Annotated in this window: 34 protein-coding genes and 1 tRNA gene (1 of these 35 cut by a window edge); 19 read left to right on the forward strand and 16 right to left on the reverse strand. The window is 46.5% G+C overall.

All coding sequences use genetic code 11. The features are described from left to right. From QUB11_RS07695 to QUB11_RS07710, 4 genes are all read left to right on the forward strand, one after another. A protein-coding gene (locus tag QUB11_RS07695; RefSeq protein WP_333198422.1) for a Ycf66 family protein crosses the window boundary here: on the forward strand, window positions 1–535 show its 3' portion. 275 nt of this gene lie to the left of the window's left edge; the window shows 535 of its 810 coding nt (coding positions 276–810); its start codon lies beyond the left edge, outside the window; the stop codon is at window positions 533–535. Between the two features lie 575 nt (window positions 536–1,110). Further along, window positions 1,111–2,235: a redoxin domain-containing protein gene (locus QUB11_RS07700; RefSeq protein WP_333198424.1), complete on the forward strand. Its 1,125-nt coding sequence runs from the start codon at window positions 1,111–1,113 to the stop codon at window positions 2,233–2,235. Between the two features lie 110 nt (window positions 2,236–2,345). Continuing rightward, window positions 2,346–3,797: a trypsin-like peptidase domain-containing protein gene (locus QUB11_RS07705; protein WP_333198427.1), complete on the forward strand. Its 1,452-nt coding sequence runs from the start codon at window positions 2,346–2,348 to the stop codon at window positions 3,795–3,797. A 229-nt stretch (window positions 3,798–4,026) separates the two neighbouring features. Further along, window positions 4,027–4,647 carry a pre-peptidase C-terminal domain-containing protein gene (locus QUB11_RS07710; RefSeq protein WP_333198429.1) on the forward strand — a complete coding sequence of 207 codons (621 nt, stop codon included), beginning with the start codon at window positions 4,027–4,029 and terminating at the stop codon, window positions 4,645–4,647. Window positions 4,648–5,006: 359 nt separating this feature from the next. Here QUB11_RS07710 and QUB11_RS07715 read toward each other — a convergent pair whose 3' ends face one another. Together QUB11_RS07715 and QUB11_RS07720 are read right to left on the reverse strand one after the other, a co-directional pair. Next, window positions 5,007–5,195 carry a chlorophyll a/b-binding protein gene (locus tag QUB11_RS07715; RefSeq protein ID WP_333106934.1) on the reverse strand — a complete coding sequence of 63 codons (189 nt, stop codon included), beginning with the start codon at window positions 5,193–5,195 and terminating at the stop codon, window positions 5,007–5,009. 94 nt (window positions 5,196–5,289) lie between these two features. Further along, window positions 5,290–6,306 (reverse strand): succinate dehydrogenase/fumarate reductase iron-sulfur subunit, encoded by a 1,017-nt coding sequence (locus QUB11_RS07720; RefSeq protein ID WP_333198431.1) that lies wholly within the window; start codon window positions 6,304–6,306, stop codon window positions 5,290–5,292. 239 nt (window positions 6,307–6,545) lie between these two features. Between QUB11_RS07720 and QUB11_RS07725 the strand changes: the two genes are divergently transcribed. From QUB11_RS07725 to QUB11_RS07740, 4 genes are all read left to right on the forward strand, one after another. After that, complete coding sequence (locus QUB11_RS07725; protein ID WP_333198433.1) at window positions 6,546–6,788, forward strand: hypothetical protein; 243 nt, start codon at window positions 6,546–6,548, stop codon at window positions 6,786–6,788. 520 nt (window positions 6,789–7,308) lie between these two features. Further along, entirely contained in the window at window positions 7,309–7,857 is a 549-nt protein-coding gene (locus tag QUB11_RS07730) for an excalibur calcium-binding domain-containing protein (protein ID WP_333390210.1), read from the forward strand. Window positions 7,858–7,979: 122 nt separating this feature from the next. Continuing rightward, complete coding sequence (gene radC, locus QUB11_RS07735; protein ID WP_333390212.1) at window positions 7,980–8,711, forward strand: RadC family protein; 732 nt, start codon at window positions 7,980–7,982, stop codon at window positions 8,709–8,711. 317 nt (window positions 8,712–9,028) lie between these two features. Further along, window positions 9,029–9,367 carry a DUF1815 family protein gene (locus tag QUB11_RS07740; RefSeq protein ID WP_015176985.1) on the forward strand — a complete coding sequence of 113 codons (339 nt, stop codon included), beginning with the start codon at window positions 9,029–9,031 and terminating at the stop codon, window positions 9,365–9,367. 96 nt (window positions 9,368–9,463) lie between these two features. Here QUB11_RS07740 and QUB11_RS07745 read toward each other — a convergent pair whose 3' ends face one another. Continuing rightward, complete coding sequence (locus tag QUB11_RS07745; RefSeq protein WP_333390214.1) at window positions 9,464–9,697, reverse strand: hypothetical protein; 234 nt, start codon at window positions 9,695–9,697, stop codon at window positions 9,464–9,466. A gap of 373 nt (window positions 9,698–10,070) precedes the next feature. Between QUB11_RS07745 and QUB11_RS07750 the strand changes: the two genes are divergently transcribed. From QUB11_RS07750 to QUB11_RS07760, 3 genes are all read left to right on the forward strand, one after another. Then, complete coding sequence (locus tag QUB11_RS07750) at window positions 10,071–10,550, forward strand: DUF4079 domain-containing protein (RefSeq protein WP_333055125.1); 480 nt, start codon at window positions 10,071–10,073, stop codon at window positions 10,548–10,550. Between the two features lie 238 nt (window positions 10,551–10,788). Then, on the forward strand, window positions 10,789–13,398 hold the full coding sequence (locus QUB11_RS07755) for a ComEC/Rec2 family competence protein (protein ID WP_333390216.1): 2,610 nt from the start codon (window positions 10,789–10,791) through the stop codon (window positions 13,396–13,398). 60 nt (window positions 13,399–13,458) lie between these two features. Further along, window positions 13,459–13,545: transfer RNA gene (locus QUB11_RS07760), tRNA-Ser, on the forward strand. 515 nt (window positions 13,546–14,060) lie between these two features. Here the strand turns inward: QUB11_RS07760 and QUB11_RS07765 are convergent. The 8 genes from QUB11_RS07765 to pilM form a co-directional block, all read right to left on the reverse strand. Then, window positions 14,061–19,529 (reverse strand): AAA family ATPase, encoded by a 5,469-nt coding sequence (locus QUB11_RS07765; protein WP_333390218.1) that lies wholly within the window; start codon window positions 19,527–19,529, stop codon window positions 14,061–14,063. 618 nt (window positions 19,530–20,147) lie between these two features. Then, window positions 20,148–21,623: an NAD(P)/FAD-dependent oxidoreductase gene (locus tag QUB11_RS07770; protein ID WP_333198445.1), complete on the reverse strand. Its 1,476-nt coding sequence runs from the start codon at window positions 21,621–21,623 to the stop codon at window positions 20,148–20,150. A gap of 404 nt (window positions 21,624–22,027) precedes the next feature. Then, the gene (locus tag QUB11_RS07775) at window positions 22,028–23,293 is read right to left on the reverse strand and encodes a threonine-phosphate decarboxylase (RefSeq protein ID WP_333198447.1); all 1,266 of its coding nucleotides are present in this window, start codon (window positions 23,291–23,293) and stop codon (window positions 22,028–22,030) included. A gap of 15 nt (window positions 23,294–23,308) precedes the next feature. Then, window positions 23,309–23,617 (reverse strand): HU family DNA-binding protein, encoded by a 309-nt coding sequence (locus QUB11_RS07780; RefSeq protein ID WP_333198661.1) that lies wholly within the window; start codon window positions 23,615–23,617, stop codon window positions 23,309–23,311. An 883-nt stretch (window positions 23,618–24,500) separates the two neighbouring features. Further along, window positions 24,501–26,903 (reverse strand): AMIN domain-containing protein, encoded by a 2,403-nt coding sequence (locus QUB11_RS07785; protein WP_333198449.1) that lies wholly within the window; start codon window positions 26,901–26,903, stop codon window positions 24,501–24,503. Window positions 26,904–27,384: 481 nt separating this feature from the next. Continuing rightward, window positions 27,385–28,185 carry a pilus assembly protein PilO gene (locus tag QUB11_RS07790; RefSeq protein ID WP_333198451.1) on the reverse strand — a complete coding sequence of 267 codons (801 nt, stop codon included), beginning with the start codon at window positions 28,183–28,185 and terminating at the stop codon, window positions 27,385–27,387. Next, a complete protein-coding gene (locus QUB11_RS07795) occupies window positions 28,182–29,087 on the reverse strand; it encodes a PilN domain-containing protein (protein WP_333198453.1) in 906 nt (301 codons plus the stop codon). The genes QUB11_RS07790 and QUB11_RS07795 overlap by 4 nt, the downstream gene beginning before the upstream one ends. Window positions 29,088–29,486: 399 nt before the next feature. After that, entirely contained in the window at window positions 29,487–30,581 is a 1,095-nt protein-coding gene (gene pilM / locus QUB11_RS07800) for a type IV pilus assembly protein PilM (protein ID WP_333198455.1), read from the reverse strand. A 429-nt stretch (window positions 30,582–31,010) separates the two neighbouring features. Here pilM and QUB11_RS07805 point away from each other — a divergent pair, with 429 nt between their 5' ends. The 3 genes from QUB11_RS07805 (at window position 31,011) to QUB11_RS07815 (ending at window position 33,756) form a co-directional block, all read left to right on the forward strand. Continuing rightward, window positions 31,011–32,294, forward strand: coding sequence for a sugar ABC transporter substrate-binding protein (locus tag QUB11_RS07805; protein WP_333198457.1), 1,284 nt, complete (start codon window positions 31,011–31,013; stop codon window positions 32,292–32,294). Window positions 32,295–32,537: 243 nt separating this feature from the next. Then, entirely contained in the window at window positions 32,538–32,981 is a 444-nt protein-coding gene (locus QUB11_RS07810) for a retroviral-like aspartic protease family protein (protein WP_333157226.1), read from the forward strand. Between the two features lie 199 nt (window positions 32,982–33,180). Then, window positions 33,181–33,756, forward strand: a complete 576-nt coding sequence (locus QUB11_RS07815; protein ID WP_333198459.1) for a Uma2 family endonuclease — start codon at window positions 33,181–33,183, stop codon at window positions 33,754–33,756. Window positions 33,757–33,761: 5 nt separating this feature from the next. Here QUB11_RS07815 and QUB11_RS07820 read toward each other — a convergent pair whose 3' ends face one another. Further along, on the reverse strand, window positions 33,762–35,024 hold the full coding sequence (locus QUB11_RS07820) for a folylpolyglutamate synthase/dihydrofolate synthase family protein (RefSeq protein WP_333198461.1): 1,263 nt from the start codon (window positions 35,022–35,024) through the stop codon (window positions 33,762–33,764). Window positions 35,025–35,177: 153 nt separating this feature from the next. On the opposite strand from QUB11_RS07820, the gene QUB11_RS07825 reads away from it, so the two are divergent. Next, the gene (locus tag QUB11_RS07825) at window positions 35,178–36,203 is read left to right on the forward strand and encodes a DNA cytosine methyltransferase (RefSeq protein WP_333198463.1); all 1,026 of its coding nucleotides are present in this window, start codon (window positions 35,178–35,180) and stop codon (window positions 36,201–36,203) included. Here QUB11_RS07825 and QUB11_RS07830 read toward each other — a convergent pair. The 4 genes from QUB11_RS07830 to rsmI form a co-directional block, all read right to left on the reverse strand. After that, window positions 36,200–36,748: a hypothetical protein gene (locus QUB11_RS07830; protein WP_333198465.1), complete on the reverse strand. Its 549-nt coding sequence runs from the start codon at window positions 36,746–36,748 to the stop codon at window positions 36,200–36,202. The two genes, QUB11_RS07825 and QUB11_RS07830, sit on opposite strands and share 4 nt — an antisense overlap. After that, window positions 36,745–37,248, reverse strand: a complete 504-nt coding sequence (locus QUB11_RS07835) for a DUF4365 domain-containing protein (protein ID WP_333198467.1) — start codon at window positions 37,246–37,248, stop codon at window positions 36,745–36,747. Before QUB11_RS07835 ends, QUB11_RS07830 begins: the two co-directional genes overlap by 4 nt. Before the next feature lie 175 nt (window positions 37,249–37,423). After that, window positions 37,424–38,641: a glycosyltransferase gene (locus QUB11_RS07840; protein WP_333198469.1), complete on the reverse strand. Its 1,218-nt coding sequence runs from the start codon at window positions 38,639–38,641 to the stop codon at window positions 37,424–37,426. 82 nt (window positions 38,642–38,723) lie between these two features. Continuing rightward, a complete protein-coding gene (rsmI, locus tag QUB11_RS07845; RefSeq protein ID WP_333198471.1) occupies window positions 38,724–39,605 on the reverse strand; it encodes a 16S rRNA (cytidine(1402)-2'-O)-methyltransferase in 882 nt (293 codons plus the stop codon). Between the two features lie 112 nt (window positions 39,606–39,717). Here rsmI and QUB11_RS07850 point away from each other — a divergent pair, with 112 nt between their 5' ends. From QUB11_RS07850 to QUB11_RS07865, 4 genes are all read left to right on the forward strand, one after another. Next, window positions 39,718–40,578, forward strand: coding sequence for a PfkB family carbohydrate kinase (locus QUB11_RS07850; protein WP_333198473.1), 861 nt, complete (start codon window positions 39,718–39,720; stop codon window positions 40,576–40,578). Window positions 40,579–40,800: 222 nt separating this feature from the next. Next, window positions 40,801–41,928, forward strand: coding sequence for a cupin-like domain-containing protein (locus QUB11_RS07855; protein WP_333198475.1), 1,128 nt, complete (start codon window positions 40,801–40,803; stop codon window positions 41,926–41,928). Window positions 41,929–42,026: 98 nt separating this feature from the next. Continuing rightward, window positions 42,027–42,905, forward strand: a complete 879-nt coding sequence (locus QUB11_RS07860) for an inositol monophosphatase family protein (RefSeq protein WP_333198477.1) — start codon at window positions 42,027–42,029, stop codon at window positions 42,903–42,905. A gap of 401 nt (window positions 42,906–43,306) precedes the next feature. Continuing rightward, a partial coding sequence (locus QUB11_RS07865) for an FG-GAP-like repeat-containing protein (RefSeq protein ID WP_333390220.1) occupies window positions 43,307–46,812 on the forward strand: 3,506 nt, incomplete at its 3' end.

A 46,812-nucleotide genomic window follows, 5' to 3' on the forward strand; every position in this document is an offset into this window, starting at 1 on the left:
CAAAAGTCGCGCCCAATACGTAGATGAAGAGCGACCGGTCAGCAACGCCTACGGTTACGACGGCTACGATGCCGAAATGGAACAGCTAGAACCAGAGGAAGACTATCCGCCGCGTCCCCGCATCAGAGGCAGCCAAGACTACCGTTCCTCTCGGGAAGCCTACGACGACGAACCCCGCCGCCGCCCCTCGAATCGCAACGGCAGCGTTAACACCGGACGGCCCGACTCGCCCGATCGATCCTCGCGCAAACGTCCCTCTCGCCCAGAAGCCCCGCCTGCCCAAGAGTCGGACAACTGGGACGTTTCAGACAACCCCGAAGAAAGACCGACCCGCAGCCGCAGCAGTCGCCCCCCTGCTTCGGAAAACCGCAGTTCCGATACGCCGCCGAGAACCAAAAAACCCCGTCCTACGGAATCATCGAGGTCTCGCCCCAGCAACCGCGACGTGGAAGCACCGCCGTCAGATTACGTGGAGTATCGACCTGTAGAATACCCGGAAGACCAACCGGATAATTCCCCCAGTTTCGACAAATAGGCAAACACTAAGTAGATGGGTGAAACTAAACTTTTCTCGTACCCGCAGGCAAAAAAATAAGTTGCGTTTATTGATGCCCATCTACTTATTCTCAGATATTAGACTTATTGCTTAAAAAGACTGTAAATTGCGAGTGTGAAACCGCATAAAAACGCAGATATACACAAATAAAAGCTAATTTTTTTTAAAATTTATTTTGACAATCAAGCATCCAGGATACAAGCCCCCGGATTCATTCCGAAAGCAGACTCAGGACGGCTCAATAAAAAACCTGTATCCGATAAAGGAGTCCCCGAATTTATTCGTGGGGTCAATGCTTCAATTCTTTAATCTCAGGAAGGAAAATTCAATAACTTAGAATGCGTGATGGTTCTTGTGGGATGGGCGTCCCGCCCGTCCAGAAAGGGCGGGCTATAAGCCCAACCCTACTCCCCACTTTCAAGAGTGTAAATTATTTAATTCGCGATCCTAAAATCTAAAATCTAAAATCTAAAATCGATTGACATACCGAATCTGTGGAACTAATCGACAGCATAATAATCTAAAAATAAAATCCCAAATCTCAAATCAGCAAGATGCCATTACTCGAAATAGGAGATCCGGCTCCCTGGTTTTCCATTCCTTCTACAAATAACCCCTTATTTCATTTCCAGACTGTTGGCGGCCGGCGAGTCGTCCTGTTTTTCTTTGCCAGCGCAGCTTTTGAACAAATCCAAGTTATCCTCAAAAGCTTTCAAGAGCTTTCAGAAGAATTCCAAAGCTTGCAAGTACCGCAGTTCGGAGTGAGCGTTGACCCAGCAGACAAAGAACAAAACAGGCCAACCACAATTGCTCCATCATTCATCTTTTTCTGGGACTTGGATAAAAAAGTCAGCCAGCAGTACGGTGTTTTCCGAGATGTCGAAGAAAATGGAGTTGCCGGAGTTCACTATGCACCCCAAACTTTTGTACTCAACGAAAACCTTCAGGTAATTAATATTTTGCCGATGGGCGAACCGCACCAACACGCCCAGCAAGTATTAGATTTTCTCAAAACTTTGCCCCCAATTGAGGAAGCCCGAGCAGCCACTCGCCACGCTCCGGTGTTGGTAATTCCTAACGTTTTGGACAAAGCATCTTGCCGCAGTTTAATCGATATGTACAAAACTCACGGTGGCAGTCCTTCCGGCTTTATGAGGCAAATAGGCGGGAAAACAGTTGGTCTGCACGACGACACTTTCAAGAAGCGCCGAGATTTCTTTATTGAAGACCCGAAGTTACAGCAGCGATTGAGTGCGATTATTTGGCGCCGGGTGCGGCCGGAAGTAGAGAAAGCTTTTCAGTTTACAATTACCAGGTTTGAGCGGTATTTGGTGGGCTGTTACGATGCTGACAGCGGCGGTTATTTTCTGCCGCACCGCGACAACACTAGCAAAGCTACGGTGCACCGCAGGTTTGCGATGACGCTAAACTTGAATGTGGGAGAGTACACGGGGGGATTTTTACGGTTTCCCGAGTACGCGCCGCACGGTTATAAAGGGGATTGTGGCACGGCGATTATTTTTTCGTGTTCTTTGCTGCATGAAGCGACGCCGGTGATTAGCGGCCAGCGTTTTGCTTTGCTGTCTTTTTTCTACGGCAATGAGGATGCCGAGGTACGACAAGCTAATTTTAAGTATTTAGCTGCTGATTCAGATTCCCGAATTGGAGAACCGGCGTAAGGAATGTCACTACCGTGGTGCAAGTCCTAAAATAATTAGAGAAGGTAGTTAGCGGTTAGCCACAAAACCTAATTCCTAGCTACCGATCGCTAAATACTAAATCGATCCCCATGAATTTCAAACTTCTAAGTTTAGCAGTATCGGGAATTTTAACGGTTGGGGTTGCAGCCAGCGCCAGTGCGGTTGTTACCACATCCCCTGTGCGGCAATCAACAGATTTAACGGAATTTAACTCGGTGCATTCCCAGGGTGCGATCGCCCAAAATGTCGAAGAACAAACCAATATTCGAGTCTACGAAAAGGCTAGTCCGGCGGTTGTTACGGTTGATACAGATAAATCTAACGGCAGCGGCACAATTATCAGCCCCGACGGCATGGTGTTAACTAACGCCCACGTTGTTTCGGCAGGCGGTACCGTCAATATCATTTTGTCAGACGGCAGAAAACTTGTCGCCGATGTCATTGGATTCGGCGAAGAAGGTCTAGACTTAGCCGTGGTGAAGATTCGCGATCAAAACAATTTGCCCACCATTCCTTTAGCCCGTCCCGGTTCGGTGAAAGTCGGGCAACAAGCATTTGCGATCGGCAATCCCTTCGGTCAATTTCAAGGTACTTTTACAGTCGGAATCGTCAGTCGCATCGACCAGCAGCGGGGCTTAATTCAAACCGACGCCGCCATCAATCCCGGCAATTCAGGAGGCCCACTGCTCAACAGTTCAGGAGAATTAATCGGCGTCAATACTTCTATTTTTACTCGCGGCCGGGGCGGTGGCAATATCGGTATCGGTTTTGCAATTTCCGCAGACAAATTACCCGCTTTCCTGACAGCAGTGCGAGAAGGGCGGGCTCCCCGCGTGGCTCAAGCCCGATCGCCCTTTGGTGGCAACAAATCACCTCAAAAAGTTGCGTTAAACGGGCCCGCCGTCAGCGGCATCCTCACCGAGAAGTCTAGCGTTCTGCCCACCGACAACAGCTTTTTTGACCTCTACTCGTTTGAGGGAAAAGCGGGCCAGCAAATCACAATAGAAATGAAAAGTCAAGAAATTGACCCTTATTTAATTTTGCTCGGGCCCAACCAACGCGAAATCGCGCAAGACGATGACGGCGCAGGCAGGAAAGACGCCAGAATTACAGTCAGGCTGCCAGCAGACGGGACTTACACGTTAGTGGCAAATTCCTACCAAGCTAAGCAGTCAGGGGCTTATACGTTAGAACTGAAAGCGAGTGCTCCTACCGCGCCTTCTCGGGCGATTTTGCAAGAAGAAGGCGCTTTAGTCGCAGGCGGCCCAGTATTGCCGTCTGACAACAGTCTGTATCGAGAGTATACTTTTGAAGGTCGATCGGGTCAGTCTGTAGCCATTTCCCTCGAAAGTACAGATTTCGATCCCTATGTGGCTATCTTTGGCCCTAACGGCCGATTAGTGGCAGAAAATGACGATGGGAGCGATTCGACTAAAAATGCGTTTCTGACCGTTACTTTGCCCGCTACGGGTCGCTATCGCGTAATTGTCAATGCTTACGATGCTGCGGGCCGGGGTCGTTATACTCTAACAGTCCGGTGAAAATGGGGAAAAAGGTAATGGGTAATCGGGAATTGGTAATTGGTCGAATTATTCTGCTTCCTGCTTCCCTGCATCCATTAAATCTTGTACAGTGCTCGTTGCCGAACTTCCTTCTTCCATCCGTTAAATCTTGTACAGAATCGTTGCCGCACTTCCTTTGTCCCATCCGTTAAATCCGTTACAGAATCCGTTGCCGAACTTCCTTCTTCGTTGCAAATCGAGGTAATTCATGCGTCAAGTTAGATTTTGGGCGATCGCGCCAATTGCTCTGGTAGCTACTTTTTCTGGCAAGCCGACTGTCTCCCTGCCAGTTTCCAATTTAGGTGGAGTTGCTAACAGTAGTTCCACCCTCATTTCAGCAGAATTTCCTCAAAATTTAACTGATGCGAAGCCTGCTGGCAAGGCGGTTTTAGCTCAAGCAAGCCCCAACCCGTCGCCATCACCACAAAGTTCGCCAACTCAGAGCCCAAGTGTAGAACCTCGATCGAGTCCTGATGCGGGTTCATCTAAAGTCCTTTTAGAGCAAAACGGAGAACTCAGCCCTGCTAAGTCTTCTGTACTGCCCTCGGACAGCAGTTTGTACGATGAGTATACCTTTGAAGGGACTCAGGGTCAGAAAGTGGTTGTTACCGTAGAAAGTACCGAGTTTGATACTTATCTCGCTATTTTCAACTCCCAGGGCGAGCTACTTGCAGAAAATGATGATGCAACGCAGCAAAATTCCAATTCAGAGATTTCTGTTACCTTGTCTGCGAACGGTCGCTATCGCGTCATTGTCAATGCTTACGATCCGCCTCCAAAAGGTAGAGGCAAGTACAGTTTAACCGTCCGTGAAACAACTGGAAATTAGTTTGATATCATGTCCGCTCGAACGATTAAAAGGGCGGGTTTTTGAGATTGTCAATTATTGGCAGATATTTTTCGTGAACCCGCCCCTACCGTATTAGGGGTCATCGACCGAACAGAATATGAACTAAACTTCGGAGTCAGGGCACGGCAATACCGTGTCCCTATAATTCAAGGACGATCGCACTACAAGCAACTGCGATCGACTTTGGTAAATTCATATGTTTGTATGCCACTATAAATGTTATAACTTTTTACTTCTAATAATTTGATAAAGTGTATTTCCAATAACTATTAAAAATCCAATGGAAGCTGAAATATAGATAATTTTTCAGCTTCCATTTTTAATTAATTTTGATTAATTTAACGCAGACCCAGCCAGGTAAAAAAATCCTGACGGGTGAAGAATTCTAGCAGCAAAAGTCCCACGAACCCCACCATCGCAAATCGTCCGTTGATTTGTTCGGCGTAGGCATTCCAGCCAAAGGCTGGTTCTGGTTTTGGGGTATTTGGGGTTGTCGGTTTTGGAGATGGAGGAGTTTGAGCAGTCATTTAAAAGTTTTAAGTTTCGAGTTTTGAGTGATGATTTTTGGGAAGCTTTGCGATCGCACAACTTGTAATTTACCAGGAAAAGGACAGCCGATCGCTAATCTGCTGACTTTTCTAAACTTTGAACCGATTCGATCAGATTTCGCACCGTTTCGGTACCTTCTGAAGGCTCAAAAAACAGCGGGAACTTGCCGCGAGCGATCATTCTCAAACCCAACGGGCCCAGACTCAGCAAACCTTTAACGTCGCGGAAGTAGTTTCCTACTACTTCGATGCCAAATTTCCGCTCATCTATCCAGCCACCTTCTTTGACAAGATCGATTAAAACTTTGCGGTGGCGGATCGATCGACTGGCTTGGTCGTCTTTGCGATCGAGAATCTCCTGTTTAATCTTACCAATTTGATCCATCGGCGCAACTTCCATCGGACAAACCGAGTTGCAGTAATAACAGCGGGTGCATCCCCAGACGCCTGCGGTGCCTTCGTTGTATTTTTCTAGCCGATTTTCGGTTTCGCTGTCGCGGGAGTCGGCGATCGTGCGGTAAGCTTTGGCGAGGGCGTGGGGGCCGACAAATTCCGGGTTAACTTCGCGGGCGTTGCACTCAGAATAGCACGCGCCGCAGAGGATGCAGTTGCCAGTTTGGTCGAGTTTCGATCGCTCTTCTGGAGTTTGCAGAAATTCGCGTTCTGGAATTGCTCGCGAGGCGGTGCTGATATATGGTTCAACTGCTTCTAGGTTGTCCCAAAAACTGGTCATGTCAACAACCAAATCTTTAATGACCGGCATATTTCCCATTGGGGCGACGGTGATTTCTGGGATGAAATCGGTAGGCATTTCTGCTGAGCTGGAATGGGCTATTTTTTGCAGTCTTGCCAGTTCGCTGGCCACATTTTCTTTGCAAGCTAATGCCGAGCGACCGTTAATTCGCATAGAACAACTGCCACAAATTGTATTGCGGCAATTTTTGCGAAAAGCTAAAGTGCCGTCGTGTTCCCACTTGATGCTGTTGAGGCAGTCGAGGATGGTATTGCTCTCTTCCACATCTAAGGTGTAACTGTGAACCCGGGGAGCCTCGTTTTGATTTTGGCGCACTACGTTAAAGCGGACTTTCATATTTTGAGTAAGGAATTTAGTTTCTATTTTAAGCTGACTTTTCTGGCTCTCTCGAAAGCTATTATTTTTTTTAACACCTACCTAAAGTTAGAGATTTAACCAATTTTATTATTGCTTAATAAGAGGCAATAAGTCCAAAGTCATAAATTCTAAATGATAACTTTTTTAAGCGGATTTGTGAGCTATTAATTGGAGATAAAAGTAATTAATCGCTGCAATTCGCTAGGCGGAGGTGCGTGATGTCCAGCTTGTTTGTATTAACTTTCATGTTTTCCACACCGGCTTTTTGTCTGGGTCTGCTAAATCCTCAATGGGTGGGACTGGGAACTCGCAGGCGATCGGCTGCCTTGTACGGCGGCTTGATGGCAGTTTCGTTCGTTTTGCTTGGGGTTACAGCACCTAATGCGCCACAACCAGTTTCATCGGGGCTGCTGGCCTCAACTGAATGGCCAGAATTTAGGGTAAGCGCACCTTTGCGCTGAACGTAGCTGGGTATGCTTCTCACTTTTTTGGCAGCATTACAAAGAATTTTACCAGGACTTACGCCCGGTTGGGGCGAGAAACGTAGTTTTTTAAGAAAAATACTTGGTTATACTCATTTACTGCAATTAAAAACCCCGGTTTATAGGCGTCGGAGTGCGATCGCGAACTGTAGGAAAAAATCGTGGGTTTAGTAAGAAGAAATACACTCTGAAACCCGGTTGCACCAGGGTCGGGTGTCCAAGATTCGAGTTTACTTCGTAAATCCTAGGGATTTGTGAGTTTGCCAGCAGATAAATAAGGAAGTTAACTTCTCAGGAGTTAGGCACAGGGATTAAAGAAATCGGGTTGTTTAAACAGATATCCTTCGTGCTTCACCTCGTATTTGGGTAAAATAAACCCGGTTTCTGCGTCCTGGATTACTTCTATTTTTTACGGGTATAAAGTCGCGATGTTTAATTTTTTCGTCTTAAGCTTTCTCTTGTCGATACCTGCCTTATTTCTGGGTATTGTTAATCCGAAATGGGTGCACCAACCCGCAAGCGATCGGCCGCGATGTACGGCGGGTTGATGGCGGCTTCGTTTGTACTTGTTGGCGTCACCGCACCCAATCCGTCTCAGGAAGTTTCAGTGGCGCCTCCGGCCCCAACCGATCGGCTAGAATCATCTCAAACCGCTAAGCCATCACCGCTTTCGGCAGTGCCGACACCCAAGCCGGAGACTGTGAAAACGCCGACACCAACACCGAAACCTGCAATTTCTCCTGCCGCACCTGCACTTGCCAAACTAGGGCCCGATCGCAAATTGCCATCTTCAGTCAAATCTGTTGAGCGAACCGCAGAGATTGCTATTGATGCACAGCAGCCAAAGGAAGATACCAAGAAAGTTATTTATGAGTCTTCTAAGCAGAAGGTTAAAAGTGCCGATTTTCCGAGTTGCGTTAACTCGGATTGCAACTGTTCTGACTTTGCGACTCAAGCTGAAGCGCAGCGAGTGTTAGAGGCATATCCGGGCGATCCGTTTAAGCTCGATCGAGATCAAGACTCGATCGCTTGTGAAACGCTGGGTTAGATTTGATCTGCCAAAATCCTCGGTTAATAATGAAGGCTTTTTTCGGTGATTGTACGAATTGAAGAACGCAAATCGATCGGCTAAACTTGTCTAATTGTTGAGCTTGCGGTGCGGATGCAGCTATGACTTACAGCTTGAGAATTGTCGATTTGCCAACGAGTGAACGGCCACGGGAACGGCTGATGGCGGGTGGCCCGAAAAGTTTGGCGACTGCGGAATTGATTGCGATTCTCTTGGGTACTGGTCAGGGAAAAGGCAAACTTTCCGCCGTCGGGCTCGGACAGTATATTTTAAATCAGTTGAGTTTGCATTCCCGTGATCCTCTGGCTGTGCTACGCACTATTAGCGTTCAGGAGTTGACGCAGATTCACGGGATTGGCCCTGCTAAGGCGACTTCGATTTTGGCTGCTGTGGAGTTGGGGAAGCGGGTATTTCAGTCGCGGCCACCGGAAATGGCGGTGGTTGACTCTCCGCAAGCGGCGGCTGATGCCCTGAGTCAGGATTTGATGTGGCAGTCTCAGGAACGTTTTGCTGTGGTGCTGCTAGATGTGAAAAATCGGCTGCTGGGTACTCAGGTAATTACGATCGGCACAGCAACGGAAACTTTGGCTCACCCACGGGATATTTTTCGCGAGGTGATCCGCCAGGGGGCGACGCGGGCGATTATCTCGCACAATCACCCCTCCGGGATTGTGGAACCAAGCCCGGAGGATATTGCTTTAACGCGACAGTTGCTGGCGGGAGCGCAGTTTTTGTCGATTCCGCTACTGGATCACTTGATTTTGGGGAATGGCGATTTTCGGAGCTTGCGGCAGACCACGACGCTTTGGGAGGAGTATCCCCAGGGTGATTGAACTCTTCTACTTAACTAATTTCATTACTATCATTAGTTATTTGTATCTTTGGGCTCTGCGACGGCTGAATCAGCCCTGACAGCAGGCAAATTTTCCGGCTGGAGTCCCCCGCGATAGCCTGTTTTGGCTGAATGTCGCTGCTGATACTGCGTTTCGAGCACAACTCGGTTAATGTAGTATAGGTAGGCTGAAGAGGTCGCTAATCCGATTTTTTTTGAGCATACTAAACGTATACTGAACCAGCACCTAAAGACCCACTTATTAAGAAATTATTAAATGGGATGTAAAATACACGGTGTGGTGATAGGAGGAGAACTGTGTTTCTGAGACTTGCAGAACAACACCGTAAATTCGTTCAAGATTTGGTAATGAACCTCCAAGCTTTAGCGATCGTGCTAGAGCATCGGGGTTATCTGGCGTCCTGCTACACTTGCGGGGGTCAGATGAACAGTGCCTCATTTATGGTCAGTTTGACGGACAACCATCTGATTCGATTTTTAGTGTCAGATTACGGTATCACTTGGACTGAGATGCGGGACGACCGCGAACTGATGAAACTAGAAGGTGCAGAAGCGATTAATCAGTTACAAGAACTGGCAAATCTCGTAAAGTATCAAATCCAACCTTCGGAAGCTACTTTAGCGACGGCGCAGTGAGTGTAGCGATTGCACGGTTCCGAGGAAGGCGACGCAAGAAAGTCACTGCTTGTCTGCTAAAACCGAATCCCCAGCTAGTTAGTTGAGAGGGTTCATTTAGGTGCACAGCGATGGCTGCTCAACAGCCAAGGGTCCTATCAGGGTGCCTTGAGACAGTTTAGCGATCAGTCGATCGAAGTGAGCCTGGGCAGACGGCATACTTGATGCCAGAAGTCTCAAACTTGGAACCTCTAGTTTTTTTTCAGCAGTTGATTCTCCCTTGAGAACGATTAGCAAAATGTAGAAGTGTGACGGCTCGTCGGCTGCGATGTTAATTTCTCCCTTTGGCATTCACAAGTCAAGGAATTGAAATTAACTTTAAGCAGGCAGGTATAATTTAACATCCAGAGTGAGGATGAGGCTGTGAAGATTGGGCAAAAGGCAGCCCACCGGGTGTGATGTGCGGGCGAATGGCGTTTATTTTTGCTCTTAGATTTAGCCTATCAGGCTAATAATTAACTTGAAGCAGCATCACTGCTGTAAAACATCTCACAGCCGGCCCAAGCCGGCTAAGTTTTGCGTATATCTAGGCTTTTGGCCAATGTTGGGCTGTTAGGTTAAACGGCTCTTTGAAGTGCACGATCGCACTTGCTACACTAATATTTTATAATATTTTAATGATTAGTCCGAAAATATTTATCGCCAAGTTTGGAGTCAGTATCAAATGGTAAATTTAAGCGAACTACTAGAACCCATCGCCAGTCAATTTCGCAGTCTAGGAATTCCCGAACCAATTACCCATTGGGGACACCCTGTAATGATGGGGATCGTGGTAGTGGCGATGGGCAGTTTTGTCGGGTATACGGGATGGCAGGGACGTTTGGCCACCGATAAAGATGTCGCACTCAAAAGTCGCTCGGATCACCGCAAGCTTGCACCGTGGATGTTTCTGTTTCTAGCTTTGGGCTATACAGGCGGCTTGCTGTCGCTGGTGATGCAGCACCAGCCAGTCATGGAAAGTCCGCATTTTTGGACGGGTTCGGCAGTGCTGGTTTTGCTGGCTATTGGCAGCTTGATTTCGCTAACGGGTTTTGGGGGCAATAAGCTAGCACTGCGCGCGGTTCACGCTTATTTAGGCACGACGGCCCTTGCACTTATGGTGCTGCACGCGGCTTTCGGTTTAAAATTGGGGCTGTCTATTTAGAAGAAGACTTATCAGGCAGTGGTAGTATATGTAGGGTCGCAATGTGTACCCTACATACAGAGGTTATATGAAATCCTCTCTTCATCGGCATTATTCGTCTCTCTCTCTTCTCTTCCTCTGCGTTCTCTGCGTTCTCTGTGGTTAAATCATTCCGATATAACCGGAATTGATATTATGTGTTCTGGACTGAAACCAACTCTACTTTGGACAGTAAAAATTGCTAATTACTTGCTAATTAATGAATCAAGCAACGGGTGTCATTTTCTGTCTTTCCTACATTTTGGGATTGATTTCTACAGCGGTTTCTTGGGGTAGATACGCGATACTTGCTTTGGGAATAGCGGTAGCGATCGCCCTGCCGAAATTGTTGCGAAAATATACTAAAAATTCTGTCAAAGTTACTAAGAAAAGACGCAGCAGACAAAAAGAAAATGCTCTTGAAGCACCCTTAGATGCGAGGGAAGAGTTGAGTTTGTTGGAGATCCTGCCGCGAGGGAAATGGGTGTGGGCAGTTGCGGGTTTGGTGGCATTTCTAGCTAGCGTTTATTTTGCAGTTCGATCGCCCCAACCAGCAATAGATGACATCAGCAAACTGATTCCGGCGGTTGGAAACACTCAAGAAGTGGCAGTGACAGTTCGCGGTAGAGTTGTCAGTACACCTCGATTGACTCGATCGGGTCGATCGCAATTTTGGCTAGAAACAGATTTAGTTAGCGAAATCAACGGCGGCGAGGGAGGAGCAGTCGTAAACCGCCCAGTATCCGGTAAACTCTACGTTACAGTGCCGCTGTTGCAAACAACGGGTTTGTACGCCGACAATACGATCGCAGTTGTGGGTTCCTTGTACAAACCGCAGCCACCGTCGAATCCGGGGGCTTTTGATTTTCAAACATATTTAGCCAGAGAAGGAGCTTTTGTCGGACTCAAAGGCCGTCAAATTGACTGGAGGAGAGAAAAGGCGATCGCGGATGTAAATCGAGTTAACAGCCAAACGGCTGCTTTCTTGGAACCAAGCGGGATGCAGCCATCGAAAATTCAAGCGATGCGGCAGCGGATCGTGCGATCGCAACTATCGCAGTTAAATGTTCCCGAAGGGCCCTTGATCAGTGCGATCGCCCTCGGCAAACAAGCAGTAGATTTACCTTACAACATCCGTGACTCTTTTGTCCAGGCTGGATTAGCCCACGCGATCGCAGCTTCCGGCACTCAAGTTTCGATGGTTTTGGCTTTAGTTCTAGCTTTAACCAGGCGTTTTTCCAAACAATTACAATTTAGCTTTGGCGTCGGTGCTTTATTTTTGCTTGTGGGATTAACCGGCTTTGAAGCTTCAGTATGCCGCGCCGCTTTAATGGGATTTGGAACATTATTTGCTTTGGTGCTGAACCGCCAAGTTAAGCCGCTGGGATTGCTGTTAATCGCTGCTACTATTTTACTGCTGGTTAACCCTTTGTGGATTTGGGATTTAGGTTTCCAACTGAGTTTTTTGGCAACTTTGGGGTTAATCGTGACAACGCCGCCATTGATGGCAAAATTGGACTGGATGCCGCCCGCGATCGCTTCGATTGTTGTGGTTCCGATCGCCGCTTCAGTTTGGGTGCTACCGCTGCTACTTTACGTTTTTAGCGTGGTATCACCTTACAGCATTTTAGTTAATATTATTGCGGCTCCTTTGCTGTGGATTTTGAGTATTGGGGGGATGGTTAGCGCTTTAGCTGGATTGATTTTTCCGCCGGCTGGCAGTGTTTTAGCACAACTGCTGGACTATCCGGCAAAGGGGTTAATTGCGATCGCCCAATATTTCTCGCAATTACCAGGTAATTCGGTAGCTGTCGGTCAAGTATCGGTGTTTCAGCTAATCGCGCTTTACAGTTTAATTTGCTGGGTTTGGATCGGGGGAAGTTCGGCAACGAGCAAGGTACAGGAGGTAACGGATAGAAGGAGGAAGGAAGAACAAAGACGGAAGCCGGAAGCAGTCCGAGGAAAAAATCAGGAAAAGGGGAAAGGGAAGAAGGGGAAAAGTAGAGTTATTGCGCTGCCGAGTTTTTCATCTGCTTGGATTTTACCGCTGGCGCTGGTGGCGGGAATAAGTATCATAGTTTTGCCAGCTTGGCACGTTCAATCATCTTTATTTCAAGTTACTTTGCTGGCGACATCTGGCGAACCAGTGTTAGTAATTCAAGATCGGGGAAAAGTGGCGCTAATTAATAGCGGTGATGAAAATACCGTAAGGTTTACAGTGTTGCCTTTTTTGCAGAAGCAAGGAGTTAATTCTGTGAATTTTGCGATCGCCACTCACGGTCATTTAGGTTTGAGCAGTGGTTGGGGAAAATTACTAGAACGCTTGCCAATTAAAACATTTTATGATAATAATGCTCCGAAACAAATTCACCGTGGCAGCAATCAGGAATTTATAACGGCTGTGCAATCTCGCCAAGGCGTTTACTTTCCTTTAGAAACTAACAGTACAGTTGATCTGGGTTCGACGCGGTTGCAGTTGGTGAATGCGGAGATTCCGGTGGTAGAATTCCTGGTGGGAAATCGAACTTGGTTGCTCGTCGGTGAAATGACACCGGAAGCGCAAAAAAAATTGGCAGCAACGGGAACCTTGAAGCCGGCTCAAGTGCTGTGGTGGTCGGGAAAAACCTTGACTGCCGAGTTATTGGGCGCAGTTGGGCCGCAAGTGGCGATCGCATCTGCTAACGAAATCGACCCAGAAACCGCCGCCCAACTGCGCCAAAGCAAAACCCAAATATTCTGGACAGGGCGCGACGGAGCCCTCCAGTGGACTCCTGCTGGGGGATTTAAGACCACTCTGGAATCAGAAGAAAATCAAACTTCTTTTTTATAAAGATTTACAATGTGGCGCACTGTGCGGTAATATACTTTTAGCTCACATCTCAAATCAATTGGAGAGGTGGCAGAGCGGTTGAATGCGGTAGACTCGAAATCTACTTTAGGGGTAACTCTAACGTGGGTTCAAATCCCACCCTCTCCGTACATCCCTTACTACACAAGGCTTTGAGGTTATCACCTTTTTTAGCCATCTCTGCAATTTATCGGCAGTGGTATACGAAAGTGGTATACAAACCACTCTTGTATACCACTTTTTGCTTTCACTCCACCCCTTCTGTGGGCGATCGGTCAAGACAAAAGTATTTCTAAAATTGCCTCGAAATCTATTTTAAAGGCAACTCTAACGTGGGTTCAAATCCAACCCTCTCCGTACATCTCAGCGTCAAGCGCGCACCTTATTAACCTAGGGTGCGCGCACCTGATTATATTATGAAATTTAACTCCACAATCTCCGTAGCATGATAGCTGCTTTCATTTCGGTGAGGATGGGGGAATTAGTCTAGATTCTTTGTTTCCCTAGTCCATAGTCGCTAGTTCCTAGCACGAAAACCCCTAGCCTGTTGCTCGTTCCCCGTGCCCAGTTTCCTGTTTCTTCTAATAACGTAGCCTGTAATTGCGAGGCGGCGCTAATTGCGCTAAAGCCCTACTACGAAATGCTCACGCCGGAATACAAATCACAAACTCCGAACCCTGACCGAGGGAAGAATTGACTACTAATGTACCTCCATGTTTTTCCACAACAATTTGGTGGGCTATAGACAATCCTAATCCAGTTCCTTGACCCACCGACTTGGTAGTGAATAAGTGGTTAAAGATGTTTTCCTTGACTTCTGCCGACATCCCCACTCCATTATCCTTAATGCGAATCAAAACCTGATTGTTGGATTCGCTCAGAGCAGTTTGAACCGTGATTTGATTAGGTAGAGCTTTAATTTCACTAAAACTCCGCCCCTTATTGGACTCCTCCAGAGCGTCAATCGCATTAGCCAGCACATTCATAAATACCTGGTTTAACTGTCCGGGAAAGCATTTTACGAGGGGCAAGTTACCATAGTCTTTCACAACTGCAATGGCAGGGCGGAACTCGCTGGCTTTTAAACGGTGCTTGAGAATTAGCAGAGTGCTTTCGAGTCCGTCGTGAATATTGAAAGAAACTGGTCGATCGCTATCAGCCCTGGAAAACGTTCTCAAACTCGTACTGATATTGCGGATGCGATCGACTCCCTCCTTCATCGAGCCAATCAATTTGGGCAAATCTTCTCGCAAATACTCCAAGTCCATATCCTCTATTTCGGCTTCAATTTCCACTCCCGGATTGGGAAATTTTTCTTGATACAAATCAATCAAATTGAATAAATCCCCCACGTATTCTTGAGCTGGCTGTAAGTTGCCGGCGATAAAGCCTACGGGATTGTTAATTTCGTGGGCTACACCTGCGACTAAATTTCCGAGAGCAGACATTTTTTCACCCTGTACCAATTGCAACTGCATCTGTTTGAGATCGTGGAGAGACTGTTCTAGTTTTTGGGCATATTCCTGGGATTGCTGATACAGTCGGGCGTTTTGTAAGGAAATTGCTGCTTGGGAACACAGGATATTGAGGATGGCGACGCGATCGCGCGTAAACGCCCCCGTTGTGAGATTATTCTCTAGATACAGAATCCCCATTACTTTGCCTTGATGGAGAATCGGAGTGCATAATACGCTCTTGGGTTGGTGCTCAATGATGTAAGGATCGCCAGCCCAGGTGGTTTGAGTGCTGGCACGATCGAATACCAGGATTTCTTTTGTACGTTTGACGTAGTTAATGATGTTCAGAGGAATTGCTTTGCTTTCTTCAACTAGAAGTGATTGCAAGTCACAATCTTGGCGATTTGTACAGTGTACGGCAACTCTCCACTTTCCACCTTCCTCCAAAATTAATGCTCCGGTTTGTGCTCCGGCATTTTGCACTACTACTTGCATCAAAGTAGTTAACAATTGCTCTAGTTCTATTTCACTGGAAAGAGCTTGAAAAGCTTTGATCACTGTCGGCAAATCTACTAACTCCAAACTGCTGGTGCTACCGATAATTGTTCTATTCGTGTTAGATAGAGATGATTCACTGCTGGAGGTGTGAGTTGTTTCGGTCGGATTCTGGCGAGTTCGCTCCTGTTGCAGGATCACAGCAAGCAATTCGGGGTAGCGCTGTTCTAGATGGTCAATCTTTGCTTTGGCTCCCCACTTTGCGTAAGCATAGTAAGCATCAATTAAATAGGGTTTTGCCAGTTTTTGTTTGCCCCATTCTAAGTAGAATTTTGCAGCGAGTTCGTGAGCAACTGCTTCTTCGTTGATGTACTCGTTTTCTTGGGCGAGGGCAATAGCCTTGTCGTACATCTCGACCGCTTCTATTTTTTGGTTTAAAACCCGATGCTGTTCTGCCTCAACTAGATAGAATTTATGCAGATGATTCATGGGGGCATGATGCGCCCATTTCAGCATTTTTTCTTGATTAGCTTGTACTCTGTCGAGAAGTTCCTGTTGTTCGGACTCTGGAGTCTCAGAATAAACCGCCAATCTCACTAGAGAATCGTATAAATAGAAGATTGCAACACTTATCTGCCCTGAAGCGGCGCTCAAATAACTTTCTATTTGAGCCATATTTTTAAAGGCTTCCGGGTAATTATCCAACAGATAACAAAGCACAAGTTTGTGCAAGTATAAGTAATGAATGCCCAGGTAGTTATTGGTTCGCTGATATAGTTGCAGCATTGTCTCTTCGTCGTAGGCTTCTCCCTTTAAAAGGCATGGGTTTTGCGATCTTCCTATCAAGTTCAAAACGGCTTGCCAACAAATTTTTTGATAAGAAAGTGCTGTGTCCTGGTGAATTTTACTAACGGCATCTGCGTAGCTTGCTATCTCTCGTTCGAGTTGGGTTAGCTGCCTGCCAATAAAATACGAATAATAACTGTATTCATAGATAGCATAGCCAGCAAATTCTAACTCTCCAGTTTCCAGCCCACAAAAATAATCTGACAGCAAAGGTTGTAAGGTATTTCTGAGGTGTTCTTTCCAAGGTTGAATACCAGAATGCACCATTGCGGATGTCTTCGCTTGGATTTCTTTGGCATTTAATTTTGACACTAGACGTAAAGCAAGTTCACCTAATTGATAGCCCCGATCAATATCTCCCATCCCACAGAGAAGAAAACTATATATGGCAAAAGCATAGGGAGACAAAGAAGCATTGCCATATTGGACAGATAAATTGACCTGTTTGCAAACTACCAAAGGCACGAGTGGCGGCAACGCTACGTAGGCAGGAGAAAATAGGCTTGACAGAATCGTTATAGTTGCTAGTTGTTGAGGAGCTGTCATCAGAGGAAGATCGATTAAATCCTCAATTCGCTTCTCATTCAAAATTGCCGCAGTTTCGCCTAATGCCTGCCCAATATCCGACGGATTTGGCTCCGAGGGAAACTCTACCCCCAACAGTTTTAAAACTTGTAGTCCTGTATTCAGCGCTTCCTGTAACTTATTTTGCGCCATACAAGCTTGCATCTGGACTTCATATACTTTCACTTTGTCCAGTAGCATTTTGGCACAGCTTTCCACGACTGATGCCAATTCTTCCATCCGCTCAAAGTCACCGCACAGATATGCCGCTTCTGCTGCTTCGGTATACAGCGCTAATGTTAGTTCGTATTGACTATGCCAACTATTTTCTGTCAGTAATTCCTGGCCAACCTTGAAATCTTCAACCGCAGCAGCATAAGCGGTAGCAGCTTTGGCTTTCTTTCCAGCAACCAGATTCAATCGTGCTAATTGTTCCCGTTCTGCCTCCTGGGTAATTAGCTCAACTCCCACATTTAAGTGATTGACAATATCAAAAATTCTTTCTTCTCGATCGGCTTCTGGCGTATTCTTTAATAACAGTTGACCAATTTTTAAGTGAGTAGAACGCTTTTGGTCTTCAGGAATGAGGGAATAGGCTGCTTGTTGAACGCGATCGTGTAAAAAATTATATTTGGGTAATTGGTCATGGGTAATTAGTAATTGGTCAGATTTCTTTTCCTTAGCGATTACCGATGCGCTATTTCCCTCTGGTTGATAAAACTTATAAACTTCGCTAATGGGTAAAATTAGCCCGTCTTGTAGTGCTTTCCATAAAGCCGATGCGGTTTCTGTTGGCGAATTTTCATCAACAATTGCTAACGTCGCCAAATCGAACTGATTGCCAATACAAGCAGCTAACTTTAAAACTTCCTGTGTCTGGGCTGGCAACTTTCGCAACTGAAGTGCCATAAATTCTACAACATCATCTGTTAGTGCCAAGGTTCGCACTCGGGCAATATCGCACTGCCAATACCGAGATTCAAAATTAAATTCAATAAGCCCATCTTCCTGCAAAGATTTGAGGAATTGTGTGCTGAAAAATGGATTGCCTTGGGTTTTCTGATAAACGAGTTCTGTCAAAGGCTGAGCCAACGCTGTAGAACAAGCTAGAGTATCGGCAACTAAACAATTTACGTCGGCTCTATCAAGTGGTGCTAAGGTAATAGTATTCACCTTTGCTTCAGTTTTTTGAATCTCTGCTAACGTCAGCATCAATGGATGTGCTGGAAAAACTTCGTTATCCCGATAAGCTCCAATTAAAAAGAGATAGCGGTTATCAACGTCGCTCATCAGCAGTTGAATTAATTTTAACGATGCTGAGTCAGCCCATTGCAAATCGTCCAAGAAAAGCACTACAGGATGGTCTTTTGTTGTGAAGACTTGAATGAATTTTTCAAACAACAAATTGAAGCGATTTTGCCCAGCACTTCCCGAAAGTTCGGGGACTGGCGCTTGCTGTCCGATAATACGTTCTAGTTCAGGAATGACTTCAACGATTACCTGAGCATTCTCGCCCAAAGCAGCCAAAATATCCAACTTCCATTGTTCTACTTTAGCATCGGTTTCCGATAGCAGTTGTCCCATTAAACCGCGAAAAGCTTGGACAAATACTGTAAAGGGAAGGGTGCGTTGAAATTGGTCGAATTTTCCTTTAATAAAGTAGCCTCGCTGTCTCACAATTGGTTTGTGAACTTCGTTAACGACAGCGGTTTTGCCAATGCCTGAGAAACCGGCAACGAGCATCATTTCGGTGCTTCCGGCACTGACGCGCTCGAAGGCCGATAGCAGGGAGAATACTTCGCTTTCTCTACCGTACAACTTTTCTGGGATTATGAAGCGATCGCACAAATCTCGTTGTCCTAATTTAAAGGATGCAATCTCTCCCTTTTCTCTCCACTGCTGCCAACAAGTTTCTAAGTCATACTTGAGTCCGCTGGCACTCTGATAGCGCTCTTCTGCATTCTTCGCCATCAGTTTACCCACTATCTCAGACAGTACCGGAGGAACTGCTGGGTTGAGTTCATGGACGGGAATAGGTTGCTTTGCCAGGTGGCAGTGTACCAAATCCATTGGATCGTCTGTTTGGAAGGGTAACTTTCCTGTTAGTAATTCGTAGAATGTGACTCCCAGAGAGTAGAAATCTGTGCGGTAATCAATGCCTCGGTTCATTCGCCCAGTTTGTTCGGGAGATATGTAAGGTAAAGTGCCTTCGAGGACATTGGGATTTTGAATTTCTTGGGTTTCGCGCGGCAGCAGGGAAGCGATGCTCAAATCAATCAGCTTGACTTCTTTACTGGTGGGGTTAATTAGAATGTTGGCGGGCTTGAGGTCTTTATGGATGACGTGGTGGCGATGAAGGCCGTCAAGGGCGTTGGCAATTTGAATCGCCATAGGAAAAAAATCGTTAACTGGCAAGCCTTCTAGGGTTTCGTTGCTATCGGATGCTAGACTAGCAAGGTAGCTACATAAGGAAATTCCGCCAAAGTCTTCCATCACCAGAGCATAGCGGTTATGATAGCTCTCCAGGCTGTATGCCTTGACAGTGCCGGGGATATTTAAGTTTTTAGCAATTACGTATTGGTTGCGGAAGTGAACCAGTTCGTTGAAGCTGGGAAAGTCATTTCGCAGTAATTTGATCGCGACGGGTTGCTGATCACAAGAGCGAATACCCCGATAAACTAGAGTTCGATTGCCTGCGTATATTTGCTCGTTTATGTGATATCCTAGAAAAAAATTTGTGATGTTAGCCATATCTACGTATTCCTACTGCTTCTGTCAAGTCTGAAGCTTCTGAGAGTTACTATCTACTATTTTCGCTCGCTCTGCTTTAGTATTCAGTGAATTACATTTTTCTTAATATATTGGGGAGAGATAGTTATGAAAGCAAGAGTTTAAAACAATACTTGAATTGTTTATGTAAGAGCTGTTTATAGTTGAGTTAATACTAAGTAGAAGATGAAGAAGGCTAAAGCTGATTGAACGACAGCCGTTGATAGAAGAGGAATTTAAGAGGCTAATCAGGTACTTAAGAGCATTTTTAAAACCGATGCTTGAATGCGATCGCCTATAAAAACTAATCTCTAGTTTACATCATAATTTAATGTCATTAGTACAATTCGGGTGGATCGGAATTTAAAGCGGGAAGCAGAGGAAATTGAGTTGGTGTGTCAGATTAGGGATAAATTGGGATTCATGGGAGCGCCCGCCGAATTATTTCTCCAACTGCCACAACAAGCTGCCCACTCTAATAAGTGAATCAGGTATTAAATGCCAAAATTCAGGAGCAGACTATGGAACTAGCCCAAGTCAATTATATTTGGCCACTCACATACTTACAATTACCAATTACCAATTACCCCTTTGATTTTTTCACTTCCAATACCTGCGCCAGTGAAACAAATTCTCCCATAAATTGCGCGAAAAAGTATTGCGACCCAAGCGCTGCGACTCCCAAACGGCAGCAGTTTGACCGTTAATTGCCGAAAAACTCGACCAAATATAAGGAAGTTGGGCGATCGCCTCAACCTTCATCCCGTGACGCACAGCCAAAGCGATCGTGTGAATCAACTCAGCAGCTTGCGGCCCGACAATACTCGCTCCCAACATCTCCCCGTTGCGACGCCCGACAATCTTACAAAAACCAGTTGTATCCCCGGACATTTGAGCTCTTTCAACATTCTTGAAATATTCCCGACAAACAATCAGATCGTCTCCAAAACGGCGCCTTGCTTGCGCTTCAGTCAAGCCAACCCTCGCCAACTGTGGATCGGAAAAAATAGCCCAAGGAATCCCACGATAATCTATTTGAAACATTGGCAAAAACAAAGCATTTTTCACAGCAACCGCAGCTTCGTAATTAGCGATGTGAGGGAACGGATAACCCCCAGCAACATCGCCGATCGCGTAAATGCGATGATTAGTTGTTTGCAGCTTTTCATTTAAAATCACCCCCCGATCGCTGAATTTAACCTTAGCCGCTTCGAGATTTAACGATGAAAAATTGTGTCCTCTACCTGCAGCCAGAAAAATCTCCTCAGCTTCGATAGCCCTTGGCCCAGCTTGAATCCACTTTTTACCCTCAATCACCCTAGCTTGAGTCACCTCAGTAGCAGTAAGAATCCGCACTCCTTCAGCTTCCATTCCAGCTTGCACCAAACCAGCCGCCTCCCGGTCTTCTTTAGCCAAAATGTGCGAACTTTTCACCACCAAAGTGACAGCAACCCCTAGGCGAGCAAAAGTTTGAGCCACTTCGACACCGCTGGGATCGGCACCGATTACAGCCAAACTTTTAGGCAACTCTGGAAGTTTGGCTAATTCCCCGACAGTTTCCGAAGTAAAAAAGCCAGCAGACGAAAGTCCTTCAATATTGGGAATCGCCGGCAGAGTTGGACAAGCTAGCAAATAACAGAGCGATCGCAATTTCCTACCGCCGACAACAAAAGCCAAATCCGGTTTCGCCACAAACTCGCCACTGCCAAAAATAACATCGACCCCGCGAGCAGCTAAAACGCCGAGAGAATCAATTTCTGACAAATTAGAAACAACATCATCTGCCCACTTGAGAACCCCGTCAAAGCGCAATTTGAGTGGCATGGAGGAATTGGCGACTTCCCAACGCACCCCCAACTGCTGGCGGCTGATCTGCTGGGCAAAACGAGCAGCCTCCCTCAAAGTTTGGCTGTATCTCAAACCAAGGTCGATCGACTCTTTCCCTCCAGTCGGCAAATCTTGGGAATTACTTAGGGGTTCCACCAAAGCAACGCGAGCCGGGAAATTAGTTGCAGTCAAAGCAGCATAACGTCCGGCCGGAGTTCCACCAATAATCACTAAATCATAGTCAAGCATAAATAAAGAAGTCAGTAGTCAGTAGTCAGTAGTCATTAGTCAGTAGTCATTAGTCATTAGTCATTAGTCATTAGTTAGTAGTCATTAGTTAGTAGTTTAGGAGGATCTGCGCGCGGGGTCAGAAACCCGGTTTCTTCCTAGATACTTCGCTGCAAAACCCAAGATTTTTAGCCATCCTCGCATCATTTGTGAATTTCTTACTCCCTCCCCTTTATAAGGGGAGGGTTGGGGTGGGGTCAAAAGTTTACGACTCCTGCAAGGATTGCTATATCATAGAAACCGGGTTTCTTGGGGATGTCCGCTCAAACGACCAATAAAATCGGTTTGTTAACTTTTATTGGTTGTCAACTGTCAACAGTCAACTGACAACAGTCAACTGTCAACAGTCAACAGTCAAAAGTCAGCTAACGAATAACTTCGGAAAGTCCAGCAATCAACCGCAGATTGTCCGCCCTGGAGCGCACAGCCACCCGAAAAAACCGATCGCCCAACTCAGGAAAACTTAAACAATCCCGAATCAAAATCCGGTGTCGTTCCAAGAGACTTTTTTGAATCGAAGAAACCGACATGGACGACTCAACCAACAAGAAATTAGCCGCCCCGGCAATTGGCTGCAAACCCGGTAAATTAGCCAAACCCTCAAATAGCTCTCGGCGAGCAACAGGCAGCCAATCCCAGGTTTGCTGCTCAAAAACAGTATCTCGCACCACAGCAGCAGCAGCAGCAGCAGCCAAAGCATTCACAGGCCAAGGATCGCGCAGTAACTGCCAGCGGCGCAGAATATCGGGATGGGCGATCGCGCAGCCCAACCGCAGTCCCGGCAGAGAATAGAATTTAGTGAGCGATCGTAAAATCACCAAATTCGGAAACTCCTCAACAGCATCGATCAAAGTTTCCTGCTCAGAAGGGGGTAGAAAGTCCATAAAGGCCTCATCCACCACCACCATACCTAACTGCTTCACATAAGGCAAAATCGCCTCCCTAGCAAACAGCAAACCCGTAGGATTGTGCGGGTTATTCAGTAGCAAACCACGTCGAGAGGGGGCATCGAGAGCAAGAGGAACTGGGATACGAAAAGAAGGGGAGACAAGGGAACGGTTAGAAACCGACAAATCATCCGTTACTAACTCGTTTCCTGCCCCAACGTCCAACGATTTCAGATCCAACTCAGATGTGGCACCATTCTCAATTAGTTGTTTAGGAACAGGCAAGATGCCTGTTCCACAAGAAAATTCATCTCTTGTGGAATGGGCATCTTGCCCGTTCTTGACAATGGTGCAAGATTTAATATCCAAAGGGCATTTGATCACCTGCGCGCCGAAAGCCGAAAGAGCCCGCGAGTAATCGCCAAAAGCCGGAGTCACCAAATAAGTCCCCTCCAGCTTCGACAAATCCCAAGCCGCCCAAGTCAACAATTCCGCCGAACCATTCCCCGGCAAAATCCAATCCCGGTCAACATTCAAAGCCTCACCCAAAGCAGTCCTGAGTTCTCCATAATCCGGGTCTGGGTAAGCCGTCAGACTGCTCAAGTGTGATTGAATCGCAGCCAGGGCCGACTCAGGAGGACCCAAAGGACTGATACTCGCAGAAAAATCGACAATAGCAGAGGCAGGGCAGCCTGCCAGTGTGGCTGCCCAAGCTAAATTCCCACCGTGTACAGGTCTAATCAAGACTCAGTTCGCCAGCTATTCCGCGTTTTTCGGCGGTGCAACTCTGTCCTTAAACAACTTCCCTGCGGAAAATGCAGGAACTCTGGTTGCCGGGATTTCCATCTTGTCCCCAGTTTTGGGATTGCGACCCTCGCGGGCCTTGCGTTCCCGCGACTCAAACGAGCCAAAACCGACCAGCGTCACCTTGTCGCCATCGGAGACAGCTTCCATGATTGCTTCCAGGGCCGCACTCAAAACAGCATCTGCCTGTTTTTTCGTCACGCTAGCCTTTTCCGCCACTGCATCAACCAATTCACCTTTGTTCATTGCGAACTCCTTCTCGATTTGCAAAATTACGTTAAACAGAGTTAGTTCAACTATTAGCTGTGAGTTATCAACTGGATTGAGGTGTGGATTGGGAGGTTTGGGTGGTTCCCGATTGCTCCCGTCCGCTTCCCCGAATCACAACTCCTGCTGAATACCAATTACCCTAGGGTAATTGGTCAGAAAAGGAATTTTTGTTTCTAACTGCTGAAAACCCCACAGCATCTAATTTTCACTGCATTATTCTAAAGTCTTGCCGACCGTTATGGATCGGTGGAACCTTTAATTTATATGGAACTTGCTAATTTTTGTAATTAATCCCAAAATTTAGGTAAAAAAATACCACATTGGAGACAAGATTTCTCGCCTCGGTGGATTTTTGAACCAAAAAAAAGGAGAAATAGAAAGAATAAAATGTAATTTGTCAAGGGCTAAAGGAAAAGTTTTTTCCTTCTTCCTTCTTTCTTTCCCCTCTTTCTTTCCCCCGTGGGGCAGGGCTGTTTCATTCTCAACGAAATCATCGTTTTGTAGGGGTAGCGCTACCCCTACTCCCCGTGCCTACCCCCTCCACGGACGAGGGAATCGGTGTTTCAAGTATCGGGGCTCTTCACGAGGGTTTGCCCCTAGGTCGAAGGAAACCGCCCTCCGTGGGGGGGGCTGTTTCCTTCTCCCGAAACCCGCCAGGGACTGAAGTCGCTGTCTCATAGCTGAAGTCGTCTGAAGACGACTGAAAGAGTTATTTATAGTGCTCTTGCAGAGGACTAATGAGTTCTTTAGTCCTCTAAAAGAGGACTTTCGCTTTGAGGCAGGGGTTTCAACCCCTGTCGGACTGTCGGACTGTCGGACTGTCGGACTCAGGGGAAAGAGCGTGGAAAGTTGACAGCAAGGCATTTTTCCTTTGTTCCTACTGTCTCGGCTGGACTGGCTGACTGCGCTGCAACAGTTGGCGGGCGTCGGGACTGATGTTGTTTTGGTAGCCAAAGTTCGATCGATCGCTATCATCCAAAATCTGCGGCGTCAGCAATACAATCACTTCCGCCCGCTCGTTGATCTTAGTAGTGCTCCTGAACAGCGAACCGATAATCGGCAAATCTCCTAAAATCGGAATCTTCCTCGCTGTAACCCGGTCTTGGTCGCGGATAATCCCCGATAAAATCAAAGTCTGACCGTCCCGCAGGCGAATTAGCCCCGACTGCAAAGAGCGGCGAGCCAGCAGGGTGATAGTGTTATTTTCTCCTGCGCCAGTGCTCAGGGGTCTGTCCGGGCCGATCGCACTGACGATTGGGTTGACTCGCAGAGAGACAAAACCGTTATCGTCGATGCGATCGATCGCCACTCCCAACTGCAAACCGGCCTGGCCTTTTTCTGCCGTCACCGTTCTGGTAGTTTGACCTTCTGTTGTCTGTGATTCCGATCGAATGTTAGTAACCACTTCTTCGGTGATATCCACATTCGCCGTTTCCCCTTCTTGGACAACTAAAGTCGGGTCAGTCAGGATTTTGGCATTCTGGCTGGTAATACTTGCTTGCAGGTTAGACAGAAAACGTCTTGGATATTGGAACAGCGGGAACTGACCAAAAAGCGCACTTCCCGAACCGGTCGCCGAGCCTGGAGTGTAATCCGTAATTCCAACTCGCGTGGGGTCATTAGTAATTGGGGCTGTCGGCTGGAGGAACACACCTTTGGCGGCGGTATCGCGACCTTGACCTGTCAACGGCACGATACGCCGGCCGTTCGCATCGTAGAAAGGAGTATCCCTGAATTCTTGGGGAATGTCTCGGTTCTCAATAATCGGCCGATTAGCTATGCCACTAGTTACAGTCGTCTGATCGGGCGGATTGATGCCGCCAAAATTGACGATCGCCGCCCCGCCGTCATTGACAAAGAAACTGTCATTAATCCCGAAAGAGAAGCTAGTATTTGTTCTGTTGTCTCCCGACAAGTTGATATCGATCACCTTGACGTTGACAGCCACTTGACGGCGGCGCAAATCTAGCTGTGTCAAGAAAGCCACAGCCATGTCAACTTTGCGTGGGTCGCCCACCAAAGTGATGGAATTGAGCCTAGAATCCGCCAGCACCGACAGTCCCCTCAGCAAGAGCGGCCCCGTGCCTTCCCTAGCGCCGATCGCCTTAATGTCGGGTTCCCGAATTTCCACATCCCGCGCAGCATTTCCCTGGCCCACGCTTTGAATAGTCACCCGAGTAATCGGCAGTTGAGTTTCCGCACCTTGAGCACTCAAAAAGTTAGCTGCATCCGTAGAGCGAACTTGATTGAGCCGCAAAGTCCGAATGATAATATTGCGCGAGTCGATCGGCAAGTTAGTCCCTACAAAAATCGTCCGCCCCTGGCGGTTAGCTTGCAGCCCGCTGAGCCTTAGCACGTAATTAAAGACATCTTGCACCGACTCATTTTCGATGTCCAAAGAAATCTTTGGCCCTTCATCTGAACCGGTGGCTCCCGGCTGACCAGGCACTGCGGGCTGGCCGGGTTGAGCAGGGGCTCCGCCACCTGTAAAAGCAATGTTCAAGCCCGCAGCGCGAGCCAGCAGAGCCAAAACGTCCCGGACTGGGGCATCCCGCAGCACCAAGCGGGGGATGCGTTCTCCCGAACTCAGTTCAATATTTCCCGCGCCGGGGGCGATGTTAGACACTGCGATATCTCCCAAGGGGGGAGCAACTGCCCGCGGTTGGAAAGGCGCAGCCTGATTGCTCTGGGATTGAATTTCGCTGGGGAGGGGCGGGCGATCGTTTCTGGTAATAGTAACTTCGGGATTTGGCAGCAGCACGCCTGGGTTTTGCGAGGTGCGGACTTGGGGAGCCGGGGGGGGAGCTGTTTGGGTCAGGGGCAGTCCCGGAGGCGGCGGGGGTGGAGTTTGGGCAGACTGTACTGTACCACCCTGTCCGGCAACGCTGAGGACGATGCTTTGGCCTTGTCCCGGCACAATTTGTCCGTTGGGAACTCCGTTGGTGCCGGCTACCACAACGCGGATGCTGTTAGCCTCTACCTGGCTGATTTCTACTGAAGAAATTCCCGGAGCGGGGTTATCTTGACGGAAGCTGTTGCCTTGTGGCAAGCGGAGCTGGGTGTTGATAATTGTGGCTTGGTAAGTATTGCCGTTATTGATGGCGAAAACTTGCGGGCGATCGCCCTTTTCTGTCGCCATAACAATATTTACCCCATTATTGGCTTGACTTACTTGCACTCCTGTGACTTGAGTCGGCACTGCCGAGACGGGGGCTTGCGCTACGAGAACTCCGGCCATGCTGCCCAAGAGTCCTCCACTTAACCGTAGATGCTGTTTCACGTTCTCTCCTCAACTACACTTTGTTATTTATTTCTTGTTCGCAGTCTTTTGTCGCTAGCTGCTAAACTGACTAAAATATTCAAGGGTTCGAGCCTTTTTGAAAGGAGAAGTTATGCCCTTTTCGATTGGCAATTTTCGATTGGGAATAACTGATGACATAAGGGTTAGAAACTATCCTACAGCAATCCTCGCATCATTTGTGGATTTCTTACTCCCTCCCCTTTGTAAGGCGAGGGTTGGGGTGGGGTAAAAAATTTACGACTCCTGCAAGGATTGCTATACACTTCCCTTACTTTGAGAAACTGGTATTAGAAGAAAGTAGGTTTTAGAGCCAATTGTTGATTGCCTATAATTTTTTTTTGTGGCATTCATATTTTTTTGACTTCTACCTTCAATCTTCAAAATTCCACCTTCTGCCTTTTCCTTTCTTGTGAAAGAGCGAGTTGGGAACAATAGCTAATATCTATCCGCCCAACTACCGCTACTTAGCACCAGGACTTGGAGCCGGAGTTGGCGGTTTTTCTTCTTGCTTTAACGGCAGCAGTGCGTGCAAGTCAAAAGCAGTTTTAATTTTAGTTGGCGGCTGCTCCACAGGAACTATTTTCCCTTTCAAAAAATCAACTTCAATAGGCTGATTTGATGGGATCAATTCCGATGTCAATTTTCTCACTACCAACAGCGACTGCATCAACTCCAAGTTACGCATAAAATTGCGGGTTTGAGCGAAAGTGCCTTCAAACTCTACCTTAAATTTTTTGCGTCTGAGCTTGCCAGCCAGGGACGGGCCGAAGGAGGTATCGGCCAGAATATCAGGGTCGGGAGCTCCCGGCGCGGCGGTGGCTGCCGCTGGGGGCATATCCGGCTCAAATTTGGTAATTTTAGCCTTGAGGTCATCTCCTTGCACCCCGGCGTTGATTCTATTAACCAGTTGGGTCATGTCAAGCAAAATCGTGTTGGCGCTGGCGTCGCTGGCAAACATTGCCGTCACGTTGGCCCGGCGCTGTTTTGCTTCTTCTTGCTTGGCTTCTGCTTCTGCCTTTTTTTGAATTTGAGTTTGCAATTGCCGTTGCGTTTGCTCGCTTTCGCTAAGTTTTTGCTTGAATTGGTCGCTTTTTTGGAATTCGGGAAGTACGAACTGGTACCCAATGCCGCCGGCAATGACGAGCCCGAGAACCGCGATGCCGATTGCTTGGACTTGGGGTGTCAGCTTAATGCCGAATATTTCTTGAGCCCCTGTATCTTCTGCTTGTCCGCTAGGACCATACTCATTTGCTAATGTCATTGTTTTTTCACCTCTGGTTTTTGTGGTTCTAGCACTCCTTTTTCTTGAAGTGTTTCTATCCGTATTGCGAGCCCGTCTGCTTGCTTGCTTCGCAGTTCGGAGAGCAACTCGGAGGCCCCCGTCGGGCTGAGCGTCGTTTCAATTTTATATTCCACCACCGGTCGCAGTTTGGGAAGTTCTGTGGGTGCTGCGTTTTGGTTACGCACTTGTAATTGTGCGGGGTTGTTTTTTAATGTGGCCGCTATCAGTTTGGTATCGGTGTTAAGGAAGAAGGGAGAGCGCTGGACTAGCAACATAAAGTCGTTAACTTGAGCAAAGGTACTGGCTATTCCTGAAATTTGTACTTTTGCTGCCTGCTGCGGGACGACGGGGACGGGAGCAGCAGCCGGGGTGGGGCTGGCTGGAGACGGACTCGCCCCTGGGGACGGACTGGCTGCAGGGGCGGCTGCGGGGGGTGGGGGTGCTGCTGCAACGGGGGAGGGACTCGGGTCGATTTGCTCGATTTTGCCAATTTGCACTCCCGCCGGAGTGCGGGCACTGAGGTCTTGCAGCATCGCCGACCAAGGTTTAATTTGGTCGAATACTCCAGCTAATGCTTTGTATTCGGCGGTAACTTGGTCGGTTTCGGCGTTGATGGCTTTGATGGTGTTGGCTTGAGTGTTTAACGTTGCCAGTTCTACGTCGATGGCTGCTTGTTGTTTGGCCAATTTGTTATTTTGATTAATCGCCCACCACCCGGCGCCCAGGACTGCGGCGTTGACCCCGAAGGCAAACAGCACTGCCCCATATATGGGCAGTTGGTCTTTGGCTCCACCGGAACTTTTTTTAGCTGAGCTTTTGGCTGCTGCAACGGGTTTGTAGTCCGGACGGTCGTTGAGAAAATTAATATCTAGGCTGTACATGGCTTCACTCGATTTTTTAGCAGAAGGGAGAAGGCAGAAGGCACAAGGTAGAAGGAAGAAGGCACAAGGTAGAAGAAAAAAGTGATCGACCGCTTATGTTTGAGCAATTAAGAATGTCCCAACTCTCTTGGCTGTTGCTATAGATTTAAATTTGAAATTTTAGATTTTAGACAGAGCCCAAGATTGCTGGTACAAGTGAAGGATTTATTTAGGGAAGAAAGAAACAACTTTTTGCCTTCTACTGAAGGAAGGGGCTGCTTCTACCTCAGATATATTCTACCTTTTACCTTCTACCTTCTACCTCCCATATTCTACCTTCTGCTTTCTGCCTTCTTCTTTTGGAAGGGGTTTTTACCTAAAATTCTCAAATCGGTTTTTCTCTCATCTAAAACTGTTAGTTCACATAACCTCCCTTAGTCCTAAACCTAGGGCGACTCCTAAACCTGCTCGCTGTTCTGGGGTAATTTCTTGGCTGATTTCGACTCCTAGGGTTTCGATGGGATCGACTTGAGATGCGGGCAAGCTTAATCTTTGCATAAAAAATTCGTCGAGTTTGCCGATCGCAGCTCCCGGGCCTGCTAGCAGTAGTTGCGCTACTTCGAGTTCTTCGCTCTGGTTGAGGTAAAAGTCTACTGAGCGGCGCAGTTCGTCTGCTAGTTCTCCCAATACTTTTATCATCGCATTTGTGCCGGGATTGGCGTCTCCCGATGCCCCCATTGTATCTGTGACTGGCAGGGTCATACCTTGCAGTTCGCTGGTGTCTCTGGTTGGTGGCAGGTTCATGGCTTGGTTGAGGGCGGTCTGGATTTGGTAGGTGCCGATCGGGATGGTACGGTTGAACTGAGGTATGCCGTCCACTACTATAGCTAACTCGGTGCTGTCAAATTCTATGGCGGTGAGAACTGCTGCTTCTTGGGAGGAAAATTGTTGCAGTTGTTCTTTGAGGGTGCGGATTAGGGCAAAACTGGTTACTTCTAGTACGTCTATAATCAGTCCGGCTTCTTTGAATGTTTCGATGTATGTGTCGGTAACTTCTCTGCGGGTTGCTACTAACACGACTTGCACTTTTTCTACTCCGTCGTCATCTACAAAAAGGCCTATTTTTTGATAGTCTACGTCGGCGTCTTCTCTAGGAAATGGCAAGTACAGTCCTGCTTCTGCGTTCATGTAATCCCGCAGTTCTTCTTCGTTGAGCTCTGCGGGAACTGGGATGAGGCGGATGACGGCTTCGCGGCCGGGAATGGCTGTGGCTACTCGCTTGGCTTTGATTTTGTTGTCGGCGAGGACGGCTTTTATTAGTTCTGCCATTCCTGGCGGATCGACTATTTGTCCTTCTTGTACATAGTCTTCTGGAACTTCTATGGAGGCTAGGATGCCTAATTTTAATGCCTGAGCTTTCTTTTCGAGCTGAATGATGTTGATGCGGTCAGAGGCTATTTCGATCCCGATTCCTGGCTGGCGTTGGGAAAGTAGACCTTTGAAAAAGTTAACCATGTGATTGGGTCGCCGATAATTGCTATTTTTTTCTTTTGTAGTTGGCCAGCCTGATTCAGCGCGCAGGCGTGTTGGAGGGTTGGTTTCCAACTGCCACCAGAGTGCTGTAATCTCGGTATCCCGCCTTCTTCTGCACAGCTCAGTCTGTGTTGCGCGATCGCTAGTTCCGATTTTATGCTATCCAATTTACTTGACAATAGCTATTCTGCGGAGAATGTCAATAAATTCCAGCTCGATCGACCGAAAACCTGCCGATTCTGCACAAAAACAGACTATCTCGCTCCTGGGCCCAGGTACAAAACTCTGTTACTGACTCATCGCGCTTGGTGCGGGCGATTCCCTACCCTTCGGGAACCCCTACGGGGAACGGGATAGCTTCGCTTCACGCTTTTTTGTCTAACGGTTCCCATTACTCTCAAATTTTATTCTATGAAACGTAAATCTTGGCAACTTTTTGCTGTTTTTGGGCTGGTGGGGCTGCTGCTGTCTGCGGTGGTGAGTTGCAGCAAGCCGGCTGTTAATTCCCAGGCAAATAATACGCAGGAAATCGAGTTCTGGACTATGCAGCTTCAACCTCAGTTTACTGAGTATTTCAACAAGACGATCGCCGGTTTTGAAGCGGAAAATCCGGGGGTGAAGGTGCGCTGGGTGGACGTTCCTTGGTCGGCTATGGAAAGCAAGATTTTGGGGGCTGTTTCGGCGAAAACTGCGCCGGATGTGGTTAACCTAAATCCCGATTTTGCTTCGCTGTTGGCGGGACGCAATGCTTGGCTGGATTTGGATTCTCGGATTCCGCAGCAAGTTCGATCGACCTATCTGCCAAATATCTGGAAAGCTGGCGTGCTCGACGGCAAGAGTTTTGGCATTCCTTGGTATCTCACGACTGGGGTGACAATTTACAATACTGATTTGTTGAAGAAGGCTGGAATTGCTAAGCCTCCTGCTACTTATGCCGAGTTGGCACAGGTGGCGAAGCAGGTGAAGGAGAAGACTGGTAAGTTTGCTTTTTTTGTGACTTTTGTGCCGGAAGATTCGGCGGAAGTTTTGCAATCTTTCGTGCAGATGGGTGTGCCTTTGGTTGACGCGAAAGGTAAGGCGGCTTTTAATACTGCTAAGGGCAAAGCTGTTTTTCAGTATTGGGTAGATTTGTACAAGAACGGACTTTTGCCCCAGGATGTTTTGGTGCAAGGACATCGTAGGGCGATCGAGCTTTATCAAGCTGGGGAAACTACTTTTTTAGCTTCCGGGCCTCAGTTTTTGAAGGCGATTGCTGAGAATGCTCCGAGTATTGGTGCTGTTTCGGCTGCTGCGCCTCAAATTACGGGGGAAACAGGTAAGAAGACTGTGGCGGTGATGAATTTGGTTGTGCCCCGCGACAGCAAGCGCCCTGATGATGCTGTCAAGTTTGCTCTGTACGTCACTAATTCTCAAAATCAGTTGGCTTTTGCTAAGGCTGCTAATGTTTTGCCTTCTACGGTTGAGGCTTTGCAAGACGATTATTTTAAGAACGTTCCGACTGATGCTCCTGCTGCCGATCGAGCTCGGATTGTTAGTGCTTCTGGGTTGAGTTCCGCCGAGCTATTGATTCCGCCTTTGAAGGATGTTAAGAAGTTGCAAAAGGCGATTTATGACAATTTGCAGGCGGCAATGTTGGATGAGAAGTCGGTAGATCAAGCTGTGGCTGATGCGGCTAAGGCTTGGGATCAAAGGTAGTTTTTAATTGAAGCTGGGGCGGGATTTTTTTTGAGTTCGCCTCTTGCTTTTTTTTGCAACTTGACGTATTGTTAAATAATGGGAATCTGTGCCGCCATATATAAGCAGATATCAGCCTTTAACTTATTATCATATTGGTTGTCTTTACCACAGAAACCGAGTTTGTCGCTCCGGGCGATCGCCCCTGCATATAAGTTACAATTAAAGGAAGTAATAACTCCGACGTTTAAGTAGGAGACCAATATGCAAATTCAAAGTAACAACGTAATGGGAAAAGTTTTCGCCACTCTGACAATCGTTAATCGAGCCGACCAAATTCGGGCCGAAGATGGGACAATTTCACTAGACCAAATTCGCTCGATAACCCTCAAAAATGTATTGGTAGATACGGGAGCAACTACGCTGTGTCTGCCACAAGATGCGATCGCCCAACTGGGACTGAAACTCCTGAAAGAAGTGGACGTAGCAACCGCAATGGGTATTGGCAAAGCCCGAATTTTTCGAGATGCTACCATATCGATGTTCGATCGGGAAGGAACTTTCGAGTGCTTGGAGTTACCGGGAGGTAAAGATGCGCTTTTGGGCGTGATACCTTTAGAAGCATTGGGATTAGAAATAGACTTGCAAAAACAAATTTTGAAGCCTTTGCCTATCAGTCCAACTGAAACATATTTGACGATTTTGTAGGAAATTCATTTTTTGAGGCAATTGTCCTTGACAAGAGGGATCGCCCCTCTCAAAGACTCAATTTATTTATCCCGTGCGATCGCCTTTCTCAATTCAGCTTGATTGATGATTTCTACAAAAATAGCCTAAATCCCTCAAATATTCAGAAATTTAACTCGTGTTAAAATCAAAGCTCAGCTCAGAATAGGATAAAATTCTTATGCCAGCGATGACACTCAAAGATTTAAACCAAGTTCAAACCCTTTTTTCCGAAGCGGGTTTAGATTACCAAATTGAACTAGAAGACGGGAAACTTTCAATTGTGGGGCCATCAGACATCGTATCCAGTGAAATCAGCAGTATTTTGATTCGCTTGCTGGGTAACTGGGTTTATCCCCGTCGCTTGGGGAGAGTCTTTGACTCCGCAGGCGGTTTCATCATGCCGGATACGAATGTCAAAGCACCGGATGTTTCTTTTGTGCGCGCCGCCCGCTTGCGCCAAAGTCCGCGTTATTTTGGAGAACTTGTCCCCGATTTGGTGGTTGAGATTAAATCTCAGAGCGATCGCATTAAGCCTATAGAAACCAAGGTTTTGAAGTTTATAGAACTGGGTGCGATCGTCGGAATTCTGATCGATCCTGATGAAGAAACAGTGACTATTTATCGCTCTACAGGTGAACCGACTGTTTTAGGAAATGGCGATATCTTAACATTAGCAGAACTTTTTCCCGGTTGGGAATTGCCCGTTTCGGAATTGTGGCCTCCTATCTTTACTGAGGAAGAAACACAATTCTGATGCGTTTAAGCTTGGGATTGCTGTTGTTGCAGAAAATAGCCGACGAGATAAAGAGAACCGCAAAGGATTGTTAAATTGTCACCTGTAACAGCAGCATCTAAAGCTGTTGTTAAGTCGGGGAAGGCTTGACAGAGTGTTAATTCGGGGCAGATAATTTGAGCTAGGGTGGCTAATTCAGCGGGGGATGATGAGTTTTGATCGGGTACGGGTACTAAGTAAAGTCGATCGCCCTTTTTGAGTAATGCTTTCAAAATATCGTCGCAGTCTTTAGTCGCCAGAATGCCGATTACCCAGTTAATTGGTTGGGAAGTGTTAAGATTATCGACATATTCACGCAGGGCGATCGCTGCGGCGGGGTTGTGCGCGCCGTCAATTAATATTTTGCGGTTTTTCCAAGTTGTCTGCTGGAGTCTTCCGGGCCATTGGGTTTTGGCGATACCGTTTTCGATGGCGGTTGGGGAAATTTGCCATCCTTGGTTTTGGAGAATTTGCAAAGTTGCGATCGCAATTGCTGAATTCATTAGTTGAATTTTTCCCAGCAGCGGCAATTGATATTTTATTTTAACCGCATTTTGATTTAACTGATATTCTGCGAATCCTTGTCCTAAATCTATTGCGGGTTTTACCCAAGTTGCCGGACAGTCTAACTCTTGAATGCGTTTTTCTACTACTATTCTAGCTGATTCTGGCAATTCTCCGATAACTGCCGGACATTTTGCTTTAAGAATTCCCGCTTTTTCCCCAGCAATATCTGCCACGGTGGGGCCGAGTATTTGCCAGTGGTCGAGACTGATAGAAGTAATGACGCTAGCGAGAGGTGTTTCGCAAACGTTAGTCGCGTCTAATCTTCCTCCTAATCCAGTTTCTATTACTGCAATATCTGCTTTTTGTTCGGCGAAATACAGCCAAGCTGCGGCGGTGATTATTTCAAATTGAGTGGGAGTTTCGGTGTTGTTTTCGGTGGCGGCGACAACTCGTTCTAGACACTGTTGCAATTCTGTTGGGGAAATCGGTTTTTGGTTGATGCAAATTCTTTCTGTCCAATCGATTAGGTGCGGGGATGTGTAGCGCCCGACTCGATAGCCTGCTTCTGTTAGTATGGAAGAGAGATAAGCGCAAACGGAACCTTTGCCGTTTGTCCCGGCAATGTGGATAATGGGTATTTGTTTGTGGGGGTTGTCTAGTTTTTCTAGAAGTTGTTTGATTCTTTCTAGGCCGAGGTGGACGCCGAAGTGTTGGTAAGATTGGAGGATGGATTCTGCATTCATTGAGGATGATAAATTCTGTTTGTGTGTGAATTAGATTTTTTTTATTAACCGCAGAGGGCGCAGAGGGCGCAGAGTGAGAGAAGAAAGAGATAGATATCTAAGAAGAGAGAGGTTTATAATTGATTTATTGTATTTATTGCGGGTGAAAAAAAGGTGGCTTTTGATATTATTTCTCTGTTTTCGGGTTGTGGCGGGTTGGATTTGGGTTTTCGCTTAGCTGGGTTTAATCCCGTTTGGGCGAATGAATATGATAAGTCTATTTGGGATACGTATAATTTTAATCATCCTGAAACTATTTTAGATCGCAAAGATATCAGAAAAATCAAATCTGATGAAATTCCTAATTGTATTGGGATAATCGGCGGGCCTCCTTGTCAAAGTTGGAGTGAAGCCGGGGCGAAACGGGGGATTGATGACAGTCGGGGTCAACTTTTCTGGGAGTATATCAGGATTGTGCGGGACAAGCAGCCTTTGTTTTTTTTAGCTGAGAATGTTAGCGGTATTTTGGCGGCCCGAAACAAGGATGCTTTTACTTATATATTATCGCAGTTTGAGGACATCGGGTATCGGGTTTCCTACAAGTTGGTGAATGCTAGAAATTTTGGGGTTCCGCAAGATAGGCAAAGGGTGATTGTTGTTGGCTATCGGCAGAATCTGGGTTTGGGTTTTGAGTTTCCCGAACCTGGAACCGATATTTTGACGCTGAAAGATGCGATTTCTGATTTGCAGGCCGCCCCTATGTCAGTTAAGGGTAAATTAGATAATTATCACGATTCTGTCCCAAATCACGAATGTGCGGATTTGGGGTTTTCCAGCATTTATATGTCGCGCAATCGAGTTAGAAGTTGGTCTGAACCTTCTTTTACAATTCAGGCAAGCGGCAGACACGCACCTCTCCATCCTCAAGCTACTAAAATGATTTTGGTTGGCAAAGACAAACGCATTTTTGACCCCAATTCGCCTCTGCCTTACCGTCGGCTTTCTGTGCGAGAGTGCGCCAGAGTTCAGACTTTCCCGGATGACTTTATTTTTAAGTACAAGTATATTGCTGATGGATACAAAATGGTCGGCAATGCTGTTCCTGTGAATTTGGCAAGAGTTTTGGCAACTAAGATTTTTGAGGATATTGGAATCTCTAGCAGATTAGCGCCTCGACTTTACACTAATATTTTTGGTTAGTTTTGCCCTTGGTCATCTAGGGTAAAATTCCGGGTATTTTTGACAATAAATACTTGATTTTCTTTGATTAAGTCTCCCGTACAGAAAACGGGCAAGCGTTCTTGATAAGATTTGATTGCGAGGATGTAGTCTTTGTCTGCAAGTTCCGTTTTAATTTTCCGCAGTTGGTCGGCAATGACACCTAGTAAGGTAATCTCGCCACTTAATTTGTCGGCGTTAGGAGTGTGAATTTGAATCACGATTCCCTGAATAGTTGTATTAGGAATCCCGGTAATTAAATCTGCTAAAATTTCCAGTTGAGAGCGATTTTCGATGATTTCCAATGTCTCTAACATCAAGTTCATTGACACGGGAAAGTCAGGAAGAGTGGAATTTAAAGGTAGAACGATTTGAGGGGCTTCTGGCTTGATATCGCTGCTTGTCCAAATAATAGCGCGGCTGTCAATTTGTTGTGCTTGTTTCCAACCTTTTGCTTCTAAGTAGTAGCTGATTTGCTGAGGTTGGAGATTTTTGAGCAATTCAATATCCTTTATTGTCACATTCATAGTTGTCTCCCGGTTGCGATACGCTGCATGATAGTTGTCAGAGTCTCAGCCGAAAATATATTTGTTCTGGGTATGGAAATAGTGACCCTTTCTTTATTGTCAGTAGATGCTGCACCTTCTAATGATATCCAATAAGCGCAGCGTTTTAAGCAGAGTTCCGCTTCTGTTTGTTGCAGCCAGTCATTGACTCTATCGGGAACAATGACCACAATTATAATTCTAGGAGGATAGGCGTTGCTTGTGCTCAATTCTTCGTAGTTTTTAATGTTCAGGGGATAGCGAAGGCTATTGTCGTTGAGGATATCTCTTGAGGTACATTTGACTTGAATGTAAAGAATGGGAAAGTTTGGTAAACCTGATGCTGCTATTCCCGTGATAATTAGGTCTACACCCAGCTTGTCTAGAGGAGTAGTTGTTCGCTGGCAGATGCACCCTGCTGCTGAAGCCACGGCGTAAATGTAAGCATAGCTGAATTCTTCTTTTTGGGTGTTGATATCCATTAAACTGCTAATTCGGTCTTATTGCCAATAGGAGAATGATATAAAAGCATTAATTGATGTTCGGACAGACATTTTATTGCAAAAGCCACACCTGTTAAATCGCTCACTTATACTTCAAAGAGTCCGGGTTCGTATTCTTCTATGAGGGTGAATAATAACAGCAGTATATCATCTGTTATTTGAATTTTGTTAACTGACCGAGATTGTGCTGAATCGCATTTATCCCGCGAATATGAGACAAGGGAGAACCTCCGTACAAAAAGCTGTTCAAACTAACTTGATAATTTTGCTGAACTGCTAAATCCAGCCACAAATTGTTTATCGCATCTCCGGGCTTGTAGTGGGGAATGTTGTGCTGATAGTAAGGAAAACTGTCTATACAAGTATTGAAAAAGTTCTTGCGCCCGCAATGCTTTAAATACTGATATCGCGGTTTAAATTCTGTTTGATTTTCCAATACTGTATATATAGTATCTGCAAGAGATTCTGGGTCAAATTTGGCGTAAAGACCGGCACCTTCGGGGAAAACTGGCGAGTTGCCTCTGGCGTATTGGTTGAATTCTTCAAAACAAATTACTGGTACGTTGCAACTCATGGCTTCGGTAATTCCTCGGTTTTTTCCTTCGAGGAGGGAACCGAGGACGAATGCTTGTGCTCGCGAATAATATGTGGGGATTTCGCTGTAGTAGTCTACTCTTGGCACTAAGTTAATGTAGTCGGAGGGATGGGTTAAAATTTCCTCGACTTGTTGCCATTCTTTTAATGCGTACTCGTCGAGAGTTTTCAGGTTGCTAGCATCAAATTCGTGGCCGGTGACTACTGTTAGTTTTATCGGTTTTTGCGGATATTTTTGGCGGTAAACTTTTAAGGCTTTGGCAATAATTGGCAAATTTTTTTCTTCGGAAATTCGCGCGACGGCTAGCAAGTCGATGTCTTTGGCGGGGACGTTGCGAGGGGAAATTAAGTATTCGTTGATGAAGTCTGTGTCTTGCAGTGGTATGATTGGTTTGTGGGCGCGCTCTGGATAAGTTTCGCGAAACCATTTATCCCGCTGCGGGTTTTTGTATAAACTAGAGTAGGCGTCAGCTATGGGGGCCCAGGAGTAGGAGATTCCGGGGGAATAGGTGAAGGATAAAAATACTGATGAAAGTTGGGGAAATAGTTTGTTTATTAGTTCGACTCCTTCGCTGAAGTAAATTCCTTTGATGAAACGCCCTTCGTAAAATAGTGGGGGAAGCAAGACGTAGAAACTGACGGTATCGAAGCGGTGGGGTTGGTCTTCAAATATCTCCCAGCTAAAGGCGTCTAAGTCTGCATAGATTTCGGCGATTGGTTTGTTGATGTGGGGGTTTCGTAAATATGGCTTTTGTCGATCGTAGTTTCCGCGTACCATATAATTCTGAGTGTGAGTATCTAGCTTTTTTATTTAACCGCAGAGGGCACAGAGGGCGCAGAGGAGAAGAGAAGAGAGATATTCACAAGTCATCGACGGGTTGTTCTAGCGATTCATTGTCGCCAATTGTGAGGGCGAGTTGGTAGATTTGGCGGCGGGGGAGGGATGTTTGTTGCGCTAGTTGGCGGCTGGCTTGGGAACGACTTATGCCTTCTGCAATTAATGTTTGCAATTCGGCTTTGATGGCGTCTTCGGAAAATATTGGTGAGGCTGTTTGGATGCCGGCAATTACGAGGGTAAATTCTCCCTGGGGTTCGCGATTGGTGTAAAGTGCGATCGCACTTTCTATACTACCACGCCAAAACTCTTCGTGCATTTTGGTTAATTCTCTCGCCAGCACAATCTGTCTGTCGCTTCCCAAAGTATTTGCTAAATCTTGTAAAGTTTGTCGCAATCGGTGGGGAGATTCGTATAATATTATAGTGCGGGATTCTATTTGCAAAGCTTCTAAACTCTGTTGGCGTTCTTGACCTTTTACGGGTAAGAAACCTTCAAATATAAATCTCTCTGTGGGTAATCCTGATGCAGTTATGCCAACAATGCAGGCGGTCGGGCCGGGAATCGGAATAATGTTAATATTAGCATCGGCACAGGCTTTGACTAACTCGTATCCGGGGTCAGAAATTCCCGGCATTCCGGCATCGGTGACGAGGGCGATATTTTTGCCTAAATGCAGTTTGTCGATGAGTTCGGGAAGTCGCTGGTGTTGGTTGTGTTCGTGATAGCTGATTTGAGGAGTTTTGATTTGGAAATGTTGCAAAAGTTTGCCTGTATGGCGGGTATCTTCGGCGGCGATGAAGTCTACTGTTTGCAAGATTTTGATGGCGCGAAAGGTCATGTCTTCGAGGTTGCCGATCGGGGTTCCTACGATGTAAAGTGTTCCTGTATTGGGATTTGCTTGCATTTTAAGATTGGGATTTTTTAAGGATGGGACACGGGCGGGACGCCCATGCCACGCAGATGGGACACGGGCGGGACGCCCATGCCACAGGCCCATGCCACATATTTAAGAAGATATGAAAACTGGATTGTTTTTGGGATTGGCGACTTTAGATTTAGTTTATTTAGCCGGGAAGCCTCCGGGTGAAAATCAGAAAGTTGTTGCTTCTGATTGTACCATTGCTGCGGGCGGGCCTGCGGCAAATGCTGCGGTCACTTTTAGCTATTTGGGGAATGCGGCGGTATGGGCTGGGGTTTTGGGCACTCACGCGATCGCCCAATTAATTCGTGCAGACTTAGCGGAGTATAATGTCAGGATAATCGATTTGGAACCGGGGCGATCGCACTCGCCGCCAGTTTCCTCGATTATTGTAACTGAAGCAACGGGCGATCGATCGGTAATTTCCATCAATGCTACGAAATCGCAAGTTGACAGTCAAACAATTAACCAGGATATTTTAACATCCGTTAATATTGTACTGCTTGACGGACATCAAATCGCAGCCAGCCAAGAAATTGCTCAACTTGCCCAGTCAAAAAACATTCCCATTGTCCTCGACGGCGGCAGTTGGAAACCCGGATTAGAAGAAATATTGCCTTTCGTTGAATGGGCGGTATGTTCCGATAATTTTCATCCACCCAACTGCGACAATTCAGAACAAGTTTTTGCTTACCTGTCAGCAGCCGGAATTTCTCATATTGCCATCACTCGCGGCGACAAATCAATTTTATACCTCAGCAATGGCAGTTACGGCACTATAGAAATACCTCAAATTCAAGCCACAGACACTTTAGGCGCGGGCGATATTTTTCACGGCGCTTTCTGTCACTACATTTTGCAAAATAACAACTTTACAGATACTCTCACCGCAGCAGCTAAAATCGCTTCCCATTCCTGCAAAAACTTAGGAACCCGCGCCTGGATGAATAAGAGTTGATTTTATTAAAAAATTAACCTAAGTATCCGGGGAAAAATGATCCCGTTAGAAAACTTGGACAGAGAACACTTGTTAAGTTAAAATCCTAATAACAACCTTGACAAAAATTGTGCACTCCTTCCTTCGCGCCCTTAGCGCCTTCGCGGTTCGTTAACAAGATTGCTATATTAGTAAGACAAGTTCAAACTAAGCCAAACATTCCCCCAACAACATACCCGAATCATGCCTGACACCCAACCTCTAACTATCACCCTTCCCCCTTTGCGGATTACCCTAAGCGAGCAACAACAGGTTAATCTAGAATGGCTGACGCAAAACTTGCCCAATCTACTCGCAGCCCCAAGCAAACCAGAAGTCCCCGACAATATGAAACAGTGGGTGGCGGCTAACAAATTATTAAATCAACCCGACGCAGAAATCATTCAAGCGCTAATAAGTACCGGCATAGATGCGGAAACAGCCACCGCAGAAGTTAGGGAAATATCATCTCATCCCTACTTTCAAGCCGGAAGCCAGTACGTGCAGTTATTGCAGAAATTAGAGTCGCATCTCAGGATTAACAATCAATTAGCTGCATTGTCTTCCAAGTTTGGCACAATCGAACGCAAAAGCAGCCTTTCGCGAGAGTATTTTCTCGAAAATTACTACGCCAAAAATACTCCAGTAATTATTACCAATATCATGCACAACTGGAAAGCATTGCAGTTGTGGACGCCGGAGTATTTGCAAGAAAAATACGGCAATGCAGAGGTACAAATTCAAGCCAACCGCAATTCCGACCCGAATTACGAAATTAAGATAGAAAATCACAAAAAAATTGTTTTGTTCCGCAAATATGTAGACATGGTGGTCAAGGGCGGGCCTAGCAACGACTACTACATGGTTGCTAACAACCAAACTCTGGAAAGAGAGGAATTTAAACCCCTATTCAACGACATTGAAATATTCCCAGAATACCTCAATCCAACGGATACAAAAGGCAGAGTTTTCTTTTGGTTCGGGCCGAAAGGCACGATTACGCCGCTACACCACGACCCTGTTAATTTAATTTTAGCGCAAGTGTCGGGTCGCAAACTAATTAAGTTGATTTCTCCCCAACAAACTCCTCTGCTTTATAATCACGTCGGAGTTTTCAGCAAGGTTGACGGCGAAAATCCCGATTATGACAAATACCCGCTTTACAGAGATGCGAAAATTATTGAAGTAATTTTGGAACCGGGAGAAGCTATCTTTATTCCTGTCGGTTGGTGGCATCATGTAAAATCATTGGAGGTTAGTATTTCGGTTTCGTTTACTAACTTTGTGTTTCCTAATTATTATGAATGGAAATATCCTCATATTAATTGGTAATTGCTAATGTATGGTTCCCAGGGGCGGGCACGGGGGCACCGCCCCTACTCAAATCTGCGTTCATCGGCGTTTATCTGCGGTTCAAAAAAAAGAAATTTATGAAAACTCTCGAAGAAATCAGCGAAATTTCGCGATCGATCGCCTGGAGTGCATCAGATATCCTACAATCCTATTATCGGCAGGATTCCAACACTCCTAACCTCGACATCCAAGAGAAAAAAGATGGCCCCGTCACCGCCGCCGATGTCGCTGTCAATTCTTACATTCTCGACGAATTGCAGTCGGCTTTAGGGAATGCAGAATTTGGCTATCTCAGCGAAGAAACTTACAAATCTTATTTAGAAAAAAACGGTCAAATTCCCTTACCTCAAAGTTGGGTTTGGATTATTGACCCTTTGGATGGAACGCGAGATTTTATTGACAGGACAGGGGAATTTGCAGTTCACATTGCTTTAGCGTTCGAGGGAAGACCGGTATTAGCAGTTGTGGCTTGGCCCGAACAGCAAAAGATTTATTATGCAATCCGGGATGCGGGTGCTTTTGGAGAAAATCGGGATGGTTCTACGGTCAAATTGCAGGTTTCGGCGCGAAATATAGTGGCAGATTTATCTATAGTAACTAGCCGCAGTCACCGGGGCGATCGCTTTAATCAATTGTTACAAAAACTGCCTTGTCAAAATCAAATAGCTGTCGGTAGTATTGGCTGTAAAATTGCGACAATTGTCGAACAAAAGGCTGATGTTTATATTGCTCTTTCGGGAAAGTCGGCGCCTAAAGATTGGGATTTAGCGGCGCCGGAATTAATTTTGACTGAAGCGGGCGGCCGATTTACTCGTTTTGACGGTTCTGCTTTGCAATATAACCGGGGAGATGTGAGTCAGTGGGGGGGATTGTTGGCGAGTAACGGTTGCTGTCACGCTGCTATTTGCAGGGAAGCTGAGGAGATTTTAGCAGGGATAGATGCGAGTTTGGGCTAGTCACAAGTTTCGTAGGTGCGTTAGAAGAGTGTATTTTCTGCACGACTAATTGCTGACGCACCCTAAAGTATGTATCAAAATTGCTGAGTTTGAAATTTCTGTACAATTGCACTTACGTTTCACAAATATTTGTGGTAAATCAATCTAGCATTCGTTACAGTAATAATACTTAAGTATTTTCCATATCTTTATCAAAATTTTAATTAACCAGGTATTTTTTAAGAAAAATTTACATATTTTCTGTAAAAAAACTGTTATCGTTACGACAAAAGATGAGGAGTCACCGGGTTTTTACGGAGAAAGGGTGTGTCTCTATAAATAAAAATTGATAGATAGTTTCGGACGCCAGTCACGAAATAGCGGAATTTTTGTATTTTTTTGAAACCCCAGTCAGGTGGATTATGCCAAATTTAAATAATCAAGTTTCAGTAAGGTCGATCGCCTTTATCGACCCTCAAGTTGAAGATTATCAAAGTTTGATGGCCGGAGTAACACCGGGTACGGAAGTAGTCGTTTTGGAGGGGAATAAAGATGCGATCGACCAAATTACTCAAATTTTAGCTCTTCGGACAAATATTGACAGCATTCACATAGTTTCTCACGGTGCTCCCGGCAGCTTGCAACTCGGCGACGTTCGCTTTAGTTTAGATGATATAGAGTGCGATCGGAATTCTCTACAGCAGTGGTTTTCGCCACGAACCGACTCAATCCCCAACAATCGACCTCACATTCTTTTGTATGGGTGCAACGTAGCAGCAGGCGAGACAGGTAAAGCATTTATAAAACGCCTGAGTGAGTTAACCGGCGCGTCGGTTGCTGCTTCGCAAAACCTTACCGGAAGTGCAGCAAAAGGCGGCGACTGGTTCCTAGAAGTAACATCAGGGAAAATTGCAAAACCTTTAGCATTTCGGCCAGAAGTGCTGGTGGCTTACAACCACGTTCTCTCCAGCTTCAGTACGGCTACTAACTTTAGTGCGGGCTTTTCGCCGACGGCAACTCCTGTTTCGATTGATACGGGCGACTTTAACAGCGATGGTTTCCCCGACTTAGCCGTGGCAAACTTAGGTTCTAGAGATATTTCCATATTGTTGGGGACAGGTACGGGCAGCTTTGGTACTGCTACTAACTTATTTAACCCCGGTAACGAGATTCCCAATTCCATTGCAGTGCGCGACTTTAATGGAGACAGCAAACTCGATTTAGCTGTAGCCAATCCTATTAATGGCGCTAACGGGAATTTCATTTCCATCCGGCTGGGGACAGGTACTGGCACTTTTGGCAATCCTACCAACTTCGGTTCAGGGATAAATCCTCGATCAATCGCTGCGGGCGACTTTAATGGAGATAGCAAGTTAGATTTAGCCACAGCCCCTTTGAGTGGCAACAACCTTTCAATTCTTTTGGGAGACGGTACTGGTAGCTTTAGCACTCCCGCTACCATTATTAATACCGGAGCATCTCTTACTATTGCCACAGCCGACTTTAACAGCGATGGCAAACTCGATTTAGTCACCTCGAACAATAGCGCCACTAACAATATTTCAGTTTTGTTAGGAGATGGTACGGGCAACTTTAGCGCCCCCGTTAACTTTAGCGCGGGGACAGGGAAGCACTTTGTCGTTACAGGCGACTTTAATGGCGACGGCCAACTCGATCTCGCTGCATCGAATAGCGCTTCTAACAACGTTTCAGTTTTGTTGGGAGATGGTACGGGTAATTTTGGTACTGCTACCAACTTTAGTGTCGGCTCATCTCCCGAATCTGTGGTTGCGGGGGACTTTAATGGTGACGGCAAAACCGATTTAGCCGCGTCTAACGGCGGAGATAACAATGTCTCAGTCTTGTTGGGAGATGGTACTGGCAGTTTTGGTACTGCAGTCAATTTTAGTGTAGGAACTATTCCCCGTTCGATCGCAGCGGGAGATTTTAATGCTGACGGCAAGTTGGATTTAGCGACACCGAACTTTACCTCTAAAGATGTCTCAATTCTGCTAAATACACCCAATACAGTTAATTTTGGTACTGCAACTTACAGCGGCACAGAAGGAACAACAGACACAGTAGTTAATATTCCCGTTACCCTCAGCGGCGGCACTCCTTTTGCCGATGTAATTGTACCAATTGTCATCGACCCCAGCAGCAGTGCCACCCAAAATTCTGACTACACTATTTCCCCTACCTCGATTACATTCCCAGCAGGTGCAACAGGTGATGCACTCACCCAGAATGTTGCATTTACTATCAAACCCGACAATCTCCCTGAAAACGCCGAAACCGCAATCCTCAACTTTGGCACAATCACCGGAGGCATTGCAGGTACCACCAAACAAACAACATTAAATATTGCAGCCAACGGTACAGTTTCTTATGCCATCGCCGCCGGTACTCCCAGCATTCCTGAAGGTAATAGCGGCACAAAACCTTTGACTTTCACTGCTACTCGCAGTGGCAACACAGGCGGGGCAAGTAGCGTCAATTATACGATCGTCGGCACAGCTACAAACGTCAGCGATTACAACAACATCGGTGGCACTTCAGGCGCAACTGCTGTTACTGGCACAATTAATTTTGCCGCCGATGAAACATCCAAAACCATTACTCTCGATGTATTAGGCGACACCCTAGTTGAACCCGACGAAACTATTGCCGTCACCCTGTCAAATCCTACAGGCCCAGGCGTAACCTCGACAATTACCACTGCTACCGCTACCACAACTATTACTAATGATGACACTGCCGGTTTCACAGTTAACCCAATATCGGGATTAACTACAAGTGAAGTTGGTGGCAAGGCAGAATTTACAGTCAAACTCAACGCTCAACCTACTGCTGACGTTACCATTGGTTTGAGGAGTGACAATGTTGAAGAAGGAACAGTTTCAACTAATAGCTTAACTTTCACTCCTGGTAACTACAATCAACCGCAAACAATAACGATAATTGGTGTTGAAGATTTAGTAGCTGATGGCCCTAAACCTTACAAAATTGTCACGGCTGCTGCTGTGAGTACCGATGTTAATTACACTAACCTCGATCCTGAAGATGTCACCGTCACCAACAGTGACAATGAAACTCCGGGAATTACGGTGAATCCGACGGCGGGATTAACTACTGGTGAAGATGGCACAAAGGCTAACTTTACTGTGGTTTTGAATACTAAGCCAATCGCTGATGTGACTATCGGTTTGAACAGTGACAATGTTGCCGAGGGAACAGTTTCCCCGGCTAGCATAACTTTCACTCCGGCTAACTGGAATACAGCGCAACCAGTAACAGTAACAGGGGTTGACGATAGCATTGTTGACGGCGATATTGGCTACAAAATACTCACGGCTGCTGCTGTTAGTACAGATGGGAATTATAACAACCGAGATGTAGCGGATGTTAGCATTACCAATAGGGACAATGATACCGCTGGTATTTCTATTACTCCCACGGCAATAACTGCTACAGAAGGCGGGGCGAATGGCAGTTATGGCATCCAATTAACGTCGCAGCCGAGATCCCCTGTAACTATCACTCTCACAACAGGTAATCAGATTCAGGCGATCGCGCCTATCGCTTTCACTGCGGATAATTGGAATATAGCTCAAACCGTTACGGTGATAGCTGTTGATGATGCCCTTGTAGAAGGTACACACAGCGGTAATATCAGTCACCAAGTGACTAGCAGTGATGCTAAGTATAATGTGTTGGGGGTGCCAGGGGTGACAGTGGCGATCGCAGATAACGACACTGCACCGACACCGACACCAACACCAGTTATAGTCGAGCCGCCGACGCCGCCGACACCGACACCAACACCAGTTATAGTCGAGCCACCGACGCCGCCGACACCGACACCAACACCAGTTATAGTCGAGCCGCCGACGCCGCCGACACCGACACCAACACCAGTTATAGTCGA

The sequence above is a fragment of the Microcoleus sp. B6-A1 genome (assembly GCF_036705085.1).
Taxonomy (GTDB): Bacteria; Cyanobacteriota; Cyanobacteriia; order Cyanobacteriales; family Microcoleaceae; genus Microcoleus.

Excerpts from the sequence above, each read along its gene's own strand:
- QUB11_RS07700 (WP_333198424.1), top strand. The coding sequence starts at position 1,111 with ATGCCATTACTCGAAATAGGAGATCCGGCTCCCTGGTTTTCCATTCCT.
- QUB11_RS07705 (WP_333198427.1), top strand. The coding sequence starts at position 2,346 with ATGAATTTCAAACTTCTAAGTTTAGCAGTATCGGGAATTTTAACGGTT.
- QUB11_RS07710 (WP_333198429.1), top strand. The coding sequence starts at position 4,027 with ATGCGTCAAGTTAGATTTTGGGCGATCGCGCCAATTGCTCTGGTAGCT.
- QUB11_RS07715 (WP_333106934.1), bottom strand. The coding sequence starts at position 5,195 with ATGACTGCTCAAACTCCTCCATCTCCAAAACCGACAACCCCAAATACC.
- QUB11_RS07720 (WP_333198431.1), bottom strand. The coding sequence starts at position 6,306 with ATGAAAGTCCGCTTTAACGTAGTGCGCCAAAATCAAAACGAGGCTCCC.
- QUB11_RS07725 (WP_333198433.1), top strand. The coding sequence starts at position 6,546 with ATGTCCAGCTTGTTTGTATTAACTTTCATGTTTTCCACACCGGCTTTT.
- QUB11_RS07730 (WP_333390210.1), top strand. The coding sequence starts at position 7,309 with ATGGGTGCACCAACCCGCAAGCGATCGGCCGCGATGTACGGCGGGTTG.
- radC (WP_333390212.1), top strand. The coding sequence starts at position 7,980 with ATGACTTACAGCTTGAGAATTGTCGATTTGCCAACGAGTGAACGGCCA.
- QUB11_RS07745 (WP_333390214.1), bottom strand. The coding sequence starts at position 9,697 with ATGCCAAAGGGAGAAATTAACATCGCAGCCGACGAGCCGTCACACTTC.
- QUB11_RS07750 (WP_333055125.1), top strand. The coding sequence starts at position 10,071 with ATGGTAAATTTAAGCGAACTACTAGAACCCATCGCCAGTCAATTTCGC.
- QUB11_RS07755 (WP_333390216.1), top strand. The coding sequence starts at position 10,789 with ATGAATCAAGCAACGGGTGTCATTTTCTGTCTTTCCTACATTTTGGGA.
- QUB11_RS07765 (WP_333390218.1), bottom strand. The coding sequence starts at position 19,529 with ATGGCTAACATCACAAATTTTTTTCTAGGATATCACATAAACGAGCAA.
- QUB11_RS07770 (WP_333198445.1), bottom strand. The coding sequence starts at position 21,623 with ATGCTTGACTATGATTTAGTGATTATTGGTGGAACTCCGGCCGGACGT.
- QUB11_RS07790 (WP_333198451.1), bottom strand. The coding sequence starts at position 28,185 with ATGACATTAGCAAATGAGTATGGTCCTAGCGGACAAGCAGAAGATACA.
- QUB11_RS07795 (WP_333198453.1), bottom strand. The coding sequence starts at position 29,087 with ATGTACAGCCTAGATATTAATTTTCTCAACGACCGTCCGGACTACAAA.
- pilM (WP_333198455.1), bottom strand. The coding sequence starts at position 30,581 with ATGGTTAACTTTTTCAAAGGTCTACTTTCCCAACGCCAGCCAGGAATC.
- QUB11_RS07805 (WP_333198457.1), top strand. The coding sequence starts at position 31,011 with ATGAAACGTAAATCTTGGCAACTTTTTGCTGTTTTTGGGCTGGTGGGG.
- QUB11_RS07810 (WP_333157226.1), top strand. The coding sequence starts at position 32,538 with ATGCAAATTCAAAGTAACAACGTAATGGGAAAAGTTTTCGCCACTCTG.
- QUB11_RS07815 (WP_333198459.1), top strand. The coding sequence starts at position 33,181 with ATGCCAGCGATGACACTCAAAGATTTAAACCAAGTTCAAACCCTTTTT.
- QUB11_RS07820 (WP_333198461.1), bottom strand. The coding sequence starts at position 35,024 with ATGAATGCAGAATCCATCCTCCAATCTTACCAACACTTCGGCGTCCAC.
- QUB11_RS07830 (WP_333198465.1), bottom strand. The coding sequence starts at position 36,748 with ATGAATGTGACAATAAAGGATATTGAATTGCTCAAAAATCTCCAACCT.
- QUB11_RS07835 (WP_333198467.1), bottom strand. The coding sequence starts at position 37,248 with ATGGATATCAACACCCAAAAAGAAGAATTCAGCTATGCTTACATTTAC.
- QUB11_RS07840 (WP_333198469.1), bottom strand. The coding sequence starts at position 38,641 with ATGGTACGCGGAAACTACGATCGACAAAAGCCATATTTACGAAACCCC.
- rsmI (WP_333198471.1), bottom strand. The coding sequence starts at position 39,605 with ATGCAAGCAAATCCCAATACAGGAACACTTTACATCGTAGGAACCCCG.
- QUB11_RS07850 (WP_333198473.1), top strand. The coding sequence starts at position 39,718 with ATGAAAACTGGATTGTTTTTGGGATTGGCGACTTTAGATTTAGTTTAT.
- QUB11_RS07855 (WP_333198475.1), top strand. The coding sequence starts at position 40,801 with ATGCCTGACACCCAACCTCTAACTATCACCCTTCCCCCTTTGCGGATT.
- QUB11_RS07860 (WP_333198477.1), top strand. The coding sequence starts at position 42,027 with ATGAAAACTCTCGAAGAAATCAGCGAAATTTCGCGATCGATCGCCTGG.